The organism is Apilactobacillus xinyiensis, assembly GCF_019656235.1.
Classification (GTDB): Bacteria; Bacillota; Bacilli; order Lactobacillales; family Lactobacillaceae; genus Apilactobacillus; species Apilactobacillus xinyiensis.
The window spans coordinates 1-57,671 of record NZ_BPLL01000002.1 but is presented as its reverse complement, the minus strand read 5'-3'; the positions used below and the strand labels follow the sequence as shown (position 1 = coordinate 57,671).

52 protein-coding genes, 1 tRNA gene and 1 other annotated feature (1 of these 54 running past the window's edge) are annotated in these 57,671 nt (G+C 30.6%); of the genes, 51 read left to right on the top strand and 2 right to left on the bottom strand.

Translation table 11 applies throughout. The annotated features are described in order from the left end of the window. The 6 genes from coaD to holA form a co-directional block, all read left to right on the top strand. Positions 1 to 314, top strand: partial view of a pantetheine-phosphate adenylyltransferase gene (gene coaD, locus K5Q11_RS01035; protein ID WP_220750916.1) — the 3' portion only. It extends 172 nt beyond the left edge of the window; 314 of the gene's 486 nt are visible here — the last part of the coding sequence; the start codon falls outside the window, past its left edge; it ends in the stop codon at positions 312 to 314. Continuing rightward, positions 314 to 1,357, top strand: coding sequence for a SepM family pheromone-processing serine protease (locus K5Q11_RS01030; protein ID WP_373311471.1), 1,044 nt, complete (start codon positions 314 to 316; stop codon positions 1,355 to 1,357). Before coaD ends, K5Q11_RS01030 begins: the two co-directional genes overlap by 1 nt. A gap of 59 nt (positions 1,358 to 1,416) precedes the next feature. Then, the gene (locus K5Q11_RS01025) at positions 1,417 to 2,100 is read left to right on the top strand and encodes a ComEA family DNA-binding protein (protein WP_220750914.1); all 684 of its coding nucleotides are present in this window, start codon (positions 1,417 to 1,419) and stop codon (positions 2,098 to 2,100) included. A gap of 42 nt (positions 2,101 to 2,142) precedes the next feature. Next, positions 2,143 to 2,622, top strand: a complete 480-nt coding sequence (locus K5Q11_RS01020) for a ComE operon protein 2 (RefSeq protein WP_220750913.1) — start codon at positions 2,143 to 2,145, stop codon at positions 2,620 to 2,622. A gap of 219 nt (positions 2,623 to 2,841) precedes the next feature. Beyond that, positions 2,842 to 4,839 (top strand): DNA internalization-related competence protein ComEC/Rec2, encoded by a 1,998-nt coding sequence (locus K5Q11_RS01015; RefSeq protein ID WP_220750912.1) that lies wholly within the window; start codon positions 2,842 to 2,844, stop codon positions 4,837 to 4,839. Then, complete coding sequence (gene holA, locus K5Q11_RS01010; protein WP_251067891.1) at positions 4,826 to 5,851, top strand: DNA polymerase III subunit delta; 1,026 nt, start codon at positions 4,826 to 4,828, stop codon at positions 5,849 to 5,851. Before K5Q11_RS01015 ends, holA begins: the two co-directional genes overlap by 14 nt. 34 nt (positions 5,852 to 5,885) lie before the next feature. Here the strand turns inward: holA and rpsT are convergent, their stop codons facing one another. Beyond that, a complete protein-coding gene (gene rpsT, locus K5Q11_RS01005; protein WP_220728181.1) occupies positions 5,886 to 6,137 on the bottom strand; it encodes a 30S ribosomal protein S20 in 252 nt (83 codons plus the stop codon). Positions 6,138 to 6,391: 254 nt separating this feature from the next. Between rpsT and rpsO the strand changes: the two genes are divergently transcribed. The 8 genes from rpsO to K5Q11_RS00965 all read left to right on the top strand — a co-directional run bounded on the left by rpsO (position 6,392) and on the right by K5Q11_RS00965 (position 14,715). Then, positions 6,392 to 6,661, top strand: coding sequence for a 30S ribosomal protein S15 (gene rpsO, locus K5Q11_RS01000; protein WP_220750911.1), 270 nt, complete (start codon positions 6,392 to 6,394; stop codon positions 6,659 to 6,661). A 169-nt stretch (positions 6,662 to 6,830) separates the two neighbouring features. After that, complete coding sequence (locus K5Q11_RS00995; RefSeq protein WP_220750910.1) at positions 6,831 to 8,549, top strand: ribonuclease J; 1,719 nt, start codon at positions 6,831 to 6,833, stop codon at positions 8,547 to 8,549. Then, positions 8,536 to 9,480 (top strand): hypothetical protein, encoded by a 945-nt coding sequence (locus tag K5Q11_RS00990; protein WP_220750909.1) that lies wholly within the window; start codon positions 8,536 to 8,538, stop codon positions 9,478 to 9,480. Before K5Q11_RS00995 ends, K5Q11_RS00990 begins: the two co-directional genes overlap by 14 nt. A 191-nt stretch (positions 9,481 to 9,671) precedes the next feature. Next, positions 9,672 to 10,859, top strand: coding sequence for an elongation factor Tu (tuf, locus tag K5Q11_RS00985; RefSeq protein ID WP_220728177.1), 1,188 nt, complete (start codon positions 9,672 to 9,674; stop codon positions 10,857 to 10,859). Positions 10,860 to 11,039: 180 nt separating this feature from the next. After that, the gene (gene tig, locus K5Q11_RS00980) at positions 11,040 to 12,362 is read left to right on the top strand and encodes a trigger factor (RefSeq protein ID WP_220750908.1); all 1,323 of its coding nucleotides are present in this window, start codon (positions 11,040 to 11,042) and stop codon (positions 12,360 to 12,362) included. A 149-nt stretch (positions 12,363 to 12,511) separates the two neighbouring features. Then, positions 12,512 to 13,750, top strand: a complete 1,239-nt coding sequence (gene clpX, locus K5Q11_RS00975) for an ATP-dependent Clp protease ATP-binding subunit ClpX (protein WP_220728175.1) — start codon at positions 12,512 to 12,514, stop codon at positions 13,748 to 13,750. 80 nt (positions 13,751 to 13,830) lie between these two features. Then, positions 13,831 to 14,418 (top strand): ribosome biogenesis GTP-binding protein YihA/YsxC, encoded by a 588-nt coding sequence (gene yihA, locus K5Q11_RS00970; RefSeq protein ID WP_220728174.1) that lies wholly within the window; start codon positions 13,831 to 13,833, stop codon positions 14,416 to 14,418. 3 nt (positions 14,419 to 14,421) lie between these two features. Next, entirely contained in the window at positions 14,422 to 14,715 is a 294-nt protein-coding gene (locus K5Q11_RS00965; protein ID WP_220750907.1) for a nucleoside triphosphate pyrophosphohydrolase family protein, read from the top strand. A 31-nt stretch (positions 14,716 to 14,746) separates the two neighbouring features. On the opposite strand, the gene K5Q11_RS00960 is transcribed toward K5Q11_RS00965, so the two are convergent. Continuing rightward, complete coding sequence (locus tag K5Q11_RS00960) at positions 14,747 to 14,893, bottom strand: SPJ_0845 family protein (RefSeq protein WP_220750906.1); 147 nt, start codon at positions 14,891 to 14,893, stop codon at positions 14,747 to 14,749. Between the two features lie 87 nt (positions 14,894 to 14,980). Between K5Q11_RS00960 and uvrC the strand changes: the two genes are divergently transcribed. The 37 genes from uvrC to K5Q11_RS00775 all read left to right on the top strand — a co-directional run bounded on the left by uvrC (position 14,981) and on the right by K5Q11_RS00775 (position 57,575). Beyond that, positions 14,981 to 16,783: an excinuclease ABC subunit UvrC gene (gene uvrC, locus K5Q11_RS00955; protein WP_220750957.1), complete on the top strand. Its 1,803-nt coding sequence runs from the start codon at positions 14,981 to 14,983 to the stop codon at positions 16,781 to 16,783. 66 nt (positions 16,784 to 16,849) lie between these two features. Beyond that, positions 16,850 to 18,142, top strand: a complete 1,293-nt coding sequence (obgE, locus tag K5Q11_RS00950; protein ID WP_220750905.1) for a GTPase ObgE — start codon at positions 16,850 to 16,852, stop codon at positions 18,140 to 18,142. A gap of 104 nt (positions 18,143 to 18,246) precedes the next feature. Continuing rightward, positions 18,247 to 19,179, top strand: a complete 933-nt coding sequence (gene rnz / locus K5Q11_RS00945; protein WP_220750904.1) for a ribonuclease Z — start codon at positions 18,247 to 18,249, stop codon at positions 19,177 to 19,179. Between the two features lie 24 nt (positions 19,180 to 19,203). Next, positions 19,204 to 21,537 carry a single-stranded-DNA-specific exonuclease RecJ gene (recJ, locus tag K5Q11_RS00940; protein WP_220750903.1) on the top strand — a complete coding sequence of 778 codons (2,334 nt, stop codon included), beginning with the start codon at positions 19,204 to 19,206 and terminating at the stop codon, positions 21,535 to 21,537. 1 nt (position 21,538) lies between these two features. Beyond that, positions 21,539 to 22,057, top strand: a complete 519-nt coding sequence (locus K5Q11_RS00935; protein ID WP_220750902.1) for an adenine phosphoribosyltransferase — start codon at positions 21,539 to 21,541, stop codon at positions 22,055 to 22,057. 39 nt (positions 22,058 to 22,096) lie between these two features. Continuing rightward, a tRNA-Ser gene (locus K5Q11_RS00930) sits at positions 22,097 to 22,182 on the top strand. A gap of 196 nt (positions 22,183 to 22,378) precedes the next feature. Next, positions 22,379 to 24,499, top strand: a complete 2,121-nt coding sequence (locus K5Q11_RS00925; protein ID WP_220750901.1) for an AAA family ATPase — start codon at positions 22,379 to 22,381, stop codon at positions 24,497 to 24,499. 97 nt (positions 24,500 to 24,596) lie between these two features. Beyond that, positions 24,597 to 25,091 (top strand): thiol peroxidase, encoded by a 495-nt coding sequence (gene tpx / locus K5Q11_RS00920; RefSeq protein ID WP_220750900.1) that lies wholly within the window; start codon positions 24,597 to 24,599, stop codon positions 25,089 to 25,091. Between the two features lie 42 nt (positions 25,092 to 25,133). Next, positions 25,134 to 25,349: a binding site (T-box leader), on the top strand. A gap of 49 nt (positions 25,350 to 25,398) precedes the next feature. After that, entirely contained in the window at positions 25,399 to 28,059 is a 2,661-nt protein-coding gene (locus tag K5Q11_RS00915; protein WP_220750899.1) for a valine--tRNA ligase, read from the top strand. A gap of 57 nt (positions 28,060 to 28,116) precedes the next feature. Continuing rightward, positions 28,117 to 29,415 (top strand): bifunctional folylpolyglutamate synthase/dihydrofolate synthase, encoded by a 1,299-nt coding sequence (locus tag K5Q11_RS00910; protein ID WP_220750956.1) that lies wholly within the window; start codon positions 28,117 to 28,119, stop codon positions 29,413 to 29,415. A 111-nt stretch (positions 29,416 to 29,526) separates the two neighbouring features. Beyond that, on the top strand, positions 29,527 to 30,531 hold the full coding sequence (locus K5Q11_RS00905; protein ID WP_220728163.1) for a rod shape-determining protein: 1,005 nt from the start codon (positions 29,527 to 29,529) through the stop codon (positions 30,529 to 30,531). A 60-nt stretch (positions 30,532 to 30,591) separates the two neighbouring features. After that, a complete protein-coding gene (gene mreC / locus K5Q11_RS00900; protein ID WP_220728162.1) occupies positions 30,592 to 31,443 on the top strand; it encodes a rod shape-determining protein MreC in 852 nt (283 codons plus the stop codon). A gap of 2 nt (positions 31,444 to 31,445) precedes the next feature. Further along, a complete protein-coding gene (mreD, locus tag K5Q11_RS00895; protein WP_220750898.1) occupies positions 31,446 to 31,967 on the top strand; it encodes a rod shape-determining protein MreD in 522 nt (173 codons plus the stop codon). Between the two features lie 22 nt (positions 31,968 to 31,989). Then, positions 31,990 to 32,661 carry a septum site-determining protein MinC gene (locus tag K5Q11_RS00890; protein WP_220750897.1) on the top strand — a complete coding sequence of 224 codons (672 nt, stop codon included), beginning with the start codon at positions 31,990 to 31,992 and terminating at the stop codon, positions 32,659 to 32,661. Position 32,662: 1 nt separating this feature from the next. Beyond that, on the top strand, positions 32,663 to 33,472 hold the full coding sequence (gene minD, locus K5Q11_RS00885) for a septum site-determining protein MinD (protein ID WP_220750896.1): 810 nt from the start codon (positions 32,663 to 32,665) through the stop codon (positions 33,470 to 33,472). 436 nt (positions 33,473 to 33,908) lie between these two features. Continuing rightward, entirely contained in the window at positions 33,909 to 34,574 is a 666-nt protein-coding gene (locus K5Q11_RS00880; protein WP_285289881.1) for an amino acid ABC transporter permease, read from the top strand. A gap of 12 nt (positions 34,575 to 34,586) precedes the next feature. After that, entirely contained in the window at positions 34,587 to 35,222 is a 636-nt protein-coding gene (locus K5Q11_RS00875; RefSeq protein ID WP_220750894.1) for an amino acid ABC transporter ATP-binding protein, read from the top strand. Between the two features lie 55 nt (positions 35,223 to 35,277). Beyond that, positions 35,278 to 36,084 (top strand): amino acid ABC transporter substrate-binding protein, encoded by an 807-nt coding sequence (locus K5Q11_RS00870; RefSeq protein WP_220728239.1) that lies wholly within the window; start codon positions 35,278 to 35,280, stop codon positions 36,082 to 36,084. A 13-nt stretch (positions 36,085 to 36,097) separates the two neighbouring features. After that, positions 36,098 to 37,363, top strand: a complete 1,266-nt coding sequence (gene yfmF, locus K5Q11_RS00865; RefSeq protein WP_220750893.1) for an EF-P 5-aminopentanol modification-associated protein YfmF — start codon at positions 36,098 to 36,100, stop codon at positions 37,361 to 37,363. Beyond that, complete coding sequence (gene yfmH, locus K5Q11_RS00860) at positions 37,356 to 38,630, top strand: EF-P 5-aminopentanol modification-associated protein YfmH (RefSeq protein WP_220750892.1); 1,275 nt, start codon at positions 37,356 to 37,358, stop codon at positions 38,628 to 38,630. Before yfmF ends, yfmH begins: the two co-directional genes overlap by 8 nt. Before the next feature lie 78 nt (positions 38,631 to 38,708). Beyond that, positions 38,709 to 39,584 (top strand): helix-turn-helix domain-containing protein, encoded by an 876-nt coding sequence (locus K5Q11_RS00855; protein WP_220750891.1) that lies wholly within the window; start codon positions 38,709 to 38,711, stop codon positions 39,582 to 39,584. A 57-nt stretch (positions 39,585 to 39,641) separates the two neighbouring features. Then, positions 39,642 to 40,223 carry a CDP-diacylglycerol--glycerol-3-phosphate 3-phosphatidyltransferase gene (gene pgsA, locus K5Q11_RS00850; protein ID WP_220750890.1) on the top strand — a complete coding sequence of 194 codons (582 nt, stop codon included), beginning with the start codon at positions 39,642 to 39,644 and terminating at the stop codon, positions 40,221 to 40,223. Between the two features lie 62 nt (positions 40,224 to 40,285). Then, complete coding sequence (locus K5Q11_RS00845; protein WP_220750889.1) at positions 40,286 to 40,759, top strand: CinA family protein; 474 nt, start codon at positions 40,286 to 40,288, stop codon at positions 40,757 to 40,759. A gap of 91 nt (positions 40,760 to 40,850) precedes the next feature. Beyond that, on the top strand, positions 40,851 to 41,909 hold the full coding sequence (gene recA / locus K5Q11_RS00840) for a recombinase RecA (protein WP_220728151.1): 1,059 nt from the start codon (positions 40,851 to 40,853) through the stop codon (positions 41,907 to 41,909). A gap of 176 nt (positions 41,910 to 42,085) precedes the next feature. Then, positions 42,086 to 43,645, top strand: a complete 1,560-nt coding sequence (gene rny, locus K5Q11_RS00835; protein WP_220750888.1) for a ribonuclease Y — start codon at positions 42,086 to 42,088, stop codon at positions 43,643 to 43,645. Between the two features lie 80 nt (positions 43,646 to 43,725). Then, positions 43,726 to 44,526 (top strand): TIGR00282 family metallophosphoesterase, encoded by an 801-nt coding sequence (locus K5Q11_RS00830; RefSeq protein ID WP_220750887.1) that lies wholly within the window; start codon positions 43,726 to 43,728, stop codon positions 44,524 to 44,526. Between the two features lie 18 nt (positions 44,527 to 44,544). After that, positions 44,545 to 47,163, top strand: coding sequence for a DNA mismatch repair protein MutS (gene mutS, locus K5Q11_RS00825; protein WP_220750886.1), 2,619 nt, complete (start codon positions 44,545 to 44,547; stop codon positions 47,161 to 47,163). Positions 47,164 to 47,175: 12 nt separating this feature from the next. Then, positions 47,176 to 49,122 (top strand): DNA mismatch repair endonuclease MutL, encoded by a 1,947-nt coding sequence (gene mutL / locus K5Q11_RS00820; protein ID WP_220750885.1) that lies wholly within the window; start codon positions 47,176 to 47,178, stop codon positions 49,120 to 49,122. Between the two features lie 27 nt (positions 49,123 to 49,149). After that, positions 49,150 to 49,755: a Holliday junction branch migration protein RuvA gene (ruvA, locus tag K5Q11_RS00815; protein WP_220750884.1), complete on the top strand. Its 606-nt coding sequence runs from the start codon at positions 49,150 to 49,152 to the stop codon at positions 49,753 to 49,755. A gap of 31 nt (positions 49,756 to 49,786) precedes the next feature. Beyond that, positions 49,787 to 50,797, top strand: coding sequence for a Holliday junction branch migration DNA helicase RuvB (gene ruvB / locus K5Q11_RS00810; RefSeq protein WP_220750883.1), 1,011 nt, complete (start codon positions 49,787 to 49,789; stop codon positions 50,795 to 50,797). A 72-nt stretch (positions 50,798 to 50,869) separates the two neighbouring features. Further along, a complete protein-coding gene (gene yajC / locus K5Q11_RS00805) occupies positions 50,870 to 51,187 on the top strand; it encodes a preprotein translocase subunit YajC (protein WP_220728144.1) in 318 nt (105 codons plus the stop codon). Between the two features lie 101 nt (positions 51,188 to 51,288). Then, entirely contained in the window at positions 51,289 to 52,257 is a 969-nt protein-coding gene (locus tag K5Q11_RS00800) for a DHH family phosphoesterase (protein WP_251067890.1), read from the top strand. Positions 52,258 to 52,260: 3 nt separating this feature from the next. Beyond that, positions 52,261 to 53,619, top strand: a complete 1,359-nt coding sequence (locus tag K5Q11_RS00795) for a DEAD/DEAH box helicase (protein ID WP_220750882.1) — start codon at positions 52,261 to 52,263, stop codon at positions 53,617 to 53,619. A 270-nt stretch (positions 53,620 to 53,889) separates the two neighbouring features. Further along, positions 53,890 to 56,535 carry an alanine--tRNA ligase gene (alaS, locus tag K5Q11_RS00790; protein ID WP_220750881.1) on the top strand — a complete coding sequence of 882 codons (2,646 nt, stop codon included), beginning with the start codon at positions 53,890 to 53,892 and terminating at the stop codon, positions 56,533 to 56,535. 21 nt (positions 56,536 to 56,556) lie between these two features. After that, entirely contained in the window at positions 56,557 to 56,829 is a 273-nt protein-coding gene (locus K5Q11_RS00785) for an IreB family regulatory phosphoprotein (protein ID WP_220750880.1), read from the top strand. 3 nt (positions 56,830 to 56,832) lie between these two features. Further along, positions 56,833 to 57,279 carry a Holliday junction resolvase RuvX gene (gene ruvX / locus K5Q11_RS00780; protein WP_220750879.1) on the top strand — a complete coding sequence of 149 codons (447 nt, stop codon included), beginning with the start codon at positions 56,833 to 56,835 and terminating at the stop codon, positions 57,277 to 57,279. 2 nt (positions 57,280 to 57,281) lie between these two features. Further along, complete coding sequence (locus tag K5Q11_RS00775) at positions 57,282 to 57,575, top strand: DUF1292 domain-containing protein (protein ID WP_220750878.1); 294 nt, start codon at positions 57,282 to 57,284, stop codon at positions 57,573 to 57,575. Positions 57,576 to 57,671 lie beyond the last annotated feature (96 nt).

Below are 57,671 nucleotides of genomic sequence, written 5' to 3'. Positions count from 1 at the left end.
TTAAAAATATAAAAAATGTAGAAGTAGATTCTACAAGTGATTTACTTATTAAGTATGCTAGTTCTATCAATGCTAAAGTAATTGTAAGAGGAATTAGAGATTCTAAAGACTTAGATTATGAAAAACCTATGGATAGTATTAATCATGATTTGAACTCAAACATAGAAAGTATTTATCTTTTGTCTAGGTCTGCTAAAAACTACATTTCTTCAAGTATGGTCAAAGAACTTTGTCATTTTGGTGGTGACATTTCTAAATATGTACCATTAAATGTGGAACAAAGTTTAAAAGCGAGATTTGCAGGTGAATTGTAATTATTAATTGGATTAAAAAACATAAATTAATTTTATCTATTTTTTTATTATGTTTATTAGGTATTTCATTTTTTATGCCTATACCTTATTACGTTGAAAAACCTGGTGATGCTTCTAATTTATCTAAAATTGTACAAATTGACAAACATCCCGATAGGTATAATGGTAAGTTCATGCTTACATCAGTTGAAATTGAGCCACTAACTCCTGTAAGTTACATCTATGATAAGTTTATTCCGTATTATTCAATTGAATCTACTAATAATTTGACAGATGGTCAGACTAACGATGAATATAATAAAGTGCAAAATTTTTATATGCTAAGTTCAATAAATAGTGCAATTTTTAATGCATATAAAAAAGCTAATAAATATGTTGATTCTAAATATAATGGTATCTATGTGCTTGGTATGCATGATTCTTCTTTTAGTAAGAATTTACATGTTGGAGATACGATTATTTCTGTTGATAATAAAAAATTTGATAATTCTGAAGGTTATAGAAACTACATTTTTTCAAAGAAAATTGGTAGTAATATTACAATTAAATTTTTGCATGATAATAAAGTAGAACAGGCTACTGCACCTACTATAAAATTACCGGGAACTAATCATTCTGGAATTGGGATTGTTTTAACCGATGATTTTAGTGTTAAAACTAAAATTCCTGTTAAAGTAAATCCTGGAGATGTAGGTGGCCCATCGGGTGGACTTATGTTTGCACTGCAAATATATAGTCAATTAACTAATCAAAATATTCGTCACAATATGAATATAGCTGGTACAGGTACTATTTCACCAAATGGTTCAGTAGGTGAAATTGGTGGTATTGATAAAAAAATTATAGCTGCTAAGAATAATGGAGCTAAAATATTTTTAGCTCCATATGTTAAACCTACTAAAGATGTATTAAAAATTGAACCTAATCATCAAACTAACTATCAATTAGCAAAAAGTACTGCTAAAAAATATGCACCTAAAATGAAAGTAATTCCAGTAACTTCATTTGAAGATGCAATAAGCAAATTAAATAGTGTTAAGTAAAAGACATAATTTTTTTATGTCTTTTTTTCGTATCTTTTTCATAACAGAGGAGGGAGGAAATGGTAAATAAGTTTGATTATTTTATTAATTTAGTTTTCCATACTAAATGGAAATATGTATTTTGGTCATTTATGGCATTTCTTATAATTATTTTTGCTTTTTTCATTTCTAAAATAAATAACGATTCAAACATTATTAACACAGATGAAACTTATGCAGTAAGTACTCAAAGTAGTTCTTCGATAAATGCATCCGTTGAAAGTAGTTCTTCAAGCACTACTGTAAAAAATAATTTTATATATATTGATATTAAAGGAGAAGTGAAAAATCCAGGTGTTTATAAAATTGATATAGATAAAAGGGTTAATGATGCAATTGTTTTAGCAGGTGGTTTTACTAAAGCAGCTAACGATAAAAATGTTAATTTAGCACAAAAACTAACTGACCAAATGGTTATCTTAGTTGAAAACAAAAACGTGAAAAATTCAGAAGGAAATGATGTTTTAAACGATGTTGATACCAGTAATCAATCTAAATCTAATGATTCCAGTGAAAGAATCAATATTAATACAGCTGATGCTAATAAACTTATGTCTATTAGTGGAATTGGTCAGAAAAAAGCTGAAAAAATTATAGATTATCGTAATAAAAATGGACTATTTAATAGTTTAGATGATTTAAAAAATGTTGATGGATTTGGTGACAAGACTGTAGAACGACTTAAAGAATATTTGTTTACGTGATATTATTTAGTATATAAATAATTAAGTTGAGAGGTTAGCTTTATGAGTGATAAGAGAATTCCTTGGGATCAATACTTTATGTTGCAGGCAGTTTTATTATCTACTAGAAGTACATGCAATAGACTTTCTGTGGGAGCTACTCTAGTCAGAGATCGTCGAATAATTGCTGGTGGATATAATGGATCAGTTTCTGGAGATTTACATTGTATTGATGATGGCTGCTATATGGTTGACGGACATTGCTTAAGAACAATCCATGCAGAGGTTAATGCTATTTCACAATGTGCTAAATTTGGAGAGTCTACGGATGGAGCTGAAATATATGTAACTGATTTTCCTTGTTTGCAGTGCACAAAAATGTTGTTACAATCTGGAATCACTAAAATAAATTATTTAAGAAATTACCATAATGATGAATACGCCAAAAAATTAATAAAACTAAAAAAAGTAACATTAAATCAAGTTAAATTAGATCCTAAATTTATTAATTCAATTAAATTTAGTTCTTATTTACCTGAATAAATTAATTATCCATATTTTTTCGTAGCAGCCCTATGTTGTTCAGTTACAGTTTTTTGCTTTGGTTACACATATTTAGGGTGCTTTTTTATTTTTATTACATTACTTAGATTTTGGTTTTTAAAAAATAAGAATATAGTTTTTATATCTTTACTCGTTATTATAATTTTATGTTTACGAATTTTTTTCGTTAAAAATAGCTATAATGTATCATCACATAATTTGGTAGTTAAAAATGCTTGCTTGATTTTAAAAATTTATCCTGATGAAATGCATTCAAATAACGATTATTTTTATGGTAAAGCTTTTTATAATAATAAAAGGTGTTTAATTAAGGGAAATAAATTACCTGAAATTTGTAAAACTAGCTTAATTAGAGTTAATGCCGATATATGTCCTATTGAAGATGCAACTAATTTTAACCAATTTAGTACAAAAAAATATAATAGCTTCAATGGTATACAAAGTAGTATAAAAATAAATAAAATTTATCAATTAAATTCAGAAGATAGTTTTTCTATATTATCTTATCTACATGATTTTCGCTTTATATGTTTAAAATTTGCTAATGATTTACCCAAACCTTTAGATGTTTATACCAAAAGCTTGATTTTTGGAGAAATGGATAACAGTTTTTCAGAAGAATTAACTGGAATTAAAACTTTAGGCTTAATACATTTGTTCAGTATATCCGGTCTACATGTTTATTTTTTAGTAATGTTTATTCGCAAAGCTTTATATGTAATAGATTTTCATAAACAGTTAGTAGATAAATTAATTATAATAGTTCTTCCATTATTTTTTATCTTAGCTGGTTCTTCAGTTGGATTATTACGCTCAATTTTATTGGTTGAATTATCAATTATTTTAAAATTATTTCATTTGAATTTAGATGCATTGAATCTTTTCAGTATAGTGCTTATACTCCATATATTTTACAATCCACAAATGCTCTTTCAATTTGGATGTCAATTGAGTTATGCTCTTTCGTTGGGTTTAGTATTTTTAAAAGATGCTTCTAATTTTAAGTTAACTGTTTTTATGAATTTTATAAGTCTTCCATTTGTTTTATATCATACATATGAATGGCATCTATTAACTATATTAGCTAATTTTCTAGTAATCCCAATTTTTTCATTGGTTATCATGCCAATTGTTTTAATTGGCAATATATTATTTTTTATATGTCTACCTTTATGTAAAATATGTGCTTTTGCGCTAGAAATATTCGATAATTTAATTAATTATGTAGCTAGTGTACCGGGAGTTATACATTTTGGAAAACCAAATATAATATTTATTTTAGTTATGGTGTATTTTACTCTAAAAACAATTATTGATTCTAATGTACGTGTGTTATTTAAACTTTTTGGTGTTTACCTGTTAGGATATATAAATATTCATTGTCCTTTAAATGGAGAAGTTAGTTTTTTCGATGTTGGTCAAGGCGATAGTTTTTTAGTTAGAACACCATTTAATCGTAGTGTAAGTGTTATAGATACTGGTGGAAAAATAACTTTTTTTAAGAATCAAACTAGTTCGCATAATTATAGTGCTTTAAAAACATCAATTAACTATCTGAAAAGCATTGGGGTTAGTCATATTGATAATTTATGTATAAGTCATCAAGATGATGATCATTGTGGTGACTTACCAGCTTTTTTAACTAATATGAAAGTGAATAAGTTGATTTTACCCTTGGGAATTAATGAAAATAAGCGTTTTATGAATAAAATCATTCCTAATATTGGACACACTAAATTAGTATTTGTTAAAAATGGCGATAAAATAAAAAATTTTCCATTTGTTATTTATCATCCTTTTAACAGGGGGATAGGTAATAATGATGATTCAATGGTTCTTTGGGGTAAATTTAATAAGTTAAGCTTTTTATTTATGGGAGATTTAAGTAGCAAGGGAGAAAACAATCTGCTTAATCGTTATCCCAATATAGAAAGCAACGTTTTAAAATTAGGGCATCATGGAAGCAAAAATTCGTCTTCTAATTCATTTTTAAGTGTTATAAAACCAAAACTTGGAATTATTTCTGCTGGCAAACATAATATGTATAATCATCCAAATGATGAAACTATTAAAAGACTAGATGATCATCAAATTACGTATTTAAGTACGCAAGATTATGGTATGATATCTTACTGTTATAGTATTTTTGGAAATGACAAATGGATTAGTCATAACAAGGGAGGTGGCTTTCATTAATTTAAATGAATTATCATTAAATTTAAAATATGGCAAGATAGCACCGGTTTATGTAGTTTTAGGTAATCAAACTTATTTAATTAATCAAATAAAAAAGACATTCAAAAAACTTGTACCCGAAGAAGAAATGTCAATGAACTTTGCTTCATATGATATGGAAGATACATCTATTGATGAAGTTTTGAATGATGCGATGTCTTCGCCTTTTTTTGGTGAACGAAGATTAATTTTTGTTAATAATCCGATTTTTTTAACTGGAAATAGTAACGTTCCAAAAGCTAGTAAAATATTAGATGATTTAGCAAATTATTTATTAAATCCTGAAACAACTTCTACAATAGTCTTTTTTGCTCCATATGATAAATTGGATAACCGTAAGAAGATAACTAAGATATTAAAAAATAACTCTGTATTTTTTGATATAACCAATTTATCCGAAAATCAAATTAAACAATATATCCTAGATATTATTCATAAAAAGGGGTATAAAGCTGATAATTCAAGTATTGATTATTTGATTTCTAGATGTGACGGTGATTTATCGTTTATTATGAATGAACTTCCTAAATTAATTCTATATTGTAATGACTATAAAACTATTACGATTGATAGTATAAAAGACATTATTACACCTTCTTTAAATCAGAATGTTTTTGATTTAATAGAATATGTTATGAATAATAGGGTGGAAGATTCTATAAATTTGTATCGCAACCTTATTATGGGGGGATATCAACCACTTCAAATTAATGCTATTTTAATGGGACATATAAGGCTTTTAATTCAGACAATTATTTTATCTAAATTAGGTCATTCTCAGGGAAATATTGCTAAAAAACTAAAAGTTCATCCATATAGAGTTAAATTAAGTTTACGAGAGTCTAAAAACATTAACTTTGATAAGCTTCAGAATACTTATATTGAATTATTTAACTTAGAAAGTGAAATGAAATCAAGTAATAAAGATCCAGAACTACTATTTGAAATGTTTATACTAAAAATAGTTAAATAAAAAGGATGTGCATTTGCACATCCTTTTTATTTAACTATTTTTTTAAGTTTGCTAAACGTGATTTATCACGGGCAGCTTTGTTAGCTTTGATTAAACCTTTTGACTTAGCACGGTCTAAAGCACTGATAGCGTTGTTGAATAATTCTTCAACGTTTTCAGCACCTTTAGCGTTAGCTGATTCAAATTTTTTAACAGCAGTTCTCATAACACTTAATTGAGAAGCGTTACGTTTGTTAGCTTTTTCGTTTGTTTTTACACGTTCAATAGCTGATTTAATAACAGGCATTAATTTCACCTCCAAAATTTCCTAGTTTGGATTAAGGTTCATTTCTTCAACGCTCTTCATTATACAAAATCATTATTATAATTGCAATACCATATTATTCGCTATGATTATTAAAAAAATAACTTGATATTTTTTAATATTAATATTATCATACCTTAAGTAGAGTTTATATAAACCTATAACTTAGTTTCTTGGCTATCTCACTGGCCTTTTACTCAGTTATAGGCGATTAAAATTTGGAAGGTGGGAATATAATGGCTCTTACACAAACTGAAAAAAACGAAATTATCAACAAATATGCTCGTCACGAAGGTGACACTGGATCTGTTGAAGTACAAGTTGCTGTTTTGACTGCTGACATTAACAAGATTAATGGTCACATGAAGATGCACAAAAAAGATTTTCATTCACAAAGAGGTTTGATGAAGAAAATTGGACATCGTCGTAACTTACTAGCTTACCTACGTAAGAACGATATTACTCGTTACAGAGACTTAATCAAGAGTTTAGGTTTACGTCGTTAATAAAATTAAAAAGAGACAGGACATTTTGTTCCTGTCTCTTTTTTCATTACTATATACATACTTAAAATTAATAAAATATGATACACTATAACCAGTTGTAATTGTGCGCGTTTAAATTTACATAGGTAAATAAAAGCAAAAAAACTTATTAATAATTTTGAGGTGAATCATGAAAAATAATATTAAAATTATTCCACTAGGTGGAGTTAGAGAAAATGGTAAAAATCTTTATGCTGTTGAAATAAATGATGGTATATATGTTTTGGATTGTGGTTTAAAATATCCTGAAAATGAAATGTTAGGAATTGACGTTGTTATTCCTGATTTTAGTTATTTGAGACAAAATAAAGAAAAAATTGTTGGTGTATTTTTGTCTCATGGACATGCGGATGCAATAGGGGCTCTTCCATATTTCTTAAATGAATTTGACGTTCCAGTTTTTGGCTCTAAGTTTACGATTGAACTTGCTAAATTTTTTGTTAAACAAAGCAACAATGCTAAAAAGTTTGATAATTTTAACGTTATTAACGAAAAAAGTGAAATTATTTTTGATGACGTAACAGTTACTTTCTTTAAAACCACTCATTCAGTTCCTGATTCTATGGGAATTGTATTATCAACTAAGCAGGGTGAAATTGTTTACACTGGTGACTTTAAATTTGATCAAACAGTCAAAGAAGAGTACGCAACAAACTATTCTGCATTAACTGAAGTTGGTAACAAAGGAGTTTTAGCGTTGCTTAGCGATTCAGGAAATGCTGATGATCCGTATCCTACAGTTAGTGAACTTAAGATTGAAAGATATATTTACGATTTATTTCAATATCACGATTCTAGAATAATTATTGCTTCTAATTCAGCAAACATCCTAAGAATTCAACAAGTTGTAAATGCTGCATATAAAGTTGGTAGAAAAATCTTTTTGGATGGGAAAGAATTATCAAAAATTTTAGATTTAGCTATTAAGTCTAAAAAATTAATTTTACCTATCGATGATATTTTTGTTTCTCCTAAGGAACTTAAGCAAATTGATTCTGATAAATTAGTTATACTAGAAACCGACAAAATGGGTGAACCAGTTAAGACTATTCAAAGAATGGCTAACCATCAAGCTAAGTACATTAATATTGAAAAAGGTGATTTAGTCTTGATAGCTACTACACCTTCCCATGCTATGGAAACTACGATTGCTAAAACTAGAGACATGGTTTATCGTGCTGATGCTGAAGTTAAAATGATATCAGATGATTTAAATGCTAGTTCGGATGCTAGTGTAGATGATTTGCAATTAATGCTCAATTTACTAAAACCTAGTTACCTAATTCCAGTTCAAGGTGAATATAGAATGTTGGATGCTCACGCTAAATTAGCTCAAGAAGTTGGCATTCCTGCAGAAAATATTTTTATGCTTAATAAAGGTGACGTATTATCATATGATGGTGAAGACATGCACTTAGGCGAGTCTGTGGACGCTGGAAATACCATGATTGATGGTATTGGTGTTGGTGATATTGGTAATATTGTTTTACGTGATCGAAAATTATTGTCAGATGATGGTATTTTCATTGTTGTTGTAACTATTAATCGAAGAAAGAAAACAATTATTGCTAAACCTAAAATTACTTCTAGAGGTTTTGTTTACGTAAAAAGTAATAAAGAATTAATGAATAAAGCATCAGAAATAGTTTCTAATGCTATCCAATTAAATCTTGATAACAAGGAATTTGATTGGGGACATCTTAAACAAGATGTTAGGGAAAAAATAAGTCATTTTCTATTTGATAAAACACATAGAAGACCAGTTATTTTGCCAGTTATAATGGAAGTTAATCAACATCGAAGAAAGAAACACGTTAATATCAACAAGGTAAATAATGAGAAAAAATAGTATAGATGATTTAAGTGCTTCACAATTAAATTTATATGAAAGTGCTCAAATTTCTAAGTCTAAAGATGATTTTACAACCGCTATTGATAAATTGATTGAGATTTATGATGAAGTTCAATTAAATTTTATAAATTGTGAGATAGTGAATCTTTTATTCAAAGAAAAAAGGTATCGAGAAGCTAAAAAGTATATCTTGCTAAATCCAGATGTATATTTATTGAATGTAGATAATATTAAATTGTTTGTTAAAGTATTTTTGGAGAACGCTGATTTTATTTTGCTTAGAAAAACGGTGACTAGTTTTAATGATGAAAAATTAAAACATGAAATATTTAATGAGATAAATGTTTATGAATTGAATTATGAAAAGCAATTTCATGATAGTTTACAATCTAAGGTCAGAGAGTTTGCTCATCTGGGCAATTATGAATTCTTTAAACAAAAAGAGATTTTAGAAGCATCTATGAAATTGCCTTTGGATTATTTTGTTAAATATGGCAAATATTTATTGATAGATCCGTTTGTTCATCCATTAATAAAAAGCTCGATAGTCGATACTTTTAGAGAAGTTAACTTTAAAGAAATAGTTTCAGAGTATTTTATAGATGGCAATGTTAAAAAAATTAAAATTGCTAATTTAAAAAAATTAGAAGAGACTAAATCTTTTAAAATGATCATTTTGAAAATAGATAATAGTAGGCTATCAAAAGATCCGATTAACAAAACGATGTTTTTACAATATATCAAATTAAACTTTATGATAATTTATCCGTTTAATGACATTCTTATTAAGAATATTAATTTGTGGTTTGAATACTTTTATAATAATTTTATTGGTGAAACTTTTTGCGCTGATAACGATGAAAGAAATAAGATAAACGCTATGGGAACTTTAATTTTATCTATTTATTCAAAAATATTAAATGTTTAATGATAATAATGAAATTTTATTGCCTTTTTTGTTTACAAATAAAAGTTCAGTAGCTATAATATTAAAGGAATTCTTCTTGAGAACGATTTTCATAACTTTGTCTTTTTAAGAAGATGTAGTATAATAACTTATAAAGATGTACTGTGATTTTCAGTACAAATCTTTCGAAAAATAACAGGAGGTTTTCATAAATGGCAAAAGAACATTATGAAAGAACAAAGCCCCATGTAAATATTGGTACTATTGGCCATATTGATCATGGTAAGACTACTTTAACTGCAGCTATCACTAAAGTATTATCAGACAGAGGTTTAGCAAAAGCTGAAGACTACGCTGATATTGATGCTGCTCCAGAAGAACGTGAACGTGGTATAACGATCAACACTGCCCACGTTGAATACGAAACTGAAAAACGTCACTATGCTCATATTGACGCCCCAGGACATGCTGATTACGTTAAGAACATGATCACTGGTGCTGCTCAAATGGATGGTGCTATCTTGGTTGTTGCTGCAACTGATGGTCCTATGCCACAAACTCGTGAACATATCTTACTTGCTCGCCAAGTTGGTGTTGAATACATTGTTGTATTCTTAAACAAGACTGATTTAGTTGACGATGACGAATTAGTTGACTTAGTTGAAATGGAAGTACGTGAATTACTTTCAGAATACGATTACCCTGGCGATGACATTCCATTTGTTCGTGGTTCAGCTCTTAAAGCATTACAAGGCGACAAAGAACAAGAAGAAGTTATCTTGAAGTTAATGGATATCGTTGATGAATACATTCCAACTCCAAAACGTGAAGATGACAAACCAATGTTAATGCCTGTTGAAGATGTATTTACTATCACTGGTCGTGGTACTGTTGCATCTGGACGTATTGACCGTGGTGTTGTTAAAGTTGGTGACGACGTTGAAATTATTGGTTTAGTTGAAGACGTTCTAAAATCAACTGTTACTGGTCTAGAAATGTTCCGTAAAACTCTTGATGAAGGTGAAGCTGGAGATAACGTTGGTATGTTACTTCGTGGTGTTAACCGTGATCAAGTTGTTCGTGGACAAGTTGTTGCAGCTCCAGGCTCAATTACTACTCACAAGAAGTTTGAAGGACAAGTTTATATCTTAACTAAAGAAGAAGGTGGACGTCATACTCCATTCTTCTCAAACTACCGTCCTCAATTCTACTTCCATACAACTGATGTTACTGGTGTAATCGAACTTGAAAAAGGTGTAGAAATGGTTATGCCTGGTGATAACGTTACATTCAATGTTGAATTAACTAAACCAGTTGGTATTGAAAAAGGTACTAAGTTCACTATTCGTGAAGGTGGACATACTGTTGGTGCCGGTGTTGTTTCAGACATCGATGACTAATTAGTATAATTAAAAGAACTCGAAAGTTGTTTTCGAGTTCTTTTTTTATATCTTTTACACGTAAAAACCTATATTATTAGTAAAACATTTACTTTTATTCATTCATACGTTAAAATACTTATGTGCGCAATTAAGAAGAAAATTGTATTTAAATTATAATTTTATCTCGGAGGGAAAATAATGTCTGCAAAATGGGAAAAAAAAGGTACTAACGATGGTGTTTTAACTTTCGAAATTAGTACAGACAAGATTAAAGAAGGTTTAGACAAAGCCTTTAATAAGAACAAAAAAAATATTAATATTCCAGGTTTCAGAAAAGGTAAAGTTTCACGTCAAATTTTTAACGAAATGTATGGTGAAGAAGCTTTATACCAAGATGCTTTAAACATTCTTTTACCAGAAGCATACAGTGCAGCTGTTAAAGAAGCTGGCATCGAACCAGTTGATCAACCTAAAGTTGATGTTAAATCTTTGGAAAAAGGTCAAAACTGGGTATTAACTGCTGATGTTACTGTTAAGCCAGAAGTTGAATTAGGTGATTACACTGGACTTAAAGTTGAAAAACAAAATACTCGTGTATACCAAAAAGACATTGATGCTGAAATTGAAAAGAAACGTCAATCACAAGCTGAATTAGTTCTAAAAGAAGATAAAGCAGCTGCTAAAGGTGATACTGTAGTTATTGACTTTGACGGATATGTTGATGGTAAACAATTTGATGGTGGAAAAGCTAACAATTATTCCTTAGAATTGGGTTCAGGTTCATTTATTCCTGGATTTGAAGATCAATTAATCGGTCATAAAGCTGATGAAGATGTTGATGTTGTTGTAACATTCCCAGAAAACTATCAAGCTAAAGAATTACAAAGTAAAGAAGCTACTTTCAAAGTTAAAATTCACGAAGTAAAAGAAAAACAACTTCCAAAACTTGATGATGAATTTGCTAAAGATGTCGATGAAGATGTTGATAGCTTAGATGAATTAAAAGATAAAATCAAAGCTGACTTAAAAGAACAAAAACAAGCTAGCGCTGATAACGCTATTGAAGACGAAGCTATTCAAGCAGCAGTTAAAAACGCTACTATTAAAGAAGTTCCACAAGCTATGATTGACGAAGATGTACAACGTCAAATGGATCAATATCTTGCAAACATGCAACAACAAGGTATTAACGCAAGTATGTACTTTAAGTTAACTGGTACTAAGCCAGAAGACTTGAAGAAACAATTTGTTGCAGGTGCTGAAGAAAGAGTTAAGACTAACTTAGTTCTTGAAGCTATCGTTAAAAATGAAAAAATTGAACCAACTAAAGAAGAAATTGACGAACAAGTTAAAGAATTAGCAAAACAATACGGTATGAAAGAAGAAGCTGTTAGAGGTGCTTTAACTGATGATATGTTAAAACATGATATTGCTATTCAAAAAGCTGTTAAGTTAGTTACTGATAGTGCAAAACCTGAACCAAAATCAAAGCTAAAAAAAGAAAGTAAAAGTTCTAAATAGCTAACAATAAAAAGATCCAATTAGTTGTTATTTAATAAATTGGGTCTTTTTTTGTTTTTATAATAAACAAATTGTTTTGTTTAATATATTAGTTGTGCTATATTAACTTTTAGTTAAGTATTTAGTCGATAATTGGAGGGATAAATCTATTGCTAGAAGATGACAAAGATAAAAATGCAGTAGTATGTTCTTTTTGTGGTAAATCTCAAGATCAAGTGAAAAAAATAGTTGCCGGTCCTGGTGTCTATATTTGTAACGAATGTATTGATCTCTGTAAGAAAATCGTAGATGAGGAATTAGCACGCGAAAATAAGGACAAGACAATAAAAGCATTAACACCTAAGCAAATTGTTAGTAAATTAGATGAATATGTTATTGGTCAAGATGATGCTAAAAAAACACTCTCTGTAGCAGTTTATAACCATTACAAACGTGTTAATGATATTAGCACTGAAGATGATGATGAAACTGAATTACAAAAAAGTAACATTTCAGTAATTGGTCCTACCGGATCCGGTAAAACATATTTGGCTCAATCTTTAGCTAGAATTCTAAATGTGCCATTTGCAATTGCTGATGCAACTACACTAACTGAAGCTGGATATGTTGGTGAAGATGTTGAAAACATTCTTTTGAAGCTTTTACAAAATGCTGATTTTGACGTTGAAAGAGCTGAAAAAGGAATTATTTATATTGATGAAATTGATAAAATAGCTAAAAAATCTGAGAATGTTTCTATTACTAGAGATGTTTCTGGTGAAGGTGTTCAACAGGCTTTACTAAAAATATTAGAAGGAACAGTTGCTAATGTTCCACCTCAGGGTGGTAGAAAAAACCCACAACAAGAGTTTATTCAAGTTGATACTAAGAACATTCTATTCATCGTTGGTGGAGCATTTGATGGTATTCAAAACATCGTTAAAAATCGTTTAGGTGATAAAACCATTGGTTTTGGAACTTCATCTAGTGAAATGGATGATCTAACTGAGGATAACGTTATGCAACATGTTATTCCAAGTGATTTACTAAGTTTTGGTTTAATTCCAGAATTTATTGGTAGATTACCAATATTAACTTCTTTAAAGAAGTTAAGTGAAGACGATTTAGTAAGAATTTTAACTGAACCTAAAAACGCTTTAGTTAGACAATACACTAAATTAATGGCTATCGATGGAGTTAAATTGACTTTCAAAAATGAATCATTAAGAGAGATAGCTAAATTAGCACTTGCCAGAAAAACAGGGGCTCGTGGATTGAGATCTATCATGGAAGATATTATGCGTGATGTTATGTATGATTTGCCTGGTAGAGATGATGTGGCAGAAGTTATAATTACTCCTGAAACAATTACCAATTCTGAAGAACCTAAATTAGTATTAAAAAAGTAGGTTTTTAAACCTACTTTTTTATATTTTATGTATATGTGTTAGAATCATTACTATTAATATATTAGGGAGTTACGTTTTATATGAAAGTAAATAATGTTAATTTAGAGATAAGCGCAGTTGCTCCTAAACAATATCCAAGTGGTAAGTTACCAGAGATAGGACTAGTAGGTAGATCTAACGTTGGGAAGTCATCTTTAACTAACAAGCTTATTAACCGTAATGGTTATGCTAGAACTTCTAATCGACCTGGTAAAACACAAACACTTAACTTTTATAAAATTGAAGAAAGTTTGTATTTTGTCGACATCCCTGGTTATGGATATGCCCGTGTTTCTAAAAAGGAACGTGAAAAATGGGGCATGATGATTGAAGAGTACTTAACTACTCGTAAAAACTTAAGTGGGGTTGTATTATTAGTTGATGGTCGTCGTGCACCTTCAGAAGATGACGTACAAATGTTTGAATTCTTGCAATATTATGAAATACCAACTTTAATCTTAGCTACTAAAATGGATAAAACTTCTAAATCCAAATGGAACAAGGAAGTAAATGCTTTGAAAAAATCATTTAATGTATCCGAAGAACAAATATGCTTATTTTCAGCTCAAACTGGATATGGCACTGAAAATGTTTGGCAGTGGATAGGAGACAAGACAGGAGTAAAGTAATTTATGAATTTTGATGAATATCAAAAAGAAGCTAATAAAACTTTGATTGGTGATGAACAAGTTCTTACCAACTGTGCACTAGGCCTTGCTAGTGAAACTGGTCAATTAGTTGATTTAGTTAAGAAATATACATTTCATGGCGAAGAAATGAGCAAAGAACAATTAACCAAGGAGATGGGAGATGTTCTTTGGTACTTATCTCAAGTTGCTCAATGGAACGACATTAATTTTGATGATGTAGCCAAATATAATATTAAAAGATTGCGTAACAAAAAGAATAATTTTACAAAAAAATAAAGAGCTAGCATTATGCTAAGCTCTTTATTTATTACTTGTCTGATTTGTTTTTTTTGCTATCTTTTTTACTTTTTTCTTTTTTTAGAAATTTATCTTTTTTAGGGTCTTTAGGTTCTATTTTAGCAAATTTATCAAACATTGCATTTAAGTCAGCATTTCGTTGAATATTTAAGCTCATATTTAACATCTCCTTATTTTGAATATATAATATCAGATGTTTATATATTTGTCATATGATGGCGATGAATATTATCGAGGTGATATAATGGCTACACCACATATAGAAAGAAAATTAAAGCTTTTACCAGACTTGCCAGGATGTTATTTAATGAAAAATGAACAAGGTAAAATTATATATGTAGGGAAAGCAAAAAATCTTAAAAACCGTGTGCGTTCCTACTTTAAAAGCAGTCATACTGGTAAAACTGCTAAACTAGTATCACAGATAAGAGATTTTGAAACAATTATTACTTCCAATGATAAGGAAGCCTTCTTATTAGAAATAACTTTAATTCATAAGCACAGGCCACATTATAATATCCAATTAAAACAAGGCAATGGTGGATATCCATATATAAAAATTACTAATGAACATGATCCTAGACTAATGATAGTTAACAATGTAAAAAATGATGGTGGATATTATTTTGGGCCATATCCTAATGTTTATGCAGCTGATGAAACTTTGCATTTTTTACAAAAAACATATCCTCTTAGGAGATGTAATGGTTATCAAAAACGTCCGTGCCTTTATTATCATATGGGACAGTGCTTAGGTGCTTGTTTTAAAGAAGTTCCACAAAGTTTGTATCAAAAACAAATTCGTAAAATAAAATCTTTTTTAAATGGGAACGTTAATTCCGCTAAAAAAGAAATTACATCAAAAATGATGGAAGCTTCAAATAATTTAGAGTTTGAAAGAGCAGCTGAATTGCGAGATCAGCTGAAGTATATTGAAATAACTGTAGAAAAGCAAAAAATTATTACTAATGATAATACAACTCGCGATATTTTTAATTATTATACGGATATGGGATGGATATCAATTCAAATATTTTTTATTCGTCAAGCAAGGTTAATGAAAAGGGTAAAACGAGCTTTTCCGATTGTTAATAATCCTGATGAAGAATTTTTAAGCTTTATAGTTCAGTTTTATAAACAAAAAAACCAGCCGGTTCCCAAAGAAATTCTAGTACCTGATAGTGTTGATAGAGATGTATTAGCCAGTATTTTAAATACTAGTATAAAAACTCCTAAACGGGGTCAAAAATTAGAATTACTAAAAATGGTTAAAAAGAATTCTAAATTAGTTTTAGAAGAAAAATTTAGATTGATGGAATTTGGTAAACGTAAAACTTTGGGTGCAGTAGAAGATTTAAGCCGAAAACTAAATATTCCAACAGCTCATCGAATCGAGTCTTTCGATCATTCGCATATTCAAGGAACTGATATTGTTTCAGCAATGGTAGTTTTTGAAGATGGTTTACCTAATAAAAATATGTATCGTAAGTATAAATTGAAAACAGTTGATAAGGCTGATGAATCTGCTAGTACGCATGAAGTAATTAGGCGTAGATATTCAAGATTACTGAAAGAACATAAATCATTACCAAATTTGATTTTAATGGATGGTGGAGAAGTACAACTTGCAGCGGTTAAAGATGTGTTAGTTAATGAATTCAACTTGAACATTCCAGTGGCTGGTATGGTGAAAGATAATAAGCACAAAACTTCGCATTTAATTATAAATGATAATCAATATATCCCCATAAAACATGATTCACAGGCCTTTTACTTGGTAGAAAGAATTCAAGATGAAGTTCATCGATTTGCAATTAACTTTCATCGACAAGTACACACTAAACACTCACTTAGTTCAGAACTAGATAGTATTAAAGGTGTGGGACCAAAAACAAAAATTAAATTATTAAACAAATTCGGATCATTAGATAAAATATCAGATGCTGATGTTAAAGAATTGAGAAAAATAGGAATATCTCAAGATGTTGCTAAGAACATTAAATTAACTTTAGATATATTAAATCGTAAGCGCAAAAGTAAAAAATGAAACTTTACTATTTGTTAAAATATAGTTATACTCAATTACATTAAATGAAAGTGAAACGGAGAAAATATGTTTGTAGATCAAGTAAAAGTTAATATAAAAGCCGGAAAAGGTGGCAATGGAATTGTTGCTTTTAGACGTGAAAAATATGTACCAAACGGTGGTCCTGCTGGTGGAGACGGTGGTCATGGTGGAAATGTTATATTTGCTGTGGACACAGGAATGAATACTTTAATGGACTTTAGATATCGTCGTAAGTTTAAAGCTGATAATGGTGCTGACGGTGGTAACAAGAAAATGACTGGACGTAGTGCCGATGATTTAATTGTATATGTTCCAGAAGGTACTACCATTTACAATGATGAGAATAATAAAGTTATTTGCGACTTAGTAAGTAAAGAAGACAAATTCATAGTAGCCAAAGGTGGCCGTGGTGGCCGTGGTAATGTCCACTTTGCTAGTGCTAAAAATTCAGCTCCTGAAATATCTGAAAATGGTGAACCAGGAGAAGAAAAATCCATTAGACTAGAATTGAAAGTTTTAGCAGATGTAGGATTAGTTGGTTTTCCTTCAGTTGGTAAATCTACATTGTTATCAGCTATTACTAGTTCAAAACCTAAAATAGCCGAGTATCATTTTACAACGCTAGTTCCTAATTTAGGGATGGTAAGATTAGATAATGGTAAAGACTTTGTAGTAGCTGATTTACCAGGTTTAATTGAGGGTGCATCTAATGGTACTGGTCTTGGATTCCAATTTTTACGCCATGTTGAAAGGACTAGAGTTATTCTACATTTAGTTGATATGAGTGGAACTGAAGGCCGTGATCCAATTGATGATTTTAATAAAATCAATAATGAACTGTCTCAATATGATGATAATATCTTAAATCGACCTCAAATTGTGGTTGCTACCAAAATGGATATGCCAGATTCGCAAAATAACTTAGAAGAGTTTAAGAAGCATTTATCCGACATTAATGTTAATCCGGTAAAAGTGATGTCAATCTCTTCAGTTACACATGCTGGGTTAAGTAATTTAATTTCTACTACCGCTAACTTGTTAGATGAAACACCTAAATTCCCAGAAAATCAAGAGTACGATGATAGTGTTGAATACGATTACGATGCGTCTGATGAAAAAGCTTTTGAAATATCTCGAGATGATTATGGTGACTGGATTCTTAGTGGTAATAAGATTGAAAAACTATTCCAAATGACAGATACTACTCATGAACAAAGCATGTTAAGATTTGCTAGACAACTTCGTGGCATGGGCGTAGATGATGCACTTAGAAAAGCGGGTGCTAAAAACGGTGATCAAGTTTCTATTCTTGATTTTACATTTACTTTTATGGATTAAAATATTGGTTTTTATTAGATGGGCATTGCCCATCTTTTTTTATGTTACAATTTAATGTGGTATTTTTTCGAAATTAAAAATTAATAATAAAAGGAACGATTAATATGCAGCTAGAATTTTTAGGTACTGGAGCAGGGGTCCCAGGTAAGTTTAGAAATGTTTCTTCAACGGCATTGAAACTTTTAGATGAGTGTAACTCAGTTTGGCTATTTGATGTTGGTGAGGGTACACAACAACAAATTTTAAGATCTAATTTAAAGCCTAGAAAGATTAATAAAATATTTATTACTCATTTGCATGGTGATCATATTTTTGGATTACCGGGACTTTTGAGTTCTAGATCTTTTCAAGGTGGGAACACACCATTGACAATCTATGGGCCCAAAGGTATTAAAGATTTTGTTCAACTTAGTTTGAGAGTTTCCCAAACTAAGTTATCTTATCGAATTAATTATGTAGAAATAGATTCTACAGGTCTTATCTATCAAGATGATAAATTTAGTGTATATACTGAAAAATTGGATCATCAGATTGAATGCTTTGGTTACAGAGTTGTAGAAAGTGATCATCCAGGTGAATTATTAGTGGATAAATTGATGGCTGATAATGTTCCTTCAGGTCCAATCTATGGTAAATTAAAAGACGGTTTGACAGTTGAATTGGAAGACGGACGTGTAATCAATGGTAAAGATTACTTAGGTTCAGCCCAAAAAGGCCGAATAGTCGCTGTTTTTGGTGACACTAGAGCAAATGATAATTCATATAAATTAGCTAAAAATGCCGATGCTTTAGTGCATGAAAGTACTTTTAGCAAAGACGAAGCCAAATTAGCAAGAAATTATTACCATTCTACTTGCGTTCAAGCGGCTCAACTAGCCCAAAAAGCTGAAGTTGGGAAACTTTTACTAACACATATATCTGCTAGGTATACTGGTAATATGGCGAAAAGATTAGAAAATCAGGCTAGAAAAGTTTTCAATAATACCAAAGTAGTCAAAGATTTCGATGTTGTAGATATCCCATTTAATAAAAAATAATTTGTTACTAGCAAAGGTGGTTGTATGATTTTACCTAAATATAATTGGCACATAAACTCTAACGAGTACAGCGATGAAGAAAAAGAAATGGCTCATAACCTTAATATAAATCCATTGATTGTATCAATCATGTTTCAGCGTGGTTATGATACCTTAGATAAAATCAAATCATTTTTAAATCCTGACATAAATATCTTTCATGATCCATTTGAATTACATGATATGCAAAAAAGTGTAGATCGAATTAGCTTAGCAATTACTAATAATGAAAAAATAACTATTTATGGCGATTATGATGCTGATGGAATAACTAGTACTGCCATTTTATATGAGACTCTACAAAATATGGGAGCTAATGTAAACTTCTATATTCCTAACCGTTTTACTGACGGTTATGGCCCTAATTCTGATGCTTATAATAGAATTATTAATGAAGGTACTACTCTAATTATTACGGTAGATAATGGAGTCTCTGGAAAAGAGCAAGTTGATTTAGCTAATAGTATGAATTGCGATGTAATAATTACAGATCATCATAATTTACCCAATGATTTACCTAATGCTTATTCCATAATCCATGCACGTTATCCAAATGATGAATATGAATTTGGTGATTTATCAGGTGCTGGTATATCTTTTAAATTATCAACAGCTTTGTTAGGTGATTTTCCTAGTGAATTATTAGATTTAGTTGCAATAGGTACGGTAGCCGATTTAGTATCATTAACTGATGAAAATAGGGCAATAGTTAAACTAGGTTTAATGGCTATTGCACAAACTGAGCGTCCAGGGCTTAGTGCATTAATTAACAAAGCTGGGTTAAAATTAGATAATATTAATGAAGAAAGTATTGGTTTTGGAATAGCACCAAGACTAAACGCTCTAGGTAGAATTTCTGATGCTTCCGTTGGGGTAGAACTTTTAACTACCTTTGATGATGATTATGCAAATGAATTAGCTAAAGAAACAGATAGTAAAAATTCTCAACGAAAAAAATTAGTTAGTGACATATATGAAGACGCTTATCAAAAGGCTGAAAATTTAATTGAAGACGGTCATAAGACTCTTTTCATCGTTGGTGAAAACTGGCATGAAGGTGTTTTAGGTATAGTTGCTAGTCGGATTGTTGAAAAATTTAATAAACCTACTTTAGTTTTAAACTTAAATAATGATACTAATATTGCTAAAGGATCTGGTCGAAGCATTGATGGTTTTGATATCTTCAAAGCTTTAAATGACAATCGAAATAAAATGGTTTCTTTTGGTGGTCATAGTATGGCAGTGGGGTTAAGTGTTAATAAGGATAAAATTAACTCTATTTATGAAGACCTAGATAAATATGCTGATAATCATCATATTAATTCCATGGCAAAACCAAATTTAAATATTACTGGTTGTATCAATGTTAAAGATATTAACCAAAGTTTGTTCGATGATATCAATAAATTAGCGCCTTTTGGTACCGATAATGAATATCCCATTTTTAAATTTGCACATGATTCAGTTTCTAATATAACTACTATGGGAGCTAATAATAATCATTTGAAATTTAAATTGCTTTCAGAATATAGTTCTATTAATGTATTGGCCTTTAATAATGGTAGGTATAGTAAAGCAATTTCTGAATCATTTGATGCCTTAGATATTGTTGGTCATTTGGTATTAAGCACTTGGAAAGGTAGGACTTCAGTTCAGATAATGATGGATGATTTTAGTTCTAGTGGACCTAAGATTAATGATCAAAGATCGCGGGTTCTTACAAAGGAAACCTTTTTAGATAAGGGAACTTACGTATTTTTTAATAACAACATTTTACAACAGGTAAAAAAATATATTCCTAATGAATCTAAATGTGTTCATATAGATGATTTGTCTTTTGATATTAGTTCTGATAATATTATTATTGTTGATTGTCCAAGCAGTTTTGAACAATTAAAACGTATTTTCTATATAAAAAATTTAAAAGAATTAAGCTTGATTTTATACAAAAAAGAATTAATTTCTAAATTTGGGATGCCAAATAGAGAACAGTGTGCTAAAATATTTAAGTTCTTTGCAAAACATAATGGATTTGATTTAAAACAAAACTTAGCCGAACTTTGCAAGTTTTTAAACATTCCTAAAAAGAGCTTGTTTATGATTATAAAAATGTTCAGTGAATTAGATTTTCTTCATATTAACGATTGGGTCGTTTATGAAAGTAAACAACCAGTTAAAAAAGAAATATCTGAAGCACCAACCTATCAAAAAATGAGCGATGAAATTTCATTAGAGAAAAAGCTAATTCTAAGTAGTAAACAAGAATTAAGTCATTTTATTCGTAATGAATATGATAAACGAAAGGACGCTGTTAAATAAAATGGTGTTAGATTTGAATGATTACGTAGCTAGTTATGATGATTTTCCTAAAAAAGGTGTAAAATTTCGCGATATTTCACCTTTAATGGAAGATGGTAAAGCTTACAAACAAGCTACAGATGAAATTGTTGCTTATGCTAAGTCCAAAAATGTTGACTTGGTCGTAGGACCAGAAGCTCGTGGATTTATTGTAGGATGTCCAGTAGCATATGAATTAGGTATTGGATTCGTGCCAGCTAGAAAAGAAGGTAAGTTGCCAGGTGAAACTGTCAAAGCTTCTTACGGTTTGGAATATGGTGAATCATCACTTTATTTACATGCCGATGCTGTAAAGCTGGGTCAAAAAGTTTTAATTACTGATGATTTGTTGGCAACTGGTGGAACTATTGAAGCAACTATTAGATTAGTTGAAGATTTAGGCGGTATAGTTGTAGGTACAGCTTTTATTGTTGAACTAGCTGATTTACATGGCCGTGATAAAATCAAAGATTATGATATACTAAGCTTAATGAAATATTAATTATATGGATAGTTGTGCTTACAAGCATAACTTTATTATGGAGAGTTGGCAGAGCGGTAATGCATCGGACTCGAAATCCGACGAACCGGTAAAACGGCGGGCAGGTTCGACTCCTGTACTCTCCTTAAAACATCAAAAAGTAGATAAATTATTATCTGCTTTTTTTATTCGAAAAAGATTAGCACTTTACTTGATTGAGTGCTAAAAAAGTAGTTTAATAGAAGTTGAAAAGGATATCTAAGCGGTATCTAAATCAAAATAAAAAATTGCGATGCTATCCTTTTCAGGGATAGCATTATTTTATAATAGGGGTGTAAAACTATGGCAAACTTTTTTGATGATTCATTTTTCAACAATAATATGGATGATATTTTTAACCAAATTATGCGTCAGTCTAATAGTAATAGCTCAGCACGTTATATGGTTAACGGTCATGAGTTAACACCTGACGAATTTGCTCAATATCGTATGACTGGCAAATTGCCAGATAAAAATCAAGAAATTAAATTAGAAAAAAATGGTGAACATGCAATTAAACGTGGAGGAATCCTTGATAAGTTAGGGCGAAATTTAACCAAGGAAGCTCAAGATAATTTATTAGATCCAGTTATTGGACGAGATAAAGAAATTGAAGAAACTGCTGAAATTCTTAGTCGTCGTATAAAAAATAATCCTATTTTAGTAGGTGATGCCGGGGTAGGTAAAACAGCAATTGTTGAGGGATTAGCGCAGGCTATCGTTGCCGGCAAAGTTCCTGAATCAATTAAAAATAAGCAAATTTATTCTATCGACTTATCTTCATTGGAGGCAGGTACTCAATATCGCGGTTCATTTGAAGAAAATATTAAAAACTTAATTAAAGAAGTTAAAGCTGCTGGAAATATAATCTTATTCTTTGATGAAATTCATCAAATTTTAGGCTTAGGTTCTGGTGATGATAAAGGTGGAAAAGGCTTTTCTGACATTATAAAACCGGCACTTTCTCGTGGTGAAATTACAGTTATAGGTGCTACAACTCAAGACGAGTATAGAAATACTATTTTAAAGGACACTGCATTAGCACGTAGATTTAATGATGTTGTAGTTAATGAGCCTACTGCTGAAGATACCTTTAAGATTTTAAAGGGAATAAAGAAATTATATGAAAAGCATCATGATGTTGTGATTCCTGATGAAGTACTGAGAGATGCTGTAAATTACTCAATTCAATATATTCCACAAAGGACTTTGCCAGACAAAGCAATTGATTTGATAGATATGACAGCTGCTCATTTAGCTGCTAAACGTTCAGAAGATAATCCTAAAGATTTAAAATCACAACTAAATGCTGCTAAGTCAGCAAAAGAGACAGCTGTTAAAAATGAAGAATTCGAAAAAGCTGCTAAAGCTAAACATGAAATTGACCGATTAGAGAAACTTATTAAAAATGATCATTCTGATGATTCAAATGACGATTCAGAAAAAGTTACGGTTACAGCTAATGATATTACTAAATCTGTAGAAAGATTAACAGGTATCCCAGTTTCAAAAATGGGTACTAATGATATCGAAAGATTAAAAGGAATTTCTAGTCGATTGAAAGGTAAGGTTATTGGTCAAGATGAAGCCGTGGAAATGGTAGCTAGGGCTATTCGCAGAAATCGTGCTGGTTTTGATGATGGTAATCGTCCAATTGGTAGTTTCTTATTTGTGGGACCTACTGGGGTTGGTAAAACTGAGTTAGCTAAGCAATTAGCTTTAGATATGTTTGGTAATAAAAACGCTATTATTAGATTGGATATGAGTGAATATAGTGATCGAACAGCTGTATCTAAGTTGATTGGAGCATCTGCAGGATATGTCGGTTACGATGATAATTCCAATACCTTAACAGAAAGAGTTCGTCGCAATCCGTACTCAATTGTTTTATTGGATGAAATTGAAAAGGCAGATCCACAAGTATTAACTTTGTTGTTGCAAGTCATGGATGATGGTAGGTTAACTGATGCACAAGGAAATGTTATTAACTTCAAAAATACAATTATTATTGCCACTTCTAATGCAGGTTTTGGCCATGAAAAATTAAGTGGTGATGACAAAAAACAATCAATTATGGATAGATTAGCTCCATACTTCCGTCCAGAATTTCTAAATCGCTTTAATGGAATTGTTCAATTTAGTCATTTAACTAAAGAAGATTTATCACAAATTGTTGATTTGATGTTAGACGATGTTAACAAGACACTAGCTACTAAACAAATTCATTTAACATTTTCTGATGATGCTAAAGCCTGGTTAATGGAACAAGGATATGATGAGGCAATGGGAGCAAGACCATTACGTAGAGTTATTGAACAAGAAATTCGTGATAAAGTTACTGACTATTATCTAGATCATTTAGATGATAAAGAATTAGAAGCAAACCTAGTAGAAGACAAAATTGTAATTAGTCATAAAGATTAATTATAAGTAAGACTCATCCATGTGGTGGGTCTTTTGTTTTACATATGCAAGATATTTATATATCATTAAGTAAAAATAACTAAGAAGGTGTAACATCATGGAAATTATGTTTCAAGGTAAACCTCAAAAACTAGTTGGGAAATTACCAGATGTTGGTGACCAATTACCTAAATTCAAGGTAAAAAATTCAGATAATAAAATCGTTAAAACTGCAGATATTATTGGTAAACAAACTGTAATTAGTGTAGTTCCAGATATTGATAGCGGAATTTGCAGTATTGAAACTAAAAAATTTAATCAACAAGCGGATAAATTTAAAAACTTTAACTTTATAACTATATCTAATAACACAGTTGAACAGCAGGCTAACTGGTGTGCTGCTAAGGGTGTTTCTAATATAAAACTACTTTCAGATGTAGAATTATCATTTGGATATGAAACCGGAACTTATTTAGAAAACATGGGTGTACTAGCTAGAGTTATATTTATTATTGATGATAGTGGTAAAATTATTTATAGACAAATTGTCCCAGAAATTGCCTCTGAACCAAACTATGAAGAAGTTTTAGCATTTGTGGAAAAATTAAATTAATGTTGACTAGTTTATTAAATTTAGATAATATTAACTTATAATAAAAAAGCTTAGATCAAGATAGTAACATCTAAAAATTGTTCAGAAATAAAATCATTTGCTGTGAGATTTTACGTTTTTATTTGTGAAAGTAACTTGTGAGCTGGTATGCTGAATAATTAGGTGTATCCGGATAAAATCATCCGTTACTTGATAAATGAGTGAAAATGTTTTGAACATTTTAATTTAGGTGGTACCGCGAAGTGTTTCGTCCTATGCAGGGATGAAGCACTTTTTTTATTACAAAAAAGTATGGGAGGCTTTATAAATGGCTAAAGAAATAGAAATGTCAACTAAATATGACCATAGTGCTGTTGAAGCTGGTCGATATGAAAAATGGTTAGAAGAAGATGTGTTTAAACCTAGTGGTGATAAAAAAGCAAAACCATATTCAATTGTTTTGCCACCACCTAACGTTACAGGAAAACTTCACCTAGGTCATGCTTGGGACACCACTTTACAAGATATGATTATTAGACAAAAGAGAATGCAAGGCTATGATACTGTTTGGGTACCCGGAATGGATCATGCTGGAATCGCTACTCAGGCTAAAGTTGAAGCTAAATTACGTGAAGATGGCATTACTAGATACGATTTAGGTCGTGAAAAATTCGTTGATAAAGTATGGGAATGGAAAGATGACTATGCTGCAACCATTAAAAAGCAATGGGGTAAATTAGGTTTATCATTGGACTATAGCCGTGAAAGATTTACTTTAGACGATGGTCTATCTGAAGCGGTACGTAAGGTCTTTGTTGATTTATATAATCAAGGATTAATTTATCGTGGTGAATATATTATTAACTGGGATCCACAAGCACAAACTGCATTATCTGATATTGAAGTTATTCATAAAGATGACAAAGGTGCTTTTTACCATGTTAAATATCCATTTACTGATGGAACTACTTTTAATGGTAAAGACTTTATTGAAATTGCAACTACTAGACCTGAAACCATGTTTGGGGATGTTGCTGTAGCTGTAAATCCTGATGATGAAAGATATAAAGACATCGTTGGTAAAAAGATTTTAGTGCCATTAGTTAATCGTGAGATTCCAATCATTGCTGATCAATACGTTGATAAGGATTTTGGAACTGGAATGGTTAAAATTACACCAGCTCATGATCCTAATGACTTCAAAGTTGGTAATCGCCATGACTTAGAAAGAATTAATACTATGAATGGTGATGCTACCATGAATTCTAATGCTGGTAAATATGAAGGATTAGACAGATTTGCTGCTAGAAAAGCTATGGTAGATGATTTACAAAAAGATGGTTTTATTATTAAAATTGATCCAATTGTTCACTCAGTAGGCCATTCTGAAAGAACTGGAGTTCAAGTTGAATCACGTCTATCTACTCAATGGTTTGTTAAGATGAAACCATTGGCAGAACGTTCATTAGAAAATCAAAAAACAGATGATAAAGTAAACTTTGTCCCAGAAAGATTTGAAAATACCTTTACTCAATGGATGGACAATATACATGATTGGGTTATTTCTAGACAATTATGGTGGGGTCACCGAATTCCAGCTTGGTACAATAAAAAATCTGGTGAAATGTATGTAGGTATGGAAGCTCCGAAGGATGCTGAAAATTGGGAACAAGATCCAGATGTTTTAGATACTTGGTTCTCATCAGCATTATGGCCATTTTCAACTTTAGGTTGGCCAGATGCTGATTCCGAAGACTTCAAACGTTACTTCCCAACTAACACTTTAGTTACTGGTTATGACATTATTTTCTTCTGGGTTTCTAGAATGATTTTCCAAAGTCTTACTTTCACAGGGAAACGTCCATTTAAACATGTTTTAATTCATGGATTAATGCGCGATGCCCAGGGTCGTAAAATGAGTAAGTCATTGGGTAACGGTATTGATCCAATGGATGTTATTGACAAGTATGGTGTAGACTCACTTCGTTGGTTCTTATCAACTGGTAATACTGCTGGACAAGATGTTCGTTTTAGTTATGACAAGATAGAATCTGCTTGGAACTTCATTAACAAAATCTGGAATGCTAGTCGTTATGTAATCATGAACTTAGGTGATATGAGTAAGCCTCAATTGCCAGATAAAAGCGAATGGAATTTAGCTGACCGTTGGATTTTGAGTAAATTAAATAAAACAGTTTCACAAGTTACTGATTATTTTGATAAATTTAATTTTGGTGAAGCCGGTCGTGCTATGTATGATTTCATCTGGAATGATTTTTGTGACTGGTATATTGAAATGAGTAAAGAAACTCTAAATGGTTCAGATCAAAATGCTAAAGAAAATACTAGAAATGTATTAGCTTATGTTTTAGATAAAATTTTGAAATTGATGCATCCAATCATGCCATTTGTTACTGAAAAGATATGGTTATCTATGCCACATGAAGGTAAATCTTTAGTGGTTGCCCCATATCCAGTAGCTAATGAAAAATTTGATGATGAAACAGCCGAAAAAGAAATGTCTAATCTTATTGATCTAATTAAGGTTGTAAGAAATATTCGTGCTAAAGCTAATGCTCCAATGTCATCTTCAGTTGATATTCTAATTAAAACTGAAAATGAAGAATTAAAATCAATGTTTGAAAACAACCAACATTATATTGATCGTTTCTGTCATCCAAAGGAATTACAAATTGGTTCTGACATTGAAACTCCTAAGTTAGCAATGACTGGAATTATTACAGATGCAGAAATTAATATTCCGTTGGCTGAATTAGTAGATTTGAATGAAGAAATCGCTAAAATTCAAAAAGATATAGAAAATTATACCTTTGAAGTTCAACGTGCTGAAAAGAAACTTTCAAATGAAAAATTTGTTAACAACGCGCCTGAACAAGTAGTAAATGCCGAAAAAGAAAAACAATTAGATAATCAATCTAAATTAAATGCCGCTAAGCAAAGATTAGCTGATATTAAGGCTCAACAATAATATAAACTAAAAAGTACCGAGCATTTTATGTTCGGTACTTTTTTGAAAGGAAATAATATGAACTATGATGAAGCGCTTCAATATATCCATGGTAGAAAAAAATTTAAAAAACATCCGGACTTAAATACAATTAAATTGCTACTATCGATTTTAGGAAATCCTCAAGATAAAATAAATGCGATTCATGTTGCTGGTACTAATGGAAAGGGTTCTACGGTTTCTTTTTTAAGAAACTTATTCCAAGCTTCAGGACACAGTGTGGGTACATTTACTTCGCCGTTTATTGTTAGATTTAATGAAAGAATTAGTGTGAATGGTGAGCAAATTAGCGACAGTGATTTAGTTAGTTTAGTAGAAAATATCAAACCGATTGTTGATGAATTAGATATTAAAATGGGTTTGCAAGCACCTACTGAATTTGAAATTATTACAGCTATGATGTTTAAATATTTTGCTGATAACCCGGTTGATGTAGTAATTGTAGAAGTAGGTATTGGTGGGATTTTAGATTCTACCAATGTTTTTACGCCTAAGGTTTCAGTGATAACTACCATTGGATATGATCATATGAAAATATTAGGAGATAGTTTATCAGAAATTGCAAGTCAAAAAGCAGGTATAATTAAGCCAAAAGTACCAGTAGTAGTTGGAAATTTACCAGATGATGCTTTAAATGTTGTTGAAAAAGCTGCTCAAAAAAACAATAGTTCGATTGATGTTTTATCTAAAACATTTAAAGTTACTAAAAAATATTCTTCAGGATGGTTAGAAAAATTTGATTTTAATAATGGTATTTTAAAAGTATCTGATATTAAAATTAAAATGTTAGGTGATTATCAAATTCATAATGCTGCTTGTGCTTTACAAGCATATCTAACATATCAAATAATATTAAAAAGGCACATAAGTGTTGTTGATATAAAGCAGGGATTATTAAATACCAGGTGGGCTGGAAGATTTGAAGAACTGAATAGTTCACCAATGATAGTAATTGATGGTGCACATAATGAACCAGCAGTTAAAGAATTAACAAAATTAATCAATAACCACTTTGATGATAAAGAAGTTTATATTATACTTGCAGTATTAGCTGACAAACAATACATTAAAATGATTAAACTTTTACTTAAGATTAAAAACTTACACCTTATTTTGACTGAATTTGAAGGAGTTGGAAATCGGAAAGCTGCTGATTTAGAAAAACTAACAACTCAATTGAATAACGATTCAGTTGACTTTATTGCAAATTGGCAACTAGCAATTGCTATAACTACTAGCCAAATGAGTGACGAAGATGTTTTAATTATCACGGGATCTTTATACTTTATCTCGGATGTAAGAAGATTTTTTAAGTAAATTTATTATTGATTGTTTAGTTTTTATTTTTAATAATTATTTTATGATATAATTATCACAGTATGAAAAATAATCATTTTTGAGTAATGATTATGAAGGGATGAAATAATTGTGTTTGGATTTGGAACTAAAAATATAGGAATTGATTTAGGAACAGCTAACACAAATGTTTACGTTGATGGTAAACAAATCGTGTTAAGAGAGCCCTCTGTTGTTGCTAAAAACACTAAAACAGGCGAAATCGTTTCAGTAGGTACTGAAGCTAGAGATATGATTGGTCGTACACCAGCAAGTATTGCTGCTATTCGTCCAATGAAAGACGGTGTAATTGCTGATTATGATACAACCGTTGCAATGTTAAAATATTATATTAATAAAACTATTGGTAAATCAGCAGGTAAACCATATGTTATGGTTTGTGTGCCAAGTGGGATAACTGCAGTTGAAAAACGAGCAGTTATAGATGCTACTAGAGTTGCTGGAGCTCGTGATGCATATGTTATTGAAGAACCTTTTGCAGCAGCTATTGGAGCGGGACTACCTATTATGGATCCTACTGGAAGCATGGTCGTTGATATTGGTGGTGGTACTACTGATGTTGCCACTATTTCTCTTGGTGGAATTGTTTCCAGCCGTTCAGTTAGAGTAGCCGGTGATAAACTTAATGATGCTATTTCTACTTATATAAGAAAGCATTATAATTTATTAATAGGTGAAAGAACTGCTGAAAAACTAAAATGGGATATTGGTTCAGCATCATTAGAAGGTGCTAAAGACATTGAAGGAGTTACTATTCGCGGTAGATATCTACTTACAGGTTTACCTAAGAGTGTAGAAATATCTGCTGAAGATGTTGCACATGCTATTGAAGAACCTATTCAAGAGATTATAAGTACAGTTAAAGAAACTTTAGAAGAAACATCTCCTGAAATTTCAGCTGATGTTATTGACCATGGAATTGTTCTTACTGGTGGTGGAGCTTTACTTAAAAACTTGCCTCAAGTAATTTCAGATGCAACTAAAGTTCCCGTTTCTATCGCTAAAGATCCGCTTGATTGTGTAGCAATTGGAACTGGTGAATCACTAAAAAGTATTGACGTAATGAAGAAAAAATAATAACAAGCGGGAAGGATGACTTCCTGCTTATTTATTATACATATGGAGGAATGCTTAATTATGAACAAGTTTTTTTCTAACCGAAAGTTAGTAATAGTGGTAGTTTGTATAATATTAAGCTTTGGTTTCATGACTTTTTCCGTTGCTGTGCGTAATAACAAAGCTACGCCACCGTTAATTCAACAATTTGGCAATGATATTGCTGGATTTGGAACTAGCATTATTGCGGTGCCTGCTAATGCTATTCATAGCGGTGCTAGCAATATAGGTGAATTGTTTGATGCTTACGATGAAAATCAAAGGTTAAAACCACAGGTTCAAAAAGTCGCTTCGACATTAGTTCGTAATCAAACATTAGAAGATGAAAATAAACAGTTAAAGCGTCAATTAAATGTTGGTAAAACTTTAACTGACTACAAAATTATCAATTCAGCAGTTATTACTAGATCACCATCCGCTTGGGAACAACAAATTATTATAAATAAAGGTCAAAGTGCCGGAGTGCAAAAAAATATGGCAGTACTTGGTGGAAAAGGACTTATTGGTCGAGTAACTGAAGTTAATAAAACTAATAGTAAAGTTGGATTAATTACTAATACAGCAGATTCTGCTGATCGATTTGCTATTCAAATTACAAATAAGAAAAATCAAGTTGTTAATGGGATAATAACTGGTTATAGTCGTCAAAAGAATCTTATTGAAATGGGTAATATAACTAATAAAATTAAATTAAAGCCTGGCGATAAAGTTTCAACAAGTGGATTAGGTGGCGTTACACCTAAAGGTATATATGTAGGAACGGTAGTAAAAAAATCATCTGATGATTATGGACTTTCTTCTAAAATATATATCAAACCAGCTGCCGATATGAACAACTTGCAAGTTGTTAGTGTAGCAATCAGAGACAATTAGAGGTGAATAACTTGCTAAGGAATACTGCTTTTAAATACGTTTTTCCAATTGGAATGCTTATATCTATTTTTTTAGATGGATCTATATTTTCTATCTTTGGAGCAAGTCTATCTTTTCATGCAGTGCCTAATTTATCGTTTTTATGGATTTTTTTAACTATGTTTTTTATAAATGATGATGAAATTCACTATGAATTGTGGGCAATGTTAGCAGGTATTATAATTGATCTATTCTATATGGGGTTTTTGGGAGTATATACTTTTATATTTCCTCTAGCTATCTACTTTAGTAGGTGGATATATAAACATCTTCCACTAAATATTATTAGTGCTTTTTTAATATATTTTATTGATATAACAATGATTTATTCACTATCTTTATTGGCCAATCGTTTAGAAAGTTTGACTAATATGTCTTGGAGCTTTTACTTAGTATATGTTTTAGGTCCAACATTAGTGATTAATTTAGCATTCTTGATAATTTTATATATACCTATACAATCTCTATTTGATAAACTAAAATAATGTTAAGGAGTTACTTATATCAATGCGTTCAGCAGTTTTAAAGGGAAATAACGAAGGTTATGAAATAGTTATTAATGATAAGTTCAGTATTAATGACATAATTAGTGATTTAAAAATACTTATAGATAAAATAAGCTTTAATAATTCATCGATGAAAAAAAATTTACGTATTAATATTAATTCTGGATTGAGAATACTTTCAGATGATGAAAAGCGAAAAATAAGAAAATTAACTAATAACTATGAAAACATTTTAATAGGTAAATTTATTTCTAAAACTATTACTCTAAATGAAGCTAATGAAATGATTAAAGAAAATTCTGTAAAAATGTTGGATAAAGTAATAAGAAATGGTCAAGATGTTTTTATTGATGGGGATGTTTTGTTTCTTGGCAAAATTCATAAAGGTGGTAAATTAATATCTTCTGGAAATATTTATTTAATGGGTTATAGTAATGGTGTTGTTCAAGCAGGATTTCCTAATAATGAAGATAAAATTATTATAGGAAATGTTTTTAAGTCCCAGCAAGTTAGAGTTGGAGAACAGTTTGAAGTTATAGATGATGTTAAGTACATTAATAATTTTTACGATTCAGTAGTTTATGTTAATGATTTTCATGTTATAAGTTATGGCAAAATAAATAATTTAAGTCAAATTAATCCAAAATTTTTTAATAAGATAGGGGGAATTTAAAATGGGTAAGGCCATCGTTATAACATCTGGTAAGGGTGGAGTAGGAAAAACTACCTCTACTGCGAATATAGGAATTGCTTTAGCCTTAATGGGTAAAAGAGTATGTTTGATAGATTTAGATATAGGATTAAGAAACTTGGACGTAGTTTTAGGTTTAGAGAATAGAATTATGTATGATATTTTAGATGTTGTTAATAAAAAAGTTAAACTTTTTCAAGCGTTAGTAAAAGATAAACGTTTTAATGATATGTTATATCTTTTACCTGCCGCTCAAAGCACCGATAAAAATTCCTTAAGTGAGCATCAAGTTAAGTCGATAGTGGATGAGATAAAAATGGATTTTGATTATGTTTTTATTGATTGTCCCGCTGGGATTGAACAGGGATTTGTTAATTCTATAGCAGGTGCAGATGGTTCTATTATTGTTACAACTCCGGAAATTTCAGCTGTACGAGATGCAGATCGTGTAATTGGTTTATTGGAAAAATATTCTTTAAAGGAAAATCCTAAACTTATTATTAATCGTATTCGACCAGCTATTATCGAACAAGGAAATGCTATGGATGTAGACGAAATAACTAGACATTTAGGTATTGAATTGTTAGGTATTGTGTTGGATGATGATAAAGTTATAAGTACTTCAAATCATGGAAAATCTATTGTAATGGATGATAACAATAAAGCAGCTAATGGATATAGAAATATTGCTAGACGACTCGAAGGTGAAACAGTTCCTTTAATGAAGATTGAAAGAGAAACTAAGCAGGGATTATGGTATCGTATTTCACATTTATTTGGTCACGATAAATAGCTTGATTTAAAATTAATAATAGTTTATGCTTTACTAAAATAGTTTTAAATACTTTGAACAGATTTCTTTTCATAGTAAAGTACACAGAGAGCTTATGTTGCTGAGATTTAAGCACTTTTATGGATAGATTCACGTCTGTGAGTTATGTTTCTGAACGTTTAAATTATTAGGAAATGTCGGTTAATTCCGTTATCTTTCGAGTTATTAGAAAACTTGTTGAGTTTTACTATGTGAGTAGTAAATAAAAACGGGGTGGAACCACGACTTTGTCGTCCTCTTAAGCATTAATTTGCTTAAGAGTTTTTTTATTTAATAACTCTTTAAGCTAATTTATGTGAATAAATTAGGAAATTAGGTGGAACCGCGGTATAACGTCCTTTTAGATTTTTTCTAAAGGGATCTTTTTATTTAAATTAATAATTAGGAGATGATTTTTGTGGACTACATCATAAACATAATGCCCTCATTACTATCCGGAGCATTAATAACGTTAAAAGTGTTCTTTTGGACTTTAATAATTTCTATTCCATTGGGAATTATCCTATCTTTAGGTTTAACTTCAAAATTTACTAACAAAAAAATGTTAAAAATATTTTCTATTAAACAATTAATTGAATTTTATATTTGGTTAATGCGTGGAACTCCCTTACTATTGCAATTAATATTTGTTTTTTATGGTTTACCAATAATTGGCATTGTATTTCAAAGATATGACGCAGCACTTGTTGCTTTTTCTTTAAACTATGCTGCTTACTTTGCTGAAATATTTAGAGGTGGCTTTCAGTCTATTCCTAAAAGTCAGTATGAAAGTGCATCAATGTTAGGATTGAATTCATGGCAAACTACTAGAAAAGTTATTATTCCACAAGTTTTAAAAATTGTAATTCCATCTATTGGAAATGAGGTTATTAACTTAGTTAAGGATTCTTCATTAGTCTATGTAATTGGAATAGGTGATTTACTACAAGCTGGAAACATTGCAACTGCTCGTGACGTAACACTGCTACCACTTATTTTAGTAGCTTTAATTTATTTATTGTTAACAGCCTTATGTACTGTTGTTTTAAGAAGAATAGAAAAATATTATAGTTCTTGGAGATAAGGAGGGGTTTAGATGTTTCGAGCCATCAACATTTCAAAAAAGTTTAATGATAAACAAATTATTGGTAATTTTAGTTTAGAAGTTCCAAATAATAAAATATTATGTATTGTTGGACCATCAGGAGCTGGTAAATCTACTTTGTTAAGGTGTTTAACAGGATTAGAAAGTGCTGATAGTGGTGAATTTTATTTAAATAATAATAAATTTAATCCGACCAATGCAAACGATAAAAAATCAACAATTGGTCTTGTTTCTCAAGATTTCGGCCTATTTCCTAATCTTACAGTAATGGAAAACGTTATTTTAGCTCCACAATTAGTTTTAAAATTAAGTAAAGAAGAAGCTATAAAAAAAGCTAAAAAATTAATTCGTACTTTAAATTTAAGCGGAAAGGAAAAATTATATCCATATCAATTATCAGGTGGTCAAAAACAAAGAGTAGCTATAGTAAGAACATTAGCGATGAGTCCTAAAATAATCTGTTATGATGAACCTACCTCAGCGCTAGATCCTAAATTAAGCGAGGAAGTTGGTAAAATTCTTAATCAACTTAAATCGAATAATATTATGCAAATTGTTGTAACTCATGACATGGACTTTGCTAAGCAAGTTGCAGACGACATTATTACAGTAAAACCTTTACCATAAATGTTTTTTACTTGGAGGGAAAAATTTGTATACAGATAAAATCAAAAAAATTTTAATGTTTTCGATGCTTATATTATTTACAGTTACTCTTTCTGCGTGTTCAATTAATAGTAATGATAAAAATAGCTGGAATCATATTAAACAACAACATAAGGTGGTAATTGGTTTAGATGCTACTTTTGTGCCTATGGGATATGAAAATCAGCAAGGTAACATTACAGGCTTTGATGTAGATGTGGCAAAAGCTGTATTTAAGCAGTACAATATAAAACCAGTTTTTCAACCAATTGATTGGTCAATGAATGTTACTGAATTAAGAAATAAGACAATTGATCTTATTTGGAATGGATTTTCTATTAACAGTCAAAGAAAAAAAGTGGTTAATTTTACTGAACCTTATTTATCTAATGACCAAGTTTTAGTTACAATGAAAAAATCTAATATTAGTTCTTTAAATGAAATGCATGGTAAAACTTTGGGAGTGCAGGCGGGTTCTTCTGGACTCAATGAGCTTAACAATAATCCTAAACTTTTAAAACAGTATATAAAAAACCAAAGTCCAGTATTATACAATTCATTTACTAATGCTTTTATTGATCTAAGTAGCAAAAGAATTGATGGTTTGCTTATTGATAGTACTTATGCTAATTATTATGTTAATCATCAAAAAAATCCTAATGATTTTTCAATAGTTCATAGTGACTTCCCTAAAGAATACTTTGCTGTTGGAGTTCGTAAAGATGATGATGAAATGACCAACGCAATCAATAAAGGACTAAATAAAATAGCTAAAAATGGTGAACTTAAAAGAATATGTCAAAAATGGTTTGGTAAGAATTACGAATCACCGTTATTAAAATAGTGGAGGAATTTATTTGCAAAAGCAATTAGCTAATGGCGTGAAATTATACATGACGCCAACAAAAAAATTTAAAACAATAACTTTAACTTGTGATTTACTTGCAGAAGCAGATTTTAATAATTTTGCTAAAAGATATATTTTAGCTGAGTTATTAGAAACTAATAATTCGAAATATAAAACCCAGTCAGCGCTGGCTAAACAGCTTTCTAAAATGTATGGAGCATCATTTGGTACTAACGTTATTCGATATGGTAATTTGCATATTCTAAGAATTATTTTAAGCTTCCCTAATGCTAACTATTTACCAGGTAAACCTAATAACGTAGGCGAAGCAATTGAATTTATGATGAATGTGTTATTAAAACCAAATATAAAAAACGAAGCTTTTGATAATAAAACTTTTAATATTCAAAAGCAAAATATTTTAAAATATTTATCTTCCATTGGTGATGATAAACAATATTATGCAGCTTTAAAATCTAAAGAGTTATTTTTTGGTGATGATTTAAATCGTGGGAAAATTATATTTGGTGATTTAAATCAATATAATGATTTAACTTCTAAAGAAACTTTTGAATATTATCAAAATTCAATTAAAAATGATAATATTATTTTTTCTATTATTGGCGATTTTGATACTAGTGATGTCTTTAATCAGTTTAAAAACTATCGTTTTTCTGATCGAAACGATAGCTTATCACTAAGACCATATAAGCAATTAAATAGTGACATTAAAAAGCTCACAGAAATTCAAGCTGTAAATCAAGGTAAGTTAAATCTAGGATATTCCGTTCCAATTAATTATAATGATTCCAAAGTATATGCAGTAATTATTTTCAATGCTATTTTTGGTGGAACTCCTCAGTCTAAGCTCTTTAAAGTTGTAAGAGAAAAATTTAGTTTAGCTTATTATGCAAGTAGTAGCTTTAATGCTATAAATGGACTTATAAGTGTTCAATCTGGAATTAAGTCGAATGATAAAGATAAAGTAATTGATCTAATAAATAAGCAACTAGAAGAAATTAAAAATGGCAATTTTAGTGTAGAATTACTTGAGCATATACAACATGAACTTATTAATGCCAGACTTAACCTGTTAGATAGTCCTAGAAAAATGTTAGAGCAACAGTTTATAAACAATTTACTGGGTAGAAAAAGTACTTTTGAAGATTGGAAAGAGAAAATATTAGCTGTTCAAAGAGAAGATATTATGAATGTTGCTAAGTTAGTTAATTTAAAGTCTATTTTCTTTTTGGAGGGTAAAAAATTAAATGATTAACAAAAAATACGATAACTATAATGAAAATATTTATTACGAAACTTTAGATAATGGATTAAAAGTAGTTTTAGTACCAAAAAAAGATTTTCATAAAACATACGCTACTTTATCTACTAACTATGGTTCTATTAGTAATAAATTTATTCCTTATGGTAAAACTGAACCTGTTGAATTGCCTGCAGGAATCGCACATTTTTTAGAACATAAAATGTTCGATAAAAAAGATTATGATGCATTTGATCTATTTTCAAAAACGGGAGCTTCTTCCAATGCCTTTACTAGTTTTACTAAGACTAGTTATTTATTTTCTTGCGTAGACAGTTTAAAGGAAAATATTAACATTTTACTAGATTTTGTACAGCAACCTTATTTTACTAAAAGCAAAGTGGAGAAAGAAAAGGGAATAATAGGTCAAGAAATTAGTATGTATGACGATGATCCTGACGCAGTTATGTTTTTTGGTACAGTCAGTAAAATGTATCCAGATTTCCCACTTAATGTGGACATTGCAGGAACAGTTGAATCAATTGACAATATAACTGCTAAAGATTTATATACTGCTTATGATACATTTTACCAACCTGGAAATATGCAACTAAATATTGTTGGAAATATGAGTGTTGAAGATGTAATGACATGGATTAATAATAATCAAAATCACAAAAGTTTTAATGATTATCATGAAATCAATAATGTAATTCCAACTTCTCAAAAAATAATTGTTAATTCTAAACAAAATATGAATGTATCTAGAAATAAGGTTGCTATTGGTATTAAAGGAACTCCCTCAAAACAATTAGATGTAAAATATGAAATAGGAGTTTCATTGTTATTAGAATTATTATTTTCGGAAAGTTCAAATAATTATAATAAACTTTATGATGAAGGAATAATTGATGATACATTTGGTTTTACTTTTGAATATGAGAAATACTATAATTTTGGATTACTTGCTGGTGACACTGATGATCCAGATCGATTTATAAATGAAATTAAAAGTATTTTACTAAATGCAAGTTCTAAACTAGATAACTTAGAATCAGACTTTGAATTAATAAAAAAAGAAGAATTAGGTCAGCATATTTCTATGATGAATTCCATTGAAGCGATTGCTAACAACTTAGGTAATAAAGCTAATAATTATACTAATTTATATGATGAAATTTCTATAATTAATGATATGACATTGGAATATTTAAAAGAATGTGCAAAAAAATTTATTAATGAGAACAATATAGTTACTAATATAATAACTCCTAAAAAATAATTCATTTAAATATTTTTTTTAGGGTATGATATACTATTAAATGTATAAAAATTCTTATTTTAACTGGAGTAGTTCTTTATGGATAATGATAAAAACACAAGTAAAAAGAATATTGGACAGACTTTAAAAAAAGCCAGAGAAGATAAAAATTTAACTATTGACGATTTACAAAAAAATACCAAAATTCAAAAAAGATATCTAGTAGCTATTGAAGAAAATAATTTTGATGAGTTACCGGGTGACTTTTATGTACGAGCATTTATAAAACAATTTGCTGATGCTGTTGGATTAAATGGTTTTGAATTGTTAAATAGTTATGATAATGATTTGCCAAATACTAATTCACCTGAATATGTTGAGCAAGTTTCTGATGATAAAATAGCTTCACGAGCTTCTCAAAGACAAGAAGATGACAAGTTTGCTCTTGTTAGAAAATATGGTCCGACTGCTGCTATTGTTTTAATAGTTTTAGTAGTTATATTTGTTATTTGGATAGCCGTAGCTAAGACAAATAATCATTCGGATTCTTCAATTAATAAATCTTCTATTTCAGTAAGCGGTTCATCTCAAGTGAGTGAATCTAAGAATAGTGCTTCTAAAGATAAAGACAAGACTAGCAAAAAAGAAACTTCTGAAAACAAAACAACTATTAAAAAAACTGATAGTACTAGTGGTTCAAATGTTTACAGCGTTTCAACTAATGTTGATAAAAGCAAAATTAAGTTAAGTAGTACTAGTAGAGCTTGGATATCTGCCACATCAAATGGTAAGACGCTTTATTCTGGTGCTTTGATGCCTAATGCTGGTAATAAAATCAAATTATCTAAGGACGATAAAGAAGTTACTATTAACTTAGGAAATTCCCCTGCAACTAAAATATCTATCAATGGTGAAAAGCTTCCAATTCACAGTGATAGTGCTCAAGTTCAAACTGTAAAAGTACAATTTAAATAATAAAAGGGGCTTTTTAAGCCTCTTTTTTAATATATTAGATATTGGAGATAAATATAAATGAACCTACCAAATAAATTAACATTACTACGTATTTTTTTAATTCCTGTTTTTATTTTGATACTAGCTTACCCATTTAATTGGGGAACAGTTATTATAGCTGGAACCATGTTACCTGTTACTCAAATAATCGCAGCTGTAATTTTTGCTGCTGCTTCAATTACTGACTTTTTAGATGGACAAATTGCTCGTAGACAACATTTAGTTACTAACTTTGGTAAATTTGCTGATCCATTAGCAGATAAAATGATTGTTATGTCAGCTTTTATTGCCTTGGTAGCTTTGGGTCAAGTTCCGGCTTGGGTTGCATCAATAATTGTATGTAGAGAATTAGCAGTCACTGGATTAAGATTGATAATAGTAGAAAATGATGGTGAAGTTTTAGCTGCTGCATGGCCAGGAAAAATCAAGACTGCTACACAAATGTTTTCAATTATTTTATTGCTGTTAAATAATGTATTTTTTGCAGCTATAAATATTTCTATGGGACTTATTTTGCTATATATTTGTTTGTTCTTTACCGTATATTCCGGAGTAGATTATTTTATTAAAAATAAAGATGTTTTCTCAGACTCATTTTAAAATTGTTTAGCTGATTAAATTCGTATATTTTAATGAATGTATTTTAGTAAGGATGATATTTTTTGATAACTAATATTGATAAAAAAGTAATTAGGAAATTAATTAATGATAATATTTCAATTACTGCTGCTGAAAGTTTAACAGCAGGATTATTTCAAGAAGTTTTAGGTGAAGTATCAGGTGTTTCTAAAATATTTAGTGGTGGTTTTGTTACATACTCTAACGATGCAAAAGTAAAGCTCTTAGGAGTTCCTAAAAATATTGTGAATGAGTATGGAGTTGTTTCTGCTGAAACAGCCAAACAAATGGCTAAAAAATCTCAAGAAATTATGCAAACTGATTTATCAGTTTCATTTACTGGAGTTGCTGGTCCTGATAAATTAGAAAATCAATTAGCAGGAACAGTCTATATCGGAGTAGCTTATAAAGATAGCGTAACTAGCCAACTCTTTAATTTTGATGGAGATAGAGACACAGTTCGTTTAAAATCAGTATTAGCTGGATTAAATTTAATCGAAAAAATCATAAATAATTAAGCGAACTTTTGTTCCCTTTTTTCTTGATTTTTACTCAATACATTAGTATAGTATATGATACTGTTAAAGTTATGAATGAGGAGGTAAGTTAATGGCTGATGAACGTAAAGCTGCTTTAGATGGGGCTCTAAAAAGAATAGAAAAAGAATTTGGTAAGGGTTCCATAATGAGAATGGGCGATCGTGGGGATACTAGAATTTCTACAATCCCTACTGGGTCTTTAGCATTGGATAATGCTTTGGGTGTCGGTGGATATCCTAGAGGTCGAATTGTTGAAATATATGGCCCAGAAAGTTCTGGTAAAACTACCATTGCTTTACAAGCTGTAGCGGAAGTACAAAAACGTGGAGGCACTGCTGCATATATAGATGCTGAAAATGCTTTAGATCCAGTATATGCTACTAATTTAGGTGTTAACATTGAGGATTTATTATTGTCACAACCTGACACAGGTGAACAAGGTCTTCAAATTACGGATGCCCTAGTATCAAGTGGTGCTATTGACATAGTAGTTGTGGATTCAGTTGCTGCATTAGTACCTAGAGCTGAAATTGAAGGTGAAATGGGTGATGCTCACGTTGGATTGCAGGCTAGGCTAATGTCACAAGCATTAAGAAAACTTTCAGGTTCAATAAATAAAACTAAAACAATTGCTTTATTTATTAATCAGATTCGTGAAAAAGTTGGTGTGATGTTTGGTAATCCTGAAACAACTCCTGGTGGACGAGCACTTAAATTCTATTCTACAATCAGATTAGAGATTCGTAGAGCTGAACAAATAAAAGATGGCACTGATATTATTGGTAACCGTACTAAAATTAAAGTTGCTAAAAATAAGGTAGCTCCTCCTTTTAAACGTGCTGAAGTAGACATAATGTATGGACATGGTGTTTCACAAACAGGTGAACTAGTTGATATGGCTGTTGACAAAGACATCATTAATAAGTCTGGATCATGGTATTCTTATGGTGAAGCTAGAATTGGTCAAGGTCGTGAAAATGCTAAACAATATCTAGCAGATAATCCTGAAATTGAACAAGAAATTAACCACAAAGTTAGAGTTGCTTATGGAATGGAAGAAGATACTGAGTCTAAAAAAGATTCTGAAGCACCTAAAAGTAATAACTCTAAAAAAGACGATAAAAAATAAAAAGAATGGAATTTAATTCCATTCTTTTTATTTTGCTTTAGCTACTTTTAATTAAGTGTGATACATAAGTTGACAGCGCTCGTGCTAAAACTTAAAATGTAATAGTGTTAATAATTTAAATGACATCTTAAAAATATGATCTTATATATTATTTTTGATGATGCGGAGGTGAAATAATGGGTATTTCCAATTTAATCCTCGCAATCATCGCTATTGTTTGTGGTTTTGTATTAGGATATTTTATACATCAAAAGTTAATTAATAAACGCTTGGATGAAGCACATACTAATGCTAAAGATATTTTAGAAAAAGCTAAACATCAAGCTAATACCTCAGCTAAAGAAGCTATTTTAGAAGCTAAGGAAAAGAGTAGTGCTTATCGAGCTAATGTTGAAAAGGAACTTAAAGAACGTCGTAATGAACTTCAAAAACAAGAAGATCGTTTAATTCAACGTGAAGATGCTTTAGATCGAAAAGATAATGCATTTGATAAACGTGACGATGCTTTAAGCCGTAAAGAACATAAATTAACTGCTGATCAACAAAATCTAGATAAACTGCAACAAAAAGCGGAATCACTTGTCCAGCAACGACAAACCGAGTTAGAAAGAATTTCTGCTTTGTCTAAAGAAGAAGCTAAAGAACTTATGCTAAATGAAACTAGGTCAGAACTAGCTGATGAAAGAGCTAAAATTATTAAAGATAGTTATAATAAAGCTCAAAAAACTGCTACTGATAACGCTAAAGACTTAATAGTTGAAGCAATTCAACAATGTGCTGCTGACGTAGTTTCTGAAACAACTGTATCAGTTGTAAATCTTCCTAATGATGATATGAAAGGTAGAATTATTGGACGCGAAGGTCGAAATATTCGTACTTTTGAAACGTTAACCGGAATTGACTTAGTAATTGATGATACTCCAGAAGCAGTTGTTTTAAGTGGTTTTGATCCTATTAGAAGAGAAGTAGCCAAGATGGCTTTAGAAGGTCTTATTAAAGATGGTCGTATTCATCCGGCTCGAATTGAAGAAATGGTTTCTAAGAGTAAAAAAGATCTTTCTAATAAAATTCAAGAAATTGGTGAAGAAGTTACCTTTGATTTAGGAATTCATTCTATAAATCCTGAAATGGTCAAACTAATTGGACAACTTAAATTTAAAATTTATCGTGGAAGAAACATTTTAAGTCATTCAATCGAAGTTGCAAAGTTGTCTGGAATATTAGCTGCTGAACTTGGTGAGGATGTTACATTAGCAAAACGCGCAGGATTATTACACGAAATTGGTAGAGCTACCAATAATGAGACTGATGGATCTCATATTGAAATTGGTATCGATTTAGCCAAGAAATACAATGAGAGTAGTACAATTATTGATTCTATCGCATGTGAAGATGAGGCTAAAAAACCGAAATATATTATTTCGGAATTAGTTTCAGTCGCTAACAAAATTGCTATTTCTAGACCCGGAGCTAAGAGCAAATCACTAGAAAGTTTTGTTCATCGCTTAGAGAGCCTGGAAAATATTAGTGATAGTTTTGATGATGTTAAGAAAAGCTATGCTATTCAAGCGGGTAGAGAAATTAGAGTTATTGTTAAATCTGACAAGGTTTCAGATACTCAATCCGTAGTTTTAGCTCACAATATTAAGAATAAAATTGAAAAGGATATGGAATATCCTGGACATATTAAAGTTACAATTATACGTGAAGTTAGATCAATTGAATATGCTAAGTAAAAAAGGTCTTTTAGGGCCTTTTTTATTTTTATAGAAACAGTGTAAAATAATAGTTATTATGAATAAAGATAGGGGAAAACATGAAAGTTTTATTTATTGGTGATGTTGTAGGAAATATTGGTGTAAAAATGATTAATGAATATTTACCTACTTTAAAAAAAGATTTAAAACCACAAATAACTATTGTGAATGGAGAAAACGCTACTTCGTTTGGTCGAGGAATTAATAAAAAAGTATATAAACAGATTATGTCTGCAGGTGCTGATGTAATAACTTTAGGTAATCATGCTTGGAATAATGAAGAAATATTTAGTTTTATTTCTCAAACTTCCAATTTAATTCGTCCTTTAAATTTTCCAGGCAAGAATGTACCTGGAAATGGTTATACAATTGTTAATATTAATGGTAAAAAAATGGCGGTTATTAACTTACAAGGTAGAATTTTTATGGACCCATTAGATGATCCATTTCAAAGAATTGATCAATTACTGGACCAAATAGAGAATCAAGTAGATATCATATTTGTTGATTTTCATGCTGAAACTACAAGCGAAAAACAAGCAATGGCAATGTACTTAGATGGAAGAATATCAGCTTTAGTTGGAACACATACCCATGTACAAACAAATGACTATCGAATTTTAAGTAATGGTACAGCATTTTTAACAGATGTTGGAATGTGTGGACCATATGATGGTGTTTTAGGGATGAAATATAAAAATATTATTCATCGCTTTAAAACACAAATGCCTACTCGATTTGAAGTTGAAGAAGATGGAGGCGGTATCCTTTCGGGATGTGTTATCGATATTAATAATGATGGAAAAGCTACACATATTAATACAATTATGATTAATCCTGATCGACCATATCAAAATTAGTTGAAAGGTAGATTTAAATTGACAGACAAAAGTAAACTAACACCTATGATGCAGCAATATCAAAAAATAAAAGACCAATATCCAGATGCTTTTTTATTTTATCGATTAGGTGATTTTTATGAAATGTTTAATGAAGATGCAGTTAAAGGATCACAATTATTAGAATTAACCTTAACTTCTCGTAGTCATAAATCGAAAAATCCTATTCCAATGTGTGGAGTACCTCATCGAGCAGTTCAAAACTATATTGATATTTTAATTGATAAGGGCTATAAAGTTGCTATTTGTGAACAAATGGAAGATCCTAAATCAGCTAAAGGAATGGTAAAACGTGCAATTACTCAACTAGTAACTCCAGGTACTAAGACTGATTCTGGAGCAGACAATGCTAAAAATAACAACTACTTAACGGCACTTTCCTATGCAAATGGTCAATATGGATTTGCCTATGCTGATTTATCTACAGGTGAGTTAAAAGTAAGTATTTTAAATAATAATTCAAGTGTTTTAAACGAAACCTTAAGTTTACAAACTAAAGAAATTGTTTTAGGTCCTAAAGTGCCACAAAGTCTAATTGATTTACTTAAAAAAGTAGGAATTTTAATTTCATATCAACATTCAATTGATGTTAAATCTGAAATGAGTTATTTATTACAAGATATTAATAATGAGTTAGAAAAAGATGTTTTGAATCGACTTTTAACTTATATTTTAAATACTCAAAAACGTAATCTTTCACACATGCAAAAGGTTATTGAGTATCAACCTGCTCACTTTTTAAAATTAGATCATAACTCTCAATACAATTTAGAGATTAATAAAAACATTCGCACTGGTAAGAAAAGTGGTACTCTTTTATGGCTACTTGACGAAACTAAAACTGCTATGGGAGGCAGAAAACTTAAACGTTGGTTAAATCGACCTTTAATTAACAAAGATGACATTTTAAAACGTCAAAAATTTGTGGAAGCATTTTTAGATAGTTATTTTGAACGTAGTCAAATTAGAGAAATTTTAACTGAAGTGTATGATTTAGAAAGACTAGCTGGGAAAGTATCATTTGGGAGTGTTAATGGTCGTGACTTGATTCAATTGAAATCCTCATTGAGTCAAATTCCTAAGTTAAAGCACGTAATTGGTGAATTGGATAGCAATATATTTGGCGACTTTTATAATCAAATTGACCCAATTGATGATGTTGTTGATTTAATTGAACGTTCAATTAATGATGAGTCGCCAATTTCAGTGACTGAAGGAAATGTAATAAAATCTAATTATGATAATCAATTAGATAAATACCGTGATGCTATGACTAATGGAAAACATTGGTTAGCTGAACTTGAGCAAAAAGAACGCGTTGCTACAGGTATTAATAATTTAAAAATAGGATTTAATCGAGTTTTTGGTTACTATATTGAAGTTACTAAAGCTAATTTGGATAAGTTACCTGAAAATAAGTATGAAAGAAAACAAACTTTAACGAATGCTGAACGATTTTCTACACCTGAATTAAAGAAAACTGAAGCGTTGATCTTAGAAGCACAAGATAAGTCTAAAACATTAGAATATAATTTATTTACTCAAATTAGAGACATCGTTAAAGATGCCATTCAAAGAATTCAAAACTTAGCAGATTTAGTATCTAGCTTAGATGTGCTACAAAGTTTTGCAACGGTTTCTGAAGATTATCATTTCATTAAACCTAAATTAAATGATGAACACGATTTGAAAATTATTGATGGACGTCATCCAGTAGTGGAAAAAGTCTTGGGACGCCAAACCTATGTACCAAATAGTGTAATAATGGATTCGACAACCAATGTATTATTGATTACAGGTCCTAATATGTCAGGTAAAAGTACTTATATGCGTCAACTAGCTTTAACAGTTATAATGTCGCAAATTGGTTGTTTTGTACCTGCTAAGTCAGCTTTAATGCCAATTTTTGATCAGATATTTACTCGAATTGGTGCCGCTGATGATTTAATTTCTGGAGAAAGTACTTTCATGGTTGAAATGAAAGAATCTAATGCAGCAATTGAAAATGCAACTCCTAATAGTTTGATTTTGTTTGATGAAATTGGTCGTGGAACAGCTACTTATGATGGAATGGCTTTGGCACAGTCAATTATTGAATATGTTCATGATAATCTGCATGCTAAAACTTTATTTTCTACACATTACCATGAACTTACAGCTCTAGATAAATCTTTAAAAAATTTACAAAATGTGCATGTGGGAGCAACTGAAAAAGATGGCAATTTAGTATTTTTGCATAAAGTAGAAAAGGGTGCTGCCGACAAATCTTATGGAATTCACGTTGCTAAGCTAGCCGGATTGCCTGACGATTTATTAAATCGTGCTAGTGATATTTTGTCGCACTTAGAATCTAAGGATAAAAGTATTGATAATAATTCAAGTGATTTATCCGATAATCAAAAAAATGATGTTAAAGTAGATTTAGATAATTATCAACTAGAGTTATTCAATCAAAAATCTGTAACAACAAATCAACAAGCTGATAAATTGAAAAATACTGATGTAATTGAAGAAATTAAGAAAGCTGATTTGATGTCACTAACACCGATGGACGTAATGAATTTAGTTTATAAATGGAAACAAGAAATAAACAAATAGGGGTGTGCTATAATGTCGAAGATTCATGAACTATCATCAATTTTATCTGATCAAATAGCTGCTGGGGAAGTTATTGAACGACCGGCTTCTGTAGTTAAAGAATTAATAGAAAATTCTATTGATGCGGGTAGTACTGAAATTGATATCGATATTAAAGATGCTGGATTGCAGTATATTAAAGTAGTTGATAATGGTTCTGGAATTGAAAGCAACGATGTTAAGTTAGCATTTAAAAGACACGCTACCAGCAAAATTCATGATCGAAAAGATTTGTTCAAAATTAGTTCACTTGGCTTTAGAGGTGAAGCCTTACCATCAATTGCATCTATATCGAATATAAAGCTTAAAACTTCTACTGGTAGTGATGGGACGGAAATAGATATAAAAGGTGGAAGGGTATTAAATTGTATTCCAGCAGAATCAAGAAAGGGTACAACGGTTGAAGTATCTGATTTATTCTTCAATACCCCAGCACGTCTTAAGTATATGAAATCACCAGCTACAGAATTGTCTAAAATAACTGATGTGGTAAACCAAATTTCTCTTGGTCATTCAGATATATCATTTTCATTACGTCATAATAATCGTGAACTGGTTCGTACTTCTGGCCGTAGTAATTTGCAACAAGTTATAGGCGGAATTTATGGAATTAATACGGTTAAAAAAATGATTAAGTTTTCGATGAACGACTATGATTTTAAAATAAGTGGTTATACTAGTTTACCCGAAATGACAAGAGCTTCTAGAAAATATATCTCTATTATTATGAACGGTAGGTATGTTAAGAACAATAATATTGCTAAGTCAGTTTTAGAAGGGTATAGATCTAAATTGATGATTGGCCGTTATCCAATGACAGTAATTAAAATTGACTTAGATCCATTTTTACTGGACGTTAATGTCCATCCTACTAAGCAAACTGTTCGAATTAGTAAGGAAGAACAGTTATGTAGTTTAATATCAGACACTATTTTTAAAACTTTGGAGCCTAAAAATTTAATACCAGATGCCATTTATGAAAAAACAAATAATAAATCAACTAAGCCTTTAAATACAGACCAACTAAGTTTCCAATTAGATAATGTTTCTACTCATTATTTTGCTAAAGACGAAAATAATTCTAATGATAATAAAAAATTATTAAAACAGAATAAATCATCTGATGAAAAAAATGTAAAAGAACATCAACCGGTAATGATTTATCAAAAAGAAGACTTACATTCCGATATGATGAAAAATTTTGATACTCGTTATACGAATGAAACAGTTGGTATCTTTGATGACTACGAACATACTGTAAAGCATTCTGATGAGCATAATGATAATATTCAACATGAGGATAATGAAAGACGTTTTCCTAACTTATTATATATTGGTCAAATGCACGGAACTTATTTATTAGCTGAATCTAAAGATGGAATGTATATTTTAGATCAACACGCTGCACAGGAAAGAATTAATTATGAGTATTATCGAAAAATGATTGGCGAAGTAGCTGCTAGTCAACAAGAATTACTAGTTCCAATAGTACTGGACTATTCAACTTCTGATGCTTTAATAATTAATCAAAATATAGATAAATTAAATGCTTTAGGAATTGAACTGGAAGAATTTGGTTCTAATAGTTTCATAATTCGTCATCATCCAGCGTGGTTTAAAAAAGGTCAAGAGAAGTCAATTATTCAAGAAATGATTGATTGGATTTTAGATGATAAGAAGTTATCGATAGGTAAATTTCGCTTAAAGACAGCTATTATGATGAGTTGTAAGCGAGCTATTAAAGCAAATCATCATTTAGACAAAAAGCAAGCCATTGCTTTAATTGATAAGTTAAGTAAGGCGGAAAATCCATTTAACTGTCCACACGGTCGACCAGTATTAGTACACTTTTCTAATTCCGATATGGAAAAAATGTTTAAACGTATACAAGATAATCATCATACCGATATTATGGAATAAATTTAAATAGATGGGATGAATTAAAAAATGTTTGAATATCTAAATGGATACATTGTGGATATTAATCCTAAGTACATTGTTTTAGATGTGAATGGTGTAGGTTACTTAATATATGTATCGGATCCTTATCGATACAATGTTGATTTAGATAATTTACAAAAAATTTATGTACATCAAGTAGTGACCGATAGTTTTCAAATGATATATGGCTTTTATAGCAAAACTGATAAAACCATTTTTGAAAAATTAATTAATGTTTCAGGCATCGGGCCTAAGAGTGCGTTAGCCATTTTAGTTAGAAATGATCATAAAGAATTGCTTAATGCAATTAATACTGAGAATGTAACTTTTCTAACTAAATTTCCAGGCGTTGGTAAGAAAACAGCTAAACAAATTATTTTAGACTTAAAGGGTAAATTAGATGATATTTACCCTAACGATGTTGAAAATGAAACAGAAAAAGTTACTGTTGATAGTACAGAAACTAACATAGAGTTAAAAGATGCTTTAGAAGCTTTAATAGCACTTGGATATACTAAAACTAACGTTGAAAAAGTCAAAAAAGTATTGTCCAAAGAAACTAAAATGTCTACAGATGAATATTTAAGTGCTGGATTAAAAATTTTAATGTAGTTATTCAACGCAGAAGGGGGATTTTAATCGGATGGAAGATAATCGAATCGTTTCCGGCAATAGCAAGAGTAATAATGAAAAGTTTGTTGAAAAAACTTTACGTCCCCAATATTTATCTGATTATATTGGCCAAGATGCATTGAAAGAAGAACTATCTATTTACATTGAAGCCGCTAAACAAAGAAGTGAATCTTTAGACCATGTTTTATTATATGGACCACCAGGGTTAGGTAAAACAACATTAGCAATGGTTATAGCTAATGAAATGGACGTCAACATTCGAACTACTACTGGTCCTGCAATCGAAAAAAATGGAGATTTAGTTGCATTATTAAATGAACTGCAACCCGGAGATATTTTATTTATTGATGAAATCCATCGTTTACCTAAAATGGTTGAAGAAATGTTGTACTCAGCAATGGAAGATTTTTATGTAGATATTGTAGTTGGACAAGGTCCAACTGCGCATCCAGTTCATTTTCCATTGCCACCCTTCACATTAATTGGTGCTACTACACGTGCAGGATTACTTTCATCACCATTAAGAGATCGTTTTGGAATAGTTGAGCATATGCGATATTACAATACAGATGATTTAATGAAAATTATTAAACGTTCAGCCTCAGTTTTCAATGTTGATATTATGGATGAAGGTGCACATGAAATTGCTGATCGTTCCAGAGGAACTCCAAGAATTGCTAATCGATTGCTGAAGCGAGTTCGTGATTTTTCACAAGTTTATGATCATGATAATATTGATATTGCAATTGTAAATAAAGCTTTAAAGACGCTAGAGATTGACGGAAAAGGCTTAGATCATACAGATTTAAAACTTTTATCTACAATGATTGAATATTATAATGGTGGTCCGGTTGGTTTGAATACTTTAGCAGCTAATATAGGTGAGGAAAACGAAACTATTGCTGAAATGTATGAACCATATTTGTTACAAATTGGATTTATTAAAAGAACACCACGAGGAAGGGTAGTTACTGAAAAGGGATATAAACATTTGAATTTTCCATATCCTAAAAATAATTAATTAATTATTTTTATCAGTAGACTATAGCTATACAATCTGATAAAGTTATACTGTATAGAAGGAGTGAACAGAATGAATTACATGAGTTTAGCTTTTATAGTTGTACTATTTGCTTTAATGTACTTTATGATGATTAGACCCCAAAAGAAACAACAACAAAAGCATGCTGAAACTTTACGTCAGTTAAAAAAAGGTGACCATGTTGTTACCATCGGACGTTTACATGGAGTTGTAGATGCTATTGATCAAGATAAGAAGACAGTTTCTTTAGACTGTGATGGTATTTTTCTTACTTTTGATTTAAATGCTATTGCTAGTGTATCTCAACAATCACCAGCTGAAGTTGCTTCAGAATCAGATAAAAAAGACGAAGAAACATCAAGCAAATAATATAAAAACCTAGGTATTTGATATCTAGGTTTTTTATTTTATAAATTACGATATGCTATAATTAATCTTTAGAAATAACATTGAAAAAGGAAATGAACATATTGCTTAATAAAAATGATAGTGAAATTATAAAATCAATTGTACAATCGATTGAAGACTTTGATACAATTATTATTCATCGTCATCAACGACCTGATCCTGATGCTATTGGATCACAAATGGGATTGGCTAATATCATAAAAGCTTCATTCCCATCTAAGAAAGTATATTGTGTAGGAAAACAATATCATGGATTTGATTGGCTAGGAGAAACCGATGAAATTGACGATGATGTCTATAGTAAAGCATTAGTTATAGTTTGTGATACTGCTAATCAACCTAGAGTAGATGATGAGCGTTACGATAAAGGTAAAAAAATGATAAAGATTGATCATCATCCTAATGATGATCAGTTTGGTGATATTATGTGGATCCATGAAGATGCATCTAGTACGTCTGAACTTATCTATGATTTATATAATAACTCGGATGGCTTAAAGATTAACGATGAAGCAGGACGTTTATTATATGCAGGTATCGTTGGTGATACTGGAAGATTTAAATATCCTTCCACTACTGCACATACTTTTCAAGTCGCAGCTGGATTGGCTAAATTAGATTTTTCAACTAATGATGTTAATCAAATTGAGTCAGAAATTGATATTCCACTTGCTAGATTATCCGCATATGTTTATCAAAACATTGAAATCATGGATAGTGGAGCTGCATATATTGTATTAAGTAATGATGTCTTAGAACCATTCGAACTTGGTGATGATAGCACATCAGCTGTTGTTCCATTACCAGGTAACATTAATGCTGTTAAAGCTTGGGCTATTTTTGTCCAACAAAAAGATGGAACATATCGAATCCGTCTAAGATCTAAAGGTCCTGTAATTAACGAACTAGCTAAACGTTTTGGTGGTGGTGGCCATCCTCTAGCTAGTGGTGCGATAGCCAAAGATGATGATGAAATAAAAGAAGCCATTAAACAATTAAATGAAGTTGTTTTGAATGCTAAAGGAGAATAATTTATGGCCAGTTTTAAAGAATTTAAATTAAAGCCATTTTTAATGAACGCCTTGGAAGAGCTAAAGTTCCAAGAACCAACAAAAATTCAGGAAAAATTAATTCCAGAAATCTTAAACAAACGTAATGTAGTTGGTCAATCTGCTACTGGTAGTGGTAAAACGCATGCTTTCCTATTACCAATTTTTAATTCGATTAATCCTGATAACGAAAGTGTACAAGCGGTTATAACTACACCTAGTCGTGAATTAGCATATCAAATTTATGAAAATGCTAAACAATTATCTAAGCACAGTGATAAAACCATTCATTTAGCTAATTATGTTGGTGGAACTGATAAAAAAAGACAATTAGATAAATTAGGTCGTGAACAACCACAAATTATTATTGGAACTCCAGGTAGAATTTGGGATTTAATTAAATCTCAAGCTTTGGATATTCATACAGCTAGTCAATTAGTTATTGATGAAGCTGATATGACCCTAGACTTAGGATTTTTAGAAACAATTGATAAAATTGCTGCTAGTTTTGGGAAAGATTTACAAATGATGGTTTTTTCAGCTACAATTCCTCAAAAATTACGTCCATTTTTAAAGAAGTACATGGAAAATCCATTTGTTGAAAATATTCCAAACAAAGCAATTATTAGTCCAACTGTTGATAATTATTTAATTTCAACTAAGTCAAAAGATAAAAACGAACTAATATATAAACTTATTACTTTAGGTGAACCATATTTAGTTTTAATATTTGCTAATACTCGAACCAGAGTGGAAGAAATATATGATTTCTTAAGAACTCAAGGGCTTAAGGTAGGGATGATTCAAGGTGGAATGCATCCTCGTGAACGTAAACGCATGATGAAACAAATTCAAAATTTGGACTTTCAATACGTAGTAGCTACAGATTTAGCAGCTCGAGGTATCGATATTGACGGAGTTTCTGACGTTATTAATGATGATATTCCAGAAGATTTGGAATACTTTATACATCGAGTAGGTAGAACTGGTCGTAAAGGATTACCTGGTACTGCTATTACTTTGTATGAGCCAGATGAAGAAGACAGCATTGATGATTTGGAAAAAATGGGAATTAAGTTCCAACCTAAAGATTTACGTAATGGCGAATTAGTTGACACTTATGATCGCAATCGAAGAAAAAATCATCGTAAGGGTCATGATAAATTAGATCCAAGTATGATTGGAATGATTAAAAAGAAGAAACGTAATGTAAAGCCCGGATATAAGAATAAAATTAAACGAGCAATTAAGGAAAACGATGAAATGAAACGTCGTATACAATTAAGAGCTGACAATAAGCAAAAACGTAAGATGAAGAAAAAAAGTTCACAACGTTATCGTTAGTAATTGACACTTTTTTTATTTAATTTTATACTTTACCTATATAAAAAGAGAACATGCTAATTGATTTTATTTTCTCAGAGACAATCTGGTCGGTGAAAAGATTGATTTAAAATTAATTAGTGCTATCTCAATACTTACAAATCGCTGCTCAGCGTTATCGAGCATAAAGAGGTATACGAGAAAAACATCGTTGCAAGTAAAGTGGTACCGCGTGAAAGCGTCTTTACTAGCATCGGTGTTTTTTATACTTTCATGGAGGCTAATTTTATTATGAAAAAATTAAGCAGTAGTCAAGTTAGAGCTATGTATTTAGACTTTTTTAAGCAACATGGTCATACCATCGAACCTAGTGCATCATTAATTCCACACGATGATCCATCGTTATTGTGGATTAACTCAGGTGTTGCAACTATGGAAAAGTATTTTGATGGTAGTGTAGTACCATCAAATCCACGTTTAACCAGCTCACAAAAAAGTATTCGTACTAATGATATTGAAAATGTTGGTAAGACTGCTCGTCATCAAACTTTATTTGAAATGTTAGGAAACTTTTCAGTTGGTGATTACTTTAAAAAAGAAGCTATTGAATGGGCATTTGAATTACTAACATCTAAAGATTGGTTTGGCTGGGATAAAGAAAAATTATATATGACAGTTTATCCAGAAGATAAAGATGCTAAGCAATATTGGGAATCAGTGGGGGTTGCTCCTGATCATATCATTGAAGTTGAAGATAACTTTTGGGATATTGGTCAAGGCCCTTCAGGTCCTGACTCTGAAATTTTCTATGATCGTGGAGAAAAATATGATTTCTTAGCACCTGACGATCCGGAAAACTATCCTGGTGGAGAAAATGAACGTTATTTGGAAGTTTGGAATATTGTGTTTTCACAATTTAATCATAAGCCTGATGGCACTTATGAACCTCTACCTCGTAAAAACATTGATACGGGAATGGGACTAGAACGAGTAGTTTCTATTTTCCAAGATGCACCCACTAATTTTGAAACTGATTTATTTTTACCAATTATTAAAAAAACTGAAGAGTTTTCAGGTAATGTTCAATATGGTGATAGTAAAGAATATGACGTATCCTTTAAGATTATTGCAGACCATGCTAGAGCTATAACTTTTGCCATTGGTGATGGGGCACTTCCATCAAATGTAGGAAGAGGTTACGTAATTCGTCGTTTAATTCGTCGAGCAATTGTAGCTGGTCATAAATTAGGTATTAAAGATGATTTCCTTTACAAGTTAGTTCCAGTAGTTGGTGAAATCATGCAATCATACTATCCAAATGTTTTAGAACAAAAAGATTTTATTCAAAAAGTTGTTGCTTCTGAAGAAAAACGTTTTAATGAAACACTAAACGATGGTATGTCATTGTTAAATGATTTAATAGCTAATGTTAAAAATAGTGAAAGTAAAGTTGTTTCTGGAAAAGATGCATTTAAGTTATATGATACTTATGGTTTTCCATTTGAAATGACTAAAGAATATGTTAATGATGCTGGATTTGAAGTTAATGATAAAGAATTCCAAGCTGAAATGAAAAAGCAAAAAGATCGTGCTAGAAACGCACGTTCAGATGCCAAATCTATGGGAGTTCAAAGAGATTTATTAGTTGAAATTAAAACACCTAGTGAATATACAGGCTATACTAATTTAACTGAGCAAGATGCAATTTTAAAAGATATTGTGTCTAATGAAAAATTAGTTAACACTATTAATACTGGTGTTGCAGAAGTTATTTTTGACAAAACACCATTCTATGCAGAAATGGGTGGTCAAGTAGCTGATAAAGGAACTATTAAAAATGCTGACGGAAAGATTGTCGCTAAAGTTAAAGACGTTCAACATGCACCAAATGGACAAAACTTACACACAATCGATGTTTTAGATACTCTTAACAAAGATGATAAGTATATCTTGGAAGTGGATAAAGCATTCCACAGTAAGGTTTCTAAAAATCATACAGCTACTCATTTACTAGACCAATCTTTAAAGAATATTTTAGGTGATCATACACACCAAGCTGGTTCGTTAGTTGAACCTAATTATCTAAGATTTGATTTTACTCACTTTGGTTCAGTTACAAAAGAAAATCTACAAAAAGTAGAAGATATGGTTAATGATCAAATCTTTAAAGAATTACCAGTTACAACTATTGAAACCAATCAAGAAACTGGTAAAAAGATGGGAGCAATTGCTTTATTTGATAGCAAATATGGTGATAAAGTTCGTGTAGTTAGTGCCGGCGATTTTTCTGTCGAATTTTGTGGTGGTAATCACGTTAAAAATACAAATGAGCTTGGCCTATTTAAGATTACATCTGAATCAGGTGTTGGTGCAGGAGTTAGAAGAATTGAAGCTGTTACATCTGAAGATGCTTTTAAATATCTTAATTCACAAGAAAAAACATTAAATAAGGCATCAGATTTATTAAAAGTAAATCAAGTTCAAGATGTTCCTAATCGTATTGAATTATTGCAAAAGCAAATTAAAGATTTAGAACAAAAGCAAGCTAGCTTAGAAAGTAAAATTGCTAGTCAACAAGCTTCATCAATTTTTGATAATGCTAAGGTAGTTGGTCAATTTAATTTAATAGCTGGAGTTATTAAGGTTTCAGGGATGGATCAACTTAGACAATTAGCAGATACTTGGCGTAACAAAAAAGTATCAGATGTGTTAGTATTAGGTACAAGTAATAAAGATAAAGCTAACTTATTAGTTGCAGTTTCAGATGAAGCAATCAAAAAGGGTGTAAAAGCTGGTGATTTAATTAAAGCAATCGCTTCTAATATTAATGGAGGCGGTGGAGGCCGTCCTAACTTGGCTCAAGCTGGTGGTAAAAACCCTGCAGGTCTTCAAGATGCAATTAATGATTCTGAAAAATGGTTAGAAAATTTTAAATAATTTTCTTAAGGGGTGTTAACAGTGAATAATTCAGATAAGACAATGTATTTTGATTTTAATAATGATTTACCTAAGGATGTTCATGATACGTTACTTTTCGTTTATAAGTCCTTAGAAGAAAAGGGATATAATCCATATAATCAAATTGTTGGTTATCTTATATCTGGCGATCCTGCTTATATTCCAAGATTTAACGATGCTAGAAATTTGATTAGACGTCATGAACGTGATGAAATCATCGAAGAATTAGTTAAATTTTATTTAGACAAAAATAACAATAGTGAGGATAAATAATAAATGAGACTAATGGGGCTAGATGTGGGTTCAAGGACAGTTGGAGTTTCAGTTAGCGATTTATTAGGTTGGACTGCACAAGGTGTAGAAATAATCTCCATAAATGAAGACGAAAAAGATTTTCGTTTAGATCGAGTAGCTGAATTAGTAAAAAAATATGAAGTTACTGGATTTGTTTTGGGTTTACCTAAAAATATGAATAATACTTCAGGTCCTAGAGTTGATGCAGCAATTGCTTATGGTGATATGCTCAAAGATAAATTTGGTTTACCAGTTGATTATGAAGATGAAAGATTGACAACTGTTGAAGCTGAGCGTATGTTAATTGAACAGGCGGATACTTCTAGAGAAAAAAGAAAAAAGGTTATTGATAAAGTTGCGTCTGAACTCATTTTGCAGAGTTATCTTGATAGAAAAGGTAAATTGATAAAATATGAAAAGGAGTTTTAACAATGAGCAAAGAACAAGAAGAATTACAACAAATTACTATGGTTGATGAAAATGGAAAAGAAGAAGTATATGATGTTTTGTTCACTTTTAAATCTGAAGATTTTGGTAAGTCATATATTTTGATTTATCCTGCTGGTAAGGATGAAGATGAGGAAGTTAACATTGAAGCCTATGCACTACCAGATGGAGATGATCCTACAGATCCACAAGGTGGAAATTTAAAAACAATTGATACTGATGAAGAGTGGGAAATGATTGAGTCTGTATTTAATACACTTACAAAAAATAATGATTAATAAAAAAGGCCTCTTAAAATGTACCGCCTTAAAAAAGTTAGACATAATATCTAATTTTTTAAGGCGGTTTTTTTATGTCAAAATATTCAACTAAAA

Bases quoted from the DNA above. Each gene is read 5' to 3' on its own strand.
- minD (WP_220750896.1), top strand. From the start codon at position 32,663: ATGGGTAAGGCCATCGTTATAACATCTGGTAAGGGTGGAGTAGGAAAA.
- yfmH (WP_220750892.1), top strand. From the start codon at position 37,356: ATGATTAACAAAAAATACGATAACTATAATGAAAATATTTATTACGAA.
- rny (WP_220750888.1), top strand. From the start codon at position 42,086: ATGGGTATTTCCAATTTAATCCTCGCAATCATCGCTATTGTTTGTGGT.
- tig (WP_220750908.1), top strand. From the start codon at position 11,040: ATGTCTGCAAAATGGGAAAAAAAAGGTACTAACGATGGTGTTTTAACT.
- ruvA (WP_220750884.1), top strand. From the start codon at position 49,150: ATGTTTGAATATCTAAATGGATACATTGTGGATATTAATCCTAAGTAC.
- yajC (WP_220728144.1), top strand. From the start codon at position 50,870: ATGAATTACATGAGTTTAGCTTTTATAGTTGTACTATTTGCTTTAATG.
- K5Q11_RS01020 (WP_220750913.1), top strand. From the start codon at position 2,143: ATGAGTGATAAGAGAATTCCTTGGGATCAATACTTTATGTTGCAGGCA.
- K5Q11_RS00995 (WP_220750910.1), top strand. From the start codon at position 6,831: ATGAAAAATAATATTAAAATTATTCCACTAGGTGGAGTTAGAGAAAAT.
- K5Q11_RS01025 (WP_220750914.1), top strand. From the start codon at position 1,417: ATGGTAAATAAGTTTGATTATTTTATTAATTTAGTTTTCCATACTAAA.
- rnz (WP_220750904.1), top strand. From the start codon at position 18,247: ATGCAGCTAGAATTTTTAGGTACTGGAGCAGGGGTCCCAGGTAAGTTT.
- K5Q11_RS00855 (WP_220750891.1), top strand. From the start codon at position 38,709: ATGGATAATGATAAAAACACAAGTAAAAAGAATATTGGACAGACTTTA.
- K5Q11_RS00960 (WP_220750906.1), bottom strand. From the start codon at position 14,893: ATGAGCTTAAATATTCAACGAAATGCTGACTTAAATGCAATGTTTGAT.
- yihA (WP_220728174.1), top strand. From the start codon at position 13,831: ATGAAAGTAAATAATGTTAATTTAGAGATAAGCGCAGTTGCTCCTAAA.
- rpsO (WP_220750911.1), top strand. From the start codon at position 6,392: ATGGCTCTTACACAAACTGAAAAAAACGAAATTATCAACAAATATGCT.
- ruvX (WP_220750879.1), top strand. From the start codon at position 56,833: ATGAGACTAATGGGGCTAGATGTGGGTTCAAGGACAGTTGGAGTTTCA.
- K5Q11_RS00870 (WP_220728239.1), top strand. From the start codon at position 35,278: ATGTTTTCGATGCTTATATTATTTACAGTTACTCTTTCTGCGTGTTCA.
- K5Q11_RS00830 (WP_220750887.1), top strand. From the start codon at position 43,726: ATGAAAGTTTTATTTATTGGTGATGTTGTAGGAAATATTGGTGTAAAA.
- ruvB (WP_220750883.1), top strand. From the start codon at position 49,787: ATGGAAGATAATCGAATCGTTTCCGGCAATAGCAAGAGTAATAATGAA.
- pgsA (WP_220750890.1), top strand. From the start codon at position 39,642: ATGAACCTACCAAATAAATTAACATTACTACGTATTTTTTTAATTCCT.
- rpsT (WP_220728181.1), bottom strand. From the start codon at position 6,137: ATGCCTGTTATTAAATCAGCTATTGAACGTGTAAAAACAAACGAAAAA.
- K5Q11_RS00910 (WP_220750956.1), top strand. From the start codon at position 28,117: ATGAACTATGATGAAGCGCTTCAATATATCCATGGTAGAAAAAAATTT.
- K5Q11_RS00990 (WP_220750909.1), top strand. From the start codon at position 8,536: ATGAGAAAAAATAGTATAGATGATTTAAGTGCTTCACAATTAAATTTA.
- K5Q11_RS00890 (WP_220750897.1), top strand. From the start codon at position 31,990: ATGCGTTCAGCAGTTTTAAAGGGAAATAACGAAGGTTATGAAATAGTT.
- K5Q11_RS00915 (WP_220750899.1), top strand. From the start codon at position 25,399: ATGGCTAAAGAAATAGAAATGTCAACTAAATATGACCATAGTGCTGTT.
- mutL (WP_220750885.1), top strand. From the start codon at position 47,176: ATGTCGAAGATTCATGAACTATCATCAATTTTATCTGATCAAATAGCT.
- obgE (WP_220750905.1), top strand. From the start codon at position 16,850: ATGTTTGTAGATCAAGTAAAAGTTAATATAAAAGCCGGAAAAGGTGGC.
- K5Q11_RS00775 (WP_220750878.1), top strand. From the start codon at position 57,282: ATGAGCAAAGAACAAGAAGAATTACAACAAATTACTATGGTTGATGAA.
- alaS (WP_220750881.1), top strand. From the start codon at position 53,890: ATGAAAAAATTAAGCAGTAGTCAAGTTAGAGCTATGTATTTAGACTTT.
- K5Q11_RS00935 (WP_220750902.1), top strand. From the start codon at position 21,539: ATGGTGTTAGATTTGAATGATTACGTAGCTAGTTATGATGATTTTCCT.
- recA (WP_220728151.1), top strand. From the start codon at position 40,851: ATGGCTGATGAACGTAAAGCTGCTTTAGATGGGGCTCTAAAAAGAATA.
- mreC (WP_220728162.1), top strand. From the start codon at position 30,592: ATGAACAAGTTTTTTTCTAACCGAAAGTTAGTAATAGTGGTAGTTTGT.
- recJ (WP_220750903.1), top strand. From the start codon at position 19,204: ATGATTTTACCTAAATATAATTGGCACATAAACTCTAACGAGTACAGC.
- tpx (WP_220750900.1), top strand. From the start codon at position 24,597: ATGGAAATTATGTTTCAAGGTAAACCTCAAAAACTAGTTGGGAAATTA.
- K5Q11_RS00875 (WP_220750894.1), top strand. From the start codon at position 34,587: ATGTTTCGAGCCATCAACATTTCAAAAAAGTTTAATGATAAACAAATT.
- tuf (WP_220728177.1), top strand. From the start codon at position 9,672: ATGGCAAAAGAACATTATGAAAGAACAAAGCCCCATGTAAATATTGGT.
- uvrC (WP_220750957.1), top strand. From the start codon at position 14,981: ATGGCTACACCACATATAGAAAGAAAATTAAAGCTTTTACCAGACTTG.
- K5Q11_RS00795 (WP_220750882.1), top strand. From the start codon at position 52,261: ATGGCCAGTTTTAAAGAATTTAAATTAAAGCCATTTTTAATGAACGCC.
- K5Q11_RS00965 (WP_220750907.1), top strand. From the start codon at position 14,422: ATGAATTTTGATGAATATCAAAAAGAAGCTAATAAAACTTTGATTGGT.
- K5Q11_RS00925 (WP_220750901.1), top strand. From the start codon at position 22,379: ATGGCAAACTTTTTTGATGATTCATTTTTCAACAATAATATGGATGAT.